Origin of the sequence: Variovorax sp. SPNA7 (assembly GCF_033807855.1) — a bacterium.
Classification (GTDB): domain Bacteria; phylum Pseudomonadota; class Gammaproteobacteria; order Burkholderiales; family Burkholderiaceae_C; genus Variovorax; species Variovorax beijingensis.
In genome coordinates, this window is sequence record NZ_CP138514.1 from 731,186 (window position 1) to 786,395 (window position 55,210).

Genomic DNA, 55,210 nt, shown 5'->3' on the forward strand with positions numbered 1-55,210 from the left:
TCGACCGCCACCTGCTGAGCCTGCTCCAGGCCAATGCCAGGGAGCCCGCCGCCAACCTGGCGCGAAAGCTCAAGATCGCGCGCACCACCGTGGTCGCGCGCATCGCGCGGCTCGAGCGCGAAGGCATCGTGGCGGGCTACGGCGTGCGCCTGGGCCACAAGCTCGAGCATGCGGCCGTTCGCGCGATCTGCGGGCTCAGCGTCAATGCGAAGAACGCTCCCGCGGTGATCCGGGCGCTCGAGCGTGTGCCCGAAGTCGAGGAGCTCTCGGCCGTGAGCGGCCAGTTCGACTACATGGTCTTCCTGCGCTGCGACACGCCCGAAAAGCTCGATGTCCTCCTGGACCAGCTCGGCCAGTTGGAGGGCATCAACCAGACACAGACCTCCATTGTCCTGAGCCGGAAGATCGACCGGCGCAGCGCCCTTCCCTCGGTCTCCTGAGTTCCTGTTTGACATGAATGCCGCTGCGACTGGATTTCTCGGTGTGTTGATGCTCGACACGCGCTTTCCGCGCCCGCCGGGCGATGTCGGCAACGCGCAGACCTATGCGCGGGCCGGCATCCCGGTGCGCTTTCTCACGGTGGAAGGTGCATCGCCCCGACGCATCGTCGAAGAGGCCGATCCGCGCCTGGTCCAGCCTTTCGTCGACGCCGCGGTGCGGCTTGTGGCCGAAGGTGCGTCGATGATCACCACCAGCTGCGGTTTCCTGGCCGCCTACCAGGACGTGCTCTCGCAAGCGGTGCCGGTGCCGGTGCTGACCTCGAGCCTGCTGCAGGTGCGGCACTGCGCCCGGCCGGGCATCGTTACCTTCGATGCGCAATCGCTGACGCCGCAGATCCTGCAGGCTGCCGGCGTGCCCGCGGGAACGCCCGTCATGGGCGTGCGCCCGGGCTGCGAATTCCATCGCCGCATCCTGGACAACGACACCGTGCTCGACCTTGCCGAGGCGCAGCGCAATGTCGTCGAGGCGGCCGTGCGCCTGGTGGAAGCTTCCCCTTCCATCGAGAGCATCGTGCTCGAATGCACGAACATGCCGCCGTACCGCGAGGCCGTGGCTGCGGCCGTCGGGCGCGAAGTGCATGACATCGAGACGATGATCCTCAAGGCCTGGCGAGCGCAGTCCCCGGCGTGATTCACGCCTGGCCCAGCGCAGCAACCGGCGCATGCCGCGCCATCAGCTCGTCGATCCAGTCGATGAACACCCGCAGCTTCGCGCCGACATGCCGGTTCGGCGGGAACACCACGTACATCGGCATCGCGCCGAAGTGCCAGCCGTCGAACAGCGGCACCAGCTCGCCCTGGGCCACGTGGGGCGCGGCCATGTAGTGCGGCAGCCAGAGAACGCCCATGCCCGCCACGCCGGCCGCGAGGTAGGCGTTGCCGTCGTCGACTGCGACCACGTGGCGGCCCTGCAGTTCGATGTGCTCGGCGCCGCGCTGCATGCGCAGTGCCGCGACCTTGCCGCTGCGCGCGCTCAGGTAGCCCACGATGCGGTGGTGAGTGCCCTCGAGCTCGCTCGGGTGCACGGGTGTGCCGGCGCGCTCCAGGTAGCACGGCGCCGCATAGACGCCGAGCCGCAGTTCGCCCACGCGGCGTGCCGTCAGCGACGAATCGGTGAGCTCACCGCCGCGCAGCACGCAATCGACGTTGTCGCCGATCAGGTCGACCATCCGGTCGCTCACGCCGAGTTCGAGCTGGATCTCCGGATGGCGCGCATGGAACGCCGGCAGCGCAGGCACCAGGATCATGCGGGCGAACGGGCTGGGCACGTCCACGCGCAGGCGCCCCCTCGGCGAGGCCGAGGCGCCCAGCAGGCTGGCGTCCGCATCCTCCAGGTCGGCGAGCAGCCGCACCACGCGGTCGTAGTAGGCGGCGCCATCGGCCGTGACCTTGACCTGGCGCGTCGTGCGGTTGAAGAGTCTCACGCGCAGCCGCGCCTCCAGTTGCTGGACCAGCTGGGTCACGGTGGTCTTGCTCATGTGGAGCGTCTGCGCCGCCTTGGTGAAGCTGCCCGCCTCCACCACGCGGGCGAAGGCCTGCAGCGCATCGAATCGGTCCATCTCTGTGCCTCGGGTCGATTGTTTGGGCTGAGCAAACAGTCATTGTGCGTCCTGCCTGTTTATCGATCGGCCGCGCGCTTCTAGAGTCCACCGATCGCAACCTCCCTTTCCAAGAAAGAAAGAAAGCCGATCCATGTCCGCACGCAACGTTGTCTTTCCCGCCGGTCGCCAGGCGCTCTATGAGCGCAACCGCTATTCGCCCGCCATCCGCTCCAATGGCTTTCTGTTCGTGTCGGGGCAGGTCGGCAGCCGGCCCGACGGCTCGCCGGAGCCCGACCTGGAGGCGCAGGTCCGGCTCGCGTTCGACAACCTCAACGCGATCCTCGCCGCGGCGGGCTGCAGCTTCGACGACGTGGTCGACGTGACGGTCTTCATCGTCGACCCCGAATCGAAGTTCGAAACCATCTGGAAGGTGGTCGGGGAGTACTGGGGCGAGGCGCCGCACCCGACGCTGACGGGCATCGGCGTGACCTGGCTCTACGGCTTCCAGTTCGAGATCAAGGTGATTGCGAAGCTTCCGGACGAGCGCGCGGGCGGCTGACGGACCGCCCGCCCAGCCCCGGCGTCTGGGTCCACACCTTGTCGAAGGCCTCGCAGAAGGCGCGCTGCACGACCGACATCGGGCGGTACCGGTTGCGGATGACGTGGATGTCGAGCCGCTCGCTGCTGCTGAAGGGCCGCACCGCGAGGCCATGGAAGGTCTGCCCCGCGATGGCGGTACGGTCCACCACCGCGATGCCGACACCGGCCTGCGCGAACCAGCAGGCGGTCGTCGACGAACGCACCTCGACGTCGAGGTGGAGTTCCTCGGCCTCCTTGCCGTAGGCCCGGTGCAGGCTGCGGCCATACGCGCTGCTTTCGGGCGACGTGATGATGCGGTGGCCTCGCAGGTCCACCGGACGGACGATCTTGCGCCCGGCGACGGGATGGTCGCTGCGCATGACGCAGGCGAGCGTGCACTGGTAGCGCTTGACGACGAGGAGGTTCGGATGGTCGTTGGGCAGCAGGCCGATCGCCAGGTCCATCGAGCGATCGAGCAGTGAATCGACCATGATCGGCGCGACGAGCACCTCGACCCGGCACTTGAGCCGCGGGTATTGCGCATGGAGAAGCGCCATGGCCTGCGGCACGAGGTAAGGCGCAAGACTCGCGGACACCGCGATGCGCAGCATGCCGGTGTCGGGTTGCGCGAGGCTGCGCGTGACGTCCCGCACCCGATCCACGCCGCGCCACAGGGTCTCGATCTCCTGGTGCAGCAGATGGGCCTCGGGGGTCGGGATCAGCCGGCCCTTGATTCTCTCGAACAGGGTCAGGCCGGTCTGGCGCGCGATCTGCCCGAGCAGCTTGCTCACGGCCGGCTGCGACACGTGCAGCAGCTCCGCGGCGCCGACGACACCGCCCGTGAGCATCACGGCACGAAAAACTTCCATGTGGCGCAGGTTCATGCCTTGAATTCTCCATCGCATGCGCCGGCCAGGAGTCGGCCAGCACATAACCAAAGGTTAATCCCTTGCCAATTCTTTTCATTTGCGGGGCCGGTCGAGCCTCACAACAATGAAGGCACTCCTACAAGACCAGAGACAAAGAAGATGAATGCACACGAGTACGGGCGACTGTCTCGCCGGCGCCTGCTGCAGGCCGCATCGCTGGGCGCACTGGCGGGAACACGGGCGGCGCATGCCCAGGAGTTTCCGACCCGGCCCGTCAAGCTGATCGTTCCGCAGCCACCGGGCGGTGCGGCCGACCGGCTGGCGCGGATCTTCGCGCAGGCACTGGAGGCCCGGTGGAAGCAGTCCGTAGTGGTGGAAAACAAGCCGGGCGGCGGCGTGGTGATCGGAACGCTCGCGACCGCGCGCGCCGCCCCCGATGGCCACACCTTCGCCCTGCTCGGAAGCTCCCTCAGCATCAATGCCGCCCAGCGCAAGGACCTGCCCTACGACACGGCCAAGGATCTGGCGCCGATCGCGCGCATCGGCTATTTCACCATCGTGCTCGTGGCGCCGGCCGACTTCGGCGCCAGCAACGTGCGCGAACTGATCGCCATGGCCAGGAAGAACCCGGGGACGCTTTCGTTCGCATCGAACGGCATCGGCACATCCGCGCAGCTGGCCGGCGAGATGCTCAACCACATGGCAGGCATCCAGCTCCAGCACGTGCCCTACAACGGCGCGGCCAAGATGTACACCGACATGATCGGCAAGCAGATCCCGCTCGGTTTTTCGGTGGCGTCTTCCGCGGAGAGCTTCATCCGGTCGGGACAGCTCAAGGTGCTGGGCGTGACCAGCAAGGAACGCAGCCCGCTCTATCCGCAGTGGCCCGCCATCTCCGAGACGCTGCCGGGCTTCGAAGCCGTGAACTGGGCAGGTTTTGCCGCGCCGGCGGGCGTGCCGCGCGCCGTGACGGCCAGGCTGGCCGACGACATCCTGGCCGTGCTGGCGGCAGCCGACGTGGCCAAGGCCATGGCCGAGATGGGCATCGAGGTCAGGCCGCAAGGGCCGGACGAGTTCCAGGCCTTCATCCAGTCCGAGATGCGGCGCTTTGCCGAGATCACCAAGCCGCTCAACAAGCCATCCACCTGAACCCGCAGAACCTCCAGCGATGACCCAGCCCATGACCTCTCCGTCCGAATATTCCTTCAGCCGCACCATCCCCGTGGACGACAGCTACGACCTGGTGGTGGCCGGCGGCGGCCCCGCCGGAACGGCCGCGGCCGTGTGCGCGGCCCGGCTCGGCCTGAAGACCCTGCTGGTCGAGGCCACCGGCTGCCTGGGCGGCATGGGCACCTCGGGCCTGGTCGCGTCCTTCGGCCCGGTATCCGATGGCGAGCGCATGCTGGTCGGCGGTTTCATGAAGGAGCTGCTGGAGACGATGTGGCGCCAGAAGGCTTTCGGCCCGCACGTGATTCGCGAATTCCTGGACGGCCAGCTCAACCGCTGGGTGCCCTTCAAGCCCGAGCATCTGAAGCGCATCCTCGACGATTTCGCCGTTGCGGCCGGTGTCGAGCTGCGCTTCTTCACGCGGCTGATCGAAGCGGACGTGCAGGACGAACGCGTGCGCGGCGTGGTACTCAGCAACGTCGAGGGCCTGCGCTACGTCAAGGCGCGGACCTTCGTGGACGCCACCGGCGACGCCGCGCTGGCCGCGCTCGCGGGCGCCGAATGCAAGGTCGTGCTGCGCGATACGGACACCGTCGCGCCGAGCACGCTGTGCTCGCTCTTCGGCGGCATGCGCTGGGACGATCCAGCCTACGGTGACGACTGGCGCGGCATCGACGCGGCCAAGGCCCGCACCAAGACCGAGCTGCTGGAACGGGCCATCGCGGACGGCCACTTCACGCAGGCCGACCTCTTCATGCCGGGCATGAACAAGATCGGCGAGCGCACGGCCAGCCTGAATGCGGGCCACGTGTTCAACCTGAATCCGCTGTCCAACCGCAGCCTGTCGGACGGCATGGTTTTCGGACGCAAGCTGGCGGTGGAATATCTGGAGTTCTTTCGCAAGTACGTGCCCGGCTGCGCCGATTTAGAGCTGCTGACCACCGCGCCGGTGATGGGCGTGCGCGATTCGCGGCGCATCGTCGGCGAGTTCGAGCTGGGCATCGAGGACTTTCGCAACCGGCGGCAGTTTCCAGACCAGATCGCGGTCTACAACCGGCCCACGGATGTCCACCCCACCGATACCTCCAAGGCCGAGTACGAACGCTTCCTGCGCGACTTCGACGGCAAGGACAACCTGGGCCGCGGCAACAGCGTGGGCATTCCGTACAGCATCCTGGTGCCGCGCGGCTCGCAGAACCTGTGGGTGGCGGGGCGCTGCCACTCGAGCGATACCAAGGTGCATGGGTCGATCCGCGCGCAATCGGCCGCCTACATGATGGGACAGGCCGTTGGGACTGCCGCCGCACAATCGGTCGCGAGCGGCGAGCCGGCCTGCGACCTCGACACGCAGGTGCTGGTCGAAAAGCTCCGGGAGCACGGCGCCTACCTGCCGCAGAAGACGCTGGCGAGAACGATGACGCGCTGAGCGGCTGCCCGGTCCGGTCCGGTGGCACCTTGGTCCTGGTGACGAACGACGGCAAGCTCAAGCACATCGGCCGCACCCGCGCCATCAACCGACGATCGCGCGCTTGACGTCCTCCTGAAGACTGCGCAAATGCGCGCACATGGCATTGCGTGCCATCACTGGATCACGGGCACGCAGCGCATGGATGATCTCTCCGTGCTCGTCGTGGTTTTCGCGCTGGCGATGCAGCGGGCTGTGCAGCCGGAACAAGCGCGCGTTCACGCGCAGTTCCTCGACCAGCCTCGGCAGCACGACGTTGCCGCTGGCCGCCGCAATGAGCAAGTGGAACCGGTCATCGAAATGCCAGTGCTCGGTCTCGTCGTGCTCACCGGCGTCCAGCGACTTCAGGTCGGCCTCGAGCGCATCGATCTGCGCGTCGCTGATCTTGTCGATGGCGAGCACGATGGCTTCGCCCTCGATGATCTCGCGCGCTCGCATGCAGTCGAAGTATTCCTTGGTGCCCAGCGCGCGCACCGCATAGGAACGCGCATCGCGGCGCACCAGCAGCCCTTCGCCGGCCAGCCGCACCAGCGCCTCGCGCATCGGCGTGCGCGAGATCCGGAGTTCTTCCGCGAGCCGGCCTTCCTGCAAGGGACTGCCGGCCGAGATCTGGCGATCCAGGATCAAGGTGCGCAGGCGCGCATAGGCCTGTTCGGCCAGGCTGGCGGAGCGCACCTCGAGCGGTGCGATGGTGATGGTGGCGGGTTGGGCGGGACTGGGAAGGCTGGGCATGCGACAAAAAAAGGTTTCCACAGACGGTGTCGAAAAAGCTTAGCAGGCTGACCGTCGTGGGCCGAATGGTCTCACAGCCATTTGTCCAGCGGACTTCCGGCGTTTGGCGTTCGCGGACGCAGGCAGGGCTGGAACTGCCCCGAGCCAGGTTCAGCCGAAAAGACGCCGTCCTGCCACACCACCCGTCCGCGCGACACCGTGACTGCGGGCCAGGCCCGCAACCGCATGCCTTCGTACGGCGTGTAGTCAGCCGCGTGATGGAGCATGTCGTTGGCGATGATCTTCTCGCACCCCGCCTCGAAGACATCCCAGACGACGAAGTCGGCATCGCCGCCCACGGCGATCGTTCCCTTCTTCGGATACAGGCCGTACATGCGCGCCGGGTTGGTGGCCGTGAGTTCGACGAAGCGGTGCACGTCGATGCGCCCGGCCAGCACGCCCTCGCTCATCAGCAGCGGCATGCGCGTCTCGACGCCCGGAATGCCGTTGGGAATGCGGTCGAAGGAAGCATCGTCGCCGGCCACGCGTTTGCCGTCGGGGCCGTCGATGTTGAACGGCGCATGGTCGGACGAGAACACTGTGAAGAGGCCGCTCGCCAGGCCGTTCCAGATGAACTGCTGGTTGGCCTTGTCGCGCGGCGGCGGGCTGCAGATGCAGCGCGCACCGTGCATGGGATCGTCGGGATCGATGCCCAGGTCTTCCGCGCTCAGGAACAGGTACTGCGGGCAGGTTTCGGCAAAGATCGGCAGTCCGCGCCCGCGCGCCCAATGGATCTGCTCGACGGCCTCCCGGCCCGAGACATGCACGATGAGGATCGGCGTGTCGATCAGTTCCGCCAGCGCGATCGCGCGGTGCGTGGCTTCGCGCTCCACCGCCATCGGCCGCGAACTCGCGTGATAGCGCGGAGCCATGAGCCCCGCGTCCAGCAACTGCTCGGTGAGCCAGGCGATGCAGTCGCTGTTCTCCGCGTGAATCATCGTCATCGCGCCCTGCCGGCGCGCCACCGCAAGCACCTCGATGATCTGGCGGTCGTCCAGCTTCAGGTCCTCGTAGGTCATGTAGATCTTGAACGAGGTGTAGCCCTTCTCGATCAGGGCGGGCAGTTCGCGCTGCGTCACGTCCCGGGTGGCGTCGGCGACGATCAGGTGAAAGGCGTAGTCGATCACCGCCTTGCCGTCGGCACGGCGGTGGTAGTCGTCGACCGCGTCCTGGATGCTGCCGCCCTTTTGCTGCGCGGCAAAAGGCAGCACGGTGGTCGTGCCGCCGCAGGCTGCCGAGCGCGTTCCGGTGAAGAAGTCGTCGGAGAAGCGCGAGCCGTCGCCGGTGGGCTGGTCGAAGTGGCAATGGCCGTCGACGCCGCCGGGCGTGACGAGCCGGCCGGCCGCATCGATCTCGCGTGCCGCACTGCCGTCGAGCTGCCGGGCGATGGCGCAGATGCGTCCGTCGCGAACGCCGATGTCGGCGCGGTAGCGGTCGCCCACGGTAGCGATGTCGGCGTTGCGAAGGATCAGGTCGTAGTGCTGCATGACGGACTCCCGGCTAGCGTTGCTCGAGCACGACGTCGGCCGTGGTCACCGCCACGGGCTCGCTCGCATTGCCGTAGGCGCGGCCATAGTGGCGCTCGATGCGGCGCTGGATGAAGTCCCACACCGTGGTCATGAGCAGGTAGTAGATCGCGGCCACGATGAACAGCTCCAGCACCATGAACTTCTCCTGAATCAGCACCTGGGTGCGGCGCAGCAGCTCTTCCATCGAGATCACCGAAGTGATGGACGTGGTCTTGAGCAGGCCGTTGATGCTGTTGCCCAGCGTCGGGATGATCAGCCGCATCGCCTGCGGCATCACGATGTAGCGCATGCTCTGTGCGCTGCTGAAGCCGACGGCACGCGCCGCATTCGTCTGGCCAGCCGGCACCGACTGGATGCCGCCGCGCACCACTTCGGCGAGGTAGGCCGCCTCGTTGAGGATCAGGCCGAGCAGCGCCGACTCGATCACCGACAGCTTGAGGCCCAGCTGCGGCAGCCCGGTGAAGATGATGATCAGCTGGACCAGCAGCGGCGTGCCGCGGAACACCCAGATGTAGAAGTGCGCCGGCGCGGCAAGCCAGGAATGGCGCGACAGCCTGGCCAGGGCCAGGGCACATCCCACGACCAATCCGCCTGCAATCGCCGCCAGCGTCAGCCACAAGGTGGTGAACGCACCGCTCAGGATGTATGGGTTGAACAGATAGCCGAAGAAGCCCGACCAGTTCCAGCCTTGTCCCATGGATGTTCCTTGGTTGACGAAGTCAATGGCGCACAGGGCGGGCGCTCAGCTCGCCGGTCCCTTGACGACCACGGCGCCGTCTGTCGCCTTGACGCCGTACTGGTCGAGCAGCTTGTTGAAGGAGCCGTCGGCCTTCATGTCGTTGAGCACCTTGGCCACCGCAGTCGAGAGTTCCTTGTTCTTGGCGGCCAGCGCGACCGGCGTCGGGAACAGGCCTTGCAGCACGCGGTCGAAGTCGCCGCGCTTCTGGTACTCGGCACCGGTGGAGTCGATCGACAGGGCCACCTCGACCTGGCCGGCGCGCAGCGCCTGGAACGCCATCGCGAAGTTCTCGAAGGTGCGGATGGTCATGCCCTTCAGCCCCTTGTCGGTCAGCTGCTTGTCGAGTTCGCGCGCCTTGCGCTCCTCGAAGCCGCCAATCTCGACGCCGATGCTCTTGCCGGTCAGATCCTCGGGCTTGCTGATCTTCAGCGGGTTGCCCTTGGCGGTGCTGATGCTGATGGCCTGGTCTTCGTAGGGCAGCATCTGCATGAGCTTGGCGCGCTCGTCGGTATAGAAGATGCCGGTGTTGATGACATCCCAGCGGCCCGCCTGCAGGCCCGGGATCATGGCCGAGAACTCGATGCGCACGTACTCGGGCGTGAGACACAGGCGTTTGGCAATGGCTTCGCCCAGCTCGACTCGCATGCCCTTGAGCGCGCCGGTCTGGTCGACGAACTGCATCGGCGGCAGGGTCGGGTTGACCGACATGATCAGCGTGCCCTTTTTCACCAATGCGGCGTCGGGCACCGGCGACTTGCAGGCCTGGGCGTTCGCAGCCCCCATTCCGAAAATGAAAAGCGCAGCGACCGAAGCGAAAGCGGGGAGCAGTTTCATGGTGATTTCCTGGTGGAGGTTGAACGAGGCAAGGAGTGCTGGAAAAGCGATGCTCAAGGCGCGATGGAGTCGAGCAGTCCGAGCTTGTCGAGGGCGCGCCGCAGATCGACGGCATCGGCTGCGGGCAGGGGCAGGCGCGGCGCGCGCGGCTTGCCCACAGGCAGGCCCATCATCGAGAGGCCGTCCTTCGAAGCCGCGACGTAGCGGTGGCCGCCGACCCAGCGCACGATCGGCAGCATCTCCTTGTAGAGCGCCAGCGCGGCGGGCATGTCCCGCTCGTCGGCTACCAGTTCGAACAGGCGGGCCGACATCTTCGGAATCAGGTTGGAGCAGACCGCCACCCAGCCCTGGGCGCCTAGCCAGAAGGACTCGTAGCCGAGGATGCCGGCGAACACCGTCATGCGGTCGCCGCACAGCTCGATGATGTCGCGCACCCGCGTGACCTCGAGCGTCGACTCCTTGATGTACCTGCAGTTGTCGATGCGCGAGAGGCGTGCCACCAGCTCGGGCTTGAGGTCCACATTGGCCGTGGCCGGGTTGTTGTAGACCATGATCGGCACGTTGATCGCCTCGCCCACCTTGCGGTAGTGCTCGAACAGCTCGTCGTCGGTGGGCGAACTGTAGAACGGCGGAATGATCATCACGCCGTCGGCGCCCATGCCCTCGGCCTCGCGGCTCAGCCGCACGCACTCGTCGGTCCACTCCGCGCCGGTGCCGATCAGAACAGGCACGCGTTTTGCGGTCGTCTGCACACAGGTCTCGATCACCAGTTGCCGCTCCTCGGGCGTCAACGAGAGGAACTCCCCGGTGCTGCCCAGTGGAATCAGCCCGTGGATGCCCTCCTCGATCTGCCAGTCGACCAGCTTCCTGAGCGCAGGCACGTCCACATGCTTTCCGTCGGCGGTCATCGGGGTGATCAGCACCGTATAGGTGCCTCGAAACGCTGTCATGGGTCGGTCCTCGGTGAAAAATCGGATGACGGAATGATCGTGTACGATTAGTATACGTATACATTCGGTATATCCAAGCGGTTTTTTTCATCGCACCTGCTCATGAGCGCCAGACTGACCCACAGCTCCATTGCCGCCAGTGGCCGGACGATCCGCTTCTGGTACGACGGCCAGGCCATCGACGGCCTTGAGGGCGAGACCGTGGCAGCTGCGCTGGCGGCCAGCCACATCCGCCAGATGCGGCACACGCGCGACGGCGAGCGCCGCGGCCTTTATTGCGGCATGGGGGCGTGCTTCGACTGCCTGGTGACGATCGACGGCGTGGCCAGCCAGCGCGCCTGCCTGGCCAAGGTGGCGGAGGGCCAGCAGATCCGCTCCGCCATGCCGGCGGGCACGCCGGCCGACCCCCTGCAGCCGCTCGCGCCACCCGCCGACGCGGAGCCGGCCGCGCAAGACGTCGACGTGCTGGTGGTGGGCGCCGGGCCGGCCGGCCTGTCGGCGGCACTGGCCGCGCGGCAAGCCGGCGCCAGCGTGCTGGTGCTCGACGAGCGGCTGCAGTCCGGCGGCCAGTTCTACAAGCCGCTGGCCCCCTCGCACCACGCGCCCCGCCCCGTCGATCGCCAGTTCGCAAAGGGCCTCGCGCTCGAGCGCGACGTGCGCGCGGCCGGCGTGGCCATCGCGCAGGGCGCGCAGGTCTGGGCTGCGTTCTCGGCGCATGAAGTCAGCGCGTTGATCGCCGGGCGCGCCACCCACATCCGATGCAGGCAACTGGTGATCGCACCAGGTGCCTACGAGCGGCCCGTTCCCATTCCCGGCTGGACGTTGCCCGGCGTGATGACCACCGGCGCCGCGCAAACGCTGGCGCGGGCTTACCGCGTGGCGCCGGGCCGGCGCGTGGTGGTCGCGGGCAACGGCCCGCTCAACCTGCAGCTCGCGGCGGAATTGCTGGCTGGCGGTGCGCACGTGGTCGCGGTGCTCGAATCGGCGGCGCGCCCCTCGGTGCGCGACTGGCGTCACCTGCTGACCACTGCCCGCACCGCGCCCGACCTGGTGGGCCAGGGCTGGGGTTACCTGCGGCAACTGCGCGCGCACAAGGTGCCTGTGCTGTGGCGCCACGCGGTGGCAGCGGCCGAAGGCGACGGCGAATTGCAGGCGGTGCAAGTGGTTGAACTGGACGCACAGGGCCAGCCCACGGGAGCGCCGATGCAGCGCTTCGAGGCAGACACCCTGTGCCTGGGCTACGGCTTCATCCCTTCGACCGAACTCGCACGCATGCTGGGCTGCGAGCATCGCGTGGTCGACCGGCACCTCGGCTATCTCGCGACCGTGACCGCCGGCGACGGCGCCACCAGCCTGGAAGACGTCTTCGTGGTCGGCGACGGCGCGGACCTCGGCGGTTCGCGCGTCGCGCTGGCACGCGGCACGCTGGCCGGGCGGTCCGCAGCGCGCAAGCTCGGACTGCCGGCAAAGCCAACGGCCGCTCCCGACCGGACAGCGGCCCAGCTCCAGCGGGCCGAGTGCTTCCAGCAGGCCCTCTGGTCGCTGTACGAGGCACCTCCCGTGGCACTGGCTGCCATCCGCGACGACACGCTGCTGTGCCGCTGCGAAGAAATCAGCTTCGGCTCCGTGCGCGAACAGATCCGCGCAGGCCGCGACACGCTGGCAGCGCTCAAGCGCAACACGCGGCTGGGCATGGGCCGCTGCCAAGGGCGCTACTGCGCGGTCACGGCCGCCAAGCTGGTGAGCGGGATGACGGGGCGAGCGCTGGAGGTCGAGCATTACTTCGCACCGCGTCCCCCGGCCAAGCCCGTGCCGGCCGGCGCCCTGGGATTCGAGAAGCCCGAATGGGGCGGCCACAAGCCGGCCATCACGCCGAACCTCGCGCGGCCGGTCGAACACGCGCCCTTCGGAACCCTGCGCACCGACGTGCTGGTCATCGGCGCCGGCGTGCTCGGCTCCTGCCTCGGCCACTATCTGTCGAAGGCCGGCCAGGACGTGACGGTGGTCGACCGCGACGACATCAACCTCCAGGCCTCGGGGGCCAATGCCGGCAGCCTGCACGTGCAGTTGCTGTCCTTCGATTTCGGCGCCAAGGCGCAGGAAGGCGGCGGTCCGGCCGCGGCCACGCTGCCGCTGGGCCCGATGTCGGTGCGGTTGTGGCAGGAGATCGAGGCCGCGTCCGGCGAAGACCTGGAGATCAAGATCACCGGCGGACTGATGGTGGCCGACACCGCGGCCGGCATGCGCTTCATCGAGGCCAAGGCCGCGCTGGAACGCAGCCATGGCATCGAGGCGCAGGTGATCGACGCGGCCACGCTGCGCCGCCTGTCGCCGGCGCTGTCGCCGCAGCTGCTGGGTGCCGAACTCTGTCCCATGGAGGGCAAGATCAACCCGCTGCGCGCGACCTATGCCGTGGCTTCTCTCGCGCAGCAGCAGGGCGCACGCTTCCTGCGAGGCTGCGATGTACGCCGGATCGAACGCCGTCCGGGCGACGGCGGCGGCTTCGTGGTCCATACCTCGCGCGGCATCATCCACGCGGGCCGCCTGGTGAACGCCAGCGGCGCATGGTCCAGCAAGGTGGGCGAGATGCTCGGCGTGCAGATTCCCGTCAAGGGCGCACCGCTGCAGATGATCGTGACCGAGCCCGCGCCGCCGCTGGTCAACCACCTGGTGGCGCATGCCGACCGGCACCTGAGCCTCAAGCAAGCGGCCACCGGCGGACTGATCATCGGCGGCGGCTGGACCGCGGCCTTCCATGAAGGCATGCGGCTGAACCGCGCCGAACGCGCCAGCATCGAGGGCGGGCTGTGGGTCGCGCGGCAGGTGCTGCCAGCTGTGTGCGGCCTGCACATGGTGCGCTGCTGGGCCGGCATGAACGTCAACATCGACGGCGCACCGATCCTGGGCGACGTGCCCGGCGTGCCTGGCTTCTACAACGCCGTCACCTCCAACGGCTACACCCTGGCGCCCATCGCCGCGCGCCTGGTCACCGACCTGATCGTGCACGGGCGCACGGACATCGACATCACGCCTTTCCGGATCGACCGGTTTCTTTGACAGAACTCCATGACTGACCACTCCCAAGCCCAAGCGCGCGACGTGCTGCGCCAATTCATTGACACCCACTTCCAGGAACAGGTCGAGACCCTGGCGCAACTGGTGCAATGCCCGTCCGACAACCCGCCCGGCGATTGCGCGCCGCATGCCGAAGTGACGGCCCGCCTGCTCGAGGGCATGGACCTGGTGGTCGAGCGCCATGCCGTGCCGCCCGCGTTCGCACAGCAGCACGGCATGCGCAGCGTGACCAACCTGATCGTGCGCGAACGTTTCGGCGAGGGGCCGGTGATTGCCCTGAACGCGCACGGCGACGTGGTGCCGCCGGGCTCGGGCTGGACCGGCTCGCCCTACAGCGGCGAGGTGCGCGACGGATGGCTGTACGGGCGCGGTGCGGCGGTTTCCAAGTCGGACTTCACCACCTACGCCTTCGCGCTGCGCGCGCTGAAGCAGCTGCGTGCCGGCGGCATGCCGCTGGCCGGCACGGTCGAGCTGCACCTGACCTACGACGAAGAGACCGGTGGCATGACCGGACCCGGCTGGATTCTCTCGCAGGGCCTGAGCAGGCCCGACTACGTGATCTCGGCGGCCTTCTCTCACCACGTTGTCGTGGCGCACAACGGGTGCCTGCACCTGGAAGTGATCCTGCGCGGCAAGTCCGCGCACGCCGCGCGGCCCGACACGGGCGCCGACGCCATCGAGGCTGCTGCGACATTGCTGCCCGCGCTGTACCGCTACCGCGACCAGCTGGCCGCACGGCCCTCGCAGACCCCCGGCATCACGCATCCGACGATGGTGGTCGGGCTGATCCAGGGCGGCATCAACACCAACGTGGTGGCCGACACGCTGAGCTTGCGCATCGACCGGCGCATCGTGCCGGAAGAGACGCCCGAAGCGGTCGAGGCCGAACTTCGGCAAGTCATCGAGGACGCCTGTGCGCTGCCGGGCATCTCGGTCGAGATCCGGCAGATCCTGCTGGCCCGTCCTTTCGCACCCGCGCCCGGTGCCGCGGAGTTCGCCGCGCTGATGTGCCGCGAGGCGAGCGCAGTCATGGGCAAGCCGGTGACGCCGATCGGCGTGCCGCTGTACACGGACGCGCGCCTCTACAGCGAAGCCGGCATCCCGACCGTGATGTATGGCGCGGGCCCCGAGTCGCTGCTCGAAGCCAACGGCCACCGCGCCGACGAACGGGTTCCCCTCGACGAGCTGCGCAAGGCGACCATCGTCGTTGCCAACACGCTCTTGCACCTCATGGCCCCTTCAAAGGAAACCCGATGATCGACATCAGCCAAGTGAGCAAGTGGTACGGCACGTTCCAGGTGCTGACCGATTGCACGACGCGCATCCGCAAAGGCGAGGTCGTCGTGGTCTGCGGGCCTTCGGGTTCGGGCAAGTCCACCTTGATCAAGTGCGTGAACGCGCTGGAGCCCTTCCAGCAGGGCAGCATCACGGTCGACGGGGCCTCGGTGGGCGACCCGAAGATCGACCTCAACCGGCTGCGCTCGCGCGTCGGCATGGTGTTCCAGCACTTCGAGCTGTTTCCTCATCTGTCGATCGAGCAGAACCTGTCGATCGCGCAGGTCAAGGTGCTCAAGCGCTCGTCGAGCGAGGCGCGCACCCGCTCCATGGCGCTGCTCGAACGCGTTGGCATGAAAGCCCATTCGCACAAGTTTCCGTCGCAGCTCTCGGGCGGCCAGCAACAGCGCGTGGCCATCGCACGCGCGCTGGCAATGGACCCGATCGCCATGCTGTTCGATGAGCCCACCTCCGCGCTCGACCCCGAGATGGTCAACGAGGTGCTCGACGTGATGGTTCAGCTGGCGTGCGAAGGCATGACCATGATGTGCGTGACCCACGAGATGGGCTTTGCGCGCAAGGTGGCCAGCCGGGTGATCTTCATGGACCGCGGCAGCATCGTCGAAGATTGCGCGAAGGAAGAGTTCTTTGGCAACCCGGCTGCGCGCTCCGACCGCGCGCAGCAGTTCCTCTCGAAAATCCTGCAGCACTGAGCACCATCCAGCACCTGGCTTCCGCCTCGCTCCGGCACGCGCAGCATCGCGGATGCAAGGCCCGCGCCAAAGAAGATGCCGTCTTCGGCAAGACTGCGACATCCTGTGCTGGATCGCACGCCGAGTTCGGTCTGCCCAGCCCCGCCGAAGCTCCTATGCTCGTGACGTACAGACGCCCGGCAGCCCCCTCGCCTGTTGCCGCTGCGGCGATTTCCTGCCCTCCCACTGGAGCTTCTTTCGAATGTCCCTGCAAGATTTCAAGGTCCTCACGTTCGACGTCGTCGGCACGCTGATCGATTTCGAACGCGGCATGCTCGCCTACCTGCGCTCGGCCCTGCCCGATGCGGCCGTGAGCGACGATGACTTTCTGGCCGCCTACCGGGTCGCCCGCGCCGACGGCAACGCGGGCTGGTATCCCGATGACCTGGAGCGCTGCTGGCACGCCATCGCCCCCGCGCTGGGCCTGCCCGACAGCGATGCGCTCGCGCAAGGACTGCGCGATTCGGTGGCGCAATGGCCGGCTTTCCCGGACTCGGTGGAGGCACTGAAGCGTCTGCGCAAGCGCTTCAAGCTGGTGACGATGACCAATGCGCAGCAATGGGCGCTGGCCCATTTCGACAAGACGCTGGGCTCGCCCTTCGACATGCTGCTGAGCAGCGACGATGCGCTGTGCGAGAAGCCCGACGCGCGCTACTTCGCCTACGCGCGCGGCCGCTTCGAGGGCGCCTGGGGCTTCAGGCAGGCCGACAACTTGCACGTGGCGCAAAGCCAGTACCACGACATCGGCATCTCCAAACAGTTGGGCATCACCACCTGCTGGATCGAGCGCCGCCATGCGCAAAAGGGGTCTGGAGGCACCATCGAGTCGAAACGCACCGAGCCCGACTACCACTTCCACACGCTGGCCGAACTCGCGGATGCCGTCGAGGCGGGCCGCTGATCATTGCGCCACAACGACCTCTGCGCGCGTCAGCGCTTCCCCAGAAGCGGTGAGCGGCCCATCTTTTCCCGCGGGGTCGTCACTACGGGCTTCACATCCGAGAAACGCGCCCGCTTGATCGCGACGTCCAGCGACGGCAGGCTCCAGGTCCTCTGCAGGCGCAGGCTGTTCATTCCGGCATTCCAGGCATGCAGCATCCGCTTGCCCGTCTCGTGGAATCCGGGGTAGCGGCCGGCCGCCTCGACCACCTGCGGGGTCACGCGGACAATGGACTCGCAGATGCGATCCACACGTTCTTTGGTCTGAGCGGGCATCACGCCGCAACGTGTCTGCAGAAACCTCTCCAATGCCTTGCCGGGCATCCAGGTACTGCGCCCTTCGACAGGCATGCCCGGGGGATTCTTCGCGTAGTCGTCGTAGACCGTCGTGGTCAACATGTCGTAGACGGGCGCCAAGGCGATGTTCTCGCGCGACGCGTAGAGCAGTGCGATGTTCTTGGTGTGGCAGTCCGCGTTGCGCAGCGCATAGGTCAGCAGCAGCAGATCTGCCAGCTGCGACAGCGCCGCATTCTGTTGCGCCGGCGAATCCACCACATCCTTGATGCGGCCGACCACGCGCTCCCAGGTCGACTGGTACTTTTCTTCAGGCCGCAGCGACAGCAAACTGCAAAGGTCTTCCATGCCTATGCGTGTGGCGCCGCCGTCCTCGAAGTCGAAGCGATGCACCACGAGCGCCTGGCCATCCTCGGAGACTTCGGTCATCGCAGCAGGAATGCCGGCCTGTCGCGACACTTCCATGCACAGGTGCTCATTGAGCGCGACGCCCGGGAGCCTGGCGGTGGCGCCCTTGATGATGTAGCGATCGGTAGCCAGCGTCCCTTTGCCGTATTCGGCCAGTGTGTTGGGCGACAGGAACTTGGGGACGACGCCAGACACTCCGGACACGGCGTACCGGCGCACCAGGTCGACAAAGGCCGCCTCGGAGTTGTCGCCACGCAGAATTCCAGCCAATTCGAACGGCACGGGCGGCTGCGTCGGGTCGGCGCCGGGCATGGCGACCTTGACGCGTCCGATGGCGTTGCGCCCCACCACCGACAGCAGGTTGAGCGGCGATGCACCGACCTGCGGCCCCAATTGCTCCTGCAGGATCGACAGCAGGAAGCCCTCCGGCAGGTTCATCCGAAAGATGGGATGAAGGTCGGGATAGGCATAGGACTCCGTGCGCACGGGCATCAGCAGCGAGACGAACTGCTCGGGTTCGGCGTCAGGGTGATAGGCCATGACGTGGCGAAACCCATCGGCAGACTCCAGAGTCGCCACCGGCTTGTCATGAACGAAGACGTGCAGCTTCATCCGTGCGCTTCACTGTCCTGCGCGAAGGCGCGTTGCCGCTCCGCCAGCGCGTCGTCGAGCGTGAAGCTGCGCTTCGTCGGCACGTAGCCCATCTCATGGCCGAGCACCTCCAGCAGGCGCAGCAGCTTGCGCGAGCCGAACTCGGCAACCCCGCCCGTCTCGAAGCGCGCAAGTGTGGACTGGCCCATGCCGCTCAATGCGGCGAGCTCCTTTTGGGTCATGCCGCGTTCCTTGCGCAAGCGCGCGAGCGAACGACCAAGATCAGGCAAGCTGTTCATAGGCTTTATTTGCTATAAAAATCTGCGCAGGAGATCAAAATTTCAGGGCAACATCGCCGCTGGCGGCGACATGGATTATATCAAATAAGGCATTAATCGGCGGATCCGAAAAATGCTTTATTTGCCATTCAGTAACAGCAAAGCTGGAAGAGATTCGTGAGAAACTCTTTTAGTTTATAGCAAATACGACATTATACTAGGCCGCTTGCCGCAGCGACGCCCGCGCGCACGCCAGGAAGGGCTCGATCAGGGGACTCTCCCAATCGCTGCGCCAGCACGCGGCTATGTCCATCCTTGCATCGGCGTTCCGCAGCGCCCTGAACACCACGCCCGGAGGCCGGCCGATCCGGGCGCAGGCGGGCAGGATGGCCACGCCCCTGCCTGCGAGGACGAGTGCCAACGCCGACACCATGGTCTCGACCCGCTGCGCAATCGGCATGCTGACATCGTGCCGCCGAAGCATCGAGGCAATGACGGATTTGTCGACGTCTCCATCGGGCACGGGCAGCCCGATGAGGGGCATGCCTGACAGCCGCTCCATCGGAATGCTGGACATGCGGGCCAGCGGCGAATCCGCGCGCACGGCCAGCATCAGCGGCTGGGTTCCGATGCGTTCGGCCGCAATGCCCGCGTGGACGATGGGCGGGATGCAGATCGCCACCGACACCTCCGAATCAGTGAGGGCCGAGACGTTGTTGGCGGCGTTCAGCTCCACGTACTGGATCTCCACGTCCGGCAGCTTCGCCCGAAGCGTGTTCTCCAGGCGAGGAAGCACCAGGTAGGACAGCACGACCATGGTTCCGACCGTGAGCCGGCCCCTGCTGCCTGAGCCGATCGCCCGCGCCGCGTCGAAGCCTTCGTTGGCAAGCAGCAGTGCCTCCTTGGCACGCTGGAAGAGCGCATTGCCGGCGTCGGTGATCTCCATGCCGCGCGCCGCCCTGCGGAACAGCGGCGTACCCACCGCGGCCTCCAGGTTCTTGATGTGGACCGACAGCGGCGGCTGGGCCATGTTGAGCCGGCGTGCCGCCTTGCCCACGCTGCGTTCCTCGGCCACGGCCACGAAGTAGCGAAGCGTTCTGAAGTCCGGTGCTGCCATATGCTGGTCGTATGCCTTTTCAAGAAAACAGTATTGGACTCGATGTTGCCGCGCATCAATCATTTGCGCATGAAAAAGTTTCCGCGTCTTCCGAAGTCTGAAATCTGCGAGATGCCCGCCACGGCGCTGCGCACGCTCGTCGCGCAGCGAGAGCTCTCCCCGGTGGAGATCACACTGGAAGTCCTGCGCCGCGCCGATGCCGTCCAGCCGCAGCTGAACTGCTTCATCACGCTGTGCCACGAGCGGGCGATGGCGCAGGCCCGCGAGGCGGAAAGCGCCGTGATGAAGGGCGAGCCGCTGGGCTTGCTGCACGGCCTGCCCTTCACGGTGAAGGACATCGTCGACACCGCCAACGTGAGAACGACCTACGGTTCGCTGCTGCATCGCGACCACGTCCCCACGCAGGACGCCGTGGCCGTGGCGCGCATGCGCCAGGCCGGCGCCATCCTCATCGGCAAGACGACCACCTCCGAGTTCGGCGCCAAGTGCCTGACCGACGCGCCCCTGTTCGGAAGCACCCGCAACGCATGGGATGCGACGCGCACGAGCGGCGGCTCGAGCGGCGGGGCGGCCGCATCGATTGCGGCGGGCATCGCGCCGCTGGCCATTGCCACCGACGGCGGCGGTTCGACGCGCATTCCCGCCGCCTGCAACGGCGTGGTCGGCCTGAAGCAGAGCCTGGGCGTGGTGCCCCACAGCCAGGTGCAGGACGCCTTCGGCAACTACACCTACGTGACGCCCACCACGCGCAACGTGGCCGACACCGCGCTCATGCTGCAGGCCATGACCGGCGCCCACGGATCCGATCCCTGGTCACTGGGCGTGCCGGCGCAGCCTTACTTCGACGCGCTGCAGCCCGGCGGCGATCTGCGCGGCAAGCGGATTCTTTATTGCGCAACACCCGCGGGGCGGCCGATCTCCGCCGACGTCGCCGCCGCCTTCGAAGCCGCGCTTGCCACCTTGCGTTCGATGGGCGCGCAACTCGAAGAGATGCCTGGCGACGGCTATGACGTCGAGCCGGTGTGGCGGGTGATCAACCACACCAGTTGGCGCGGCCGCTTCGCGCCGCTGGCCGCGGCGCATGCCGACCAGCTGAGCCCGTCCTTGCTGCAGCAGCTCGCGCTCGCAGAGCACGTCGACGGGGTCGCCTTCCAGCAGGCCATGTTTGCCAGGACCGCGCTCTTCCGCAAGGTCCAGGCCCAGCTGGAGACGCACGACTTCATCTTCACGCCGACGCTCTCGCGCACGGCGCTGCCGATCGACCAGGACCTGTTCGGCAGCATCGAGATCGATGGCGAGTCGTACGCCGAAGTGCGGGCGAACTGGTTTCCGTGGACGATGCCCTTCAACCTCACGGGCCACCCCGCCATCAGCCTGCCGTGCGGCGCGGGCCGCGACGGCCTGCCCATCGGCATGCAGCTTGTCGGCCGGTTCCGCGAGGACCTGCAGCTGCTGCAGGCCGCGTCGTTCTTCGAAGCCGCGCACCGGCCGGCGAACGCGCTGCCCACCCTCGCTTTCTGAGTCCGCCCCTCCGTTTCGTTCTCAACCCAGCAGGTACCCACCATGGCCTCTTTCCTCAGGACACTTCTTCTCGGTGCGTCGATCACCCTGGCCGGCGCCGCCGCGCATGCCGATGCGCCCATCCGGCTGGTCATCGGCTTTCCGCCCGGCGGCGCGCTCGACAGCCTGGCGCGTTCGCTGGCCGAGGACATGCGCACCACGCTCAAGGAGCCCGTGCTGGTGGAGAACCGGCCCGGCGCCTCGACGCGCATTTCCATCGAGGCCGTCAAGGCCGCACGGCCCGACGGCCGCACCATCCTGCTGGGCTCGACGCCGCCCTTCGTTCTCTTTCCGATGACCTATGCGCGGCTGAACTACGACGTCGACAAGGACTTCATCCCGGTCGCGCACCTGGCGATCGTGCCCAGCGTCCTTTCCGCCGGCGCAGGCCAGCCGTTCAAGACGGTTCCCGAATACGTCGCGTGGATCAAGAAGAACCCCGCCGGCGCCAGCGTGGGGCTGACCAACCTCGGCGGCGGACTGCACTTCAGCGTGCTGCAGCTGTCCAAGGCCATCGGCGTGCCGCTCGCGCCGGTCACCTACAAGGGCGGCGCGCCGCTCGCGACCGACCTCGTCGGAGGCCACGTACCGCTCAGCGCCGACGCACTCGCCAGCCAGCTCGAACTCCACCGCGCGGGCAAGCTGCGGGTGCTGGGCGTTGCGGGCACCCGGCGGCTGAGCTGGCTGCCCGACGTTCCGACGATCAAGGAGTCGGGCTACGACGCCTTCGACCGCGCCAACGCCGCCTATGCCGCCTTCGTGCCGGCAGGGACGCCAAAGGACATGGCCGCCAGGCTGGAGGCGGCCCTGCTCGCCGCCATGCGCAATCCGCAGGTGCGCGCGCAAGTCGATCGCATGGGCCTGGAACCGACAGGGCTCCCCGGCGCGGAAGTGACGCGGATCATGAACGAGGACCGCGCGTACTGGCGCCCGATCGTGAAGGCCTCGGGGTTCAGGAGCGAAGACTGAATCGACCGACGATGGCCGACGAGGACCACGACGCCGGCAGGGCCGACTGGGCGGTGCTCGTTGCCGCGAGTTCGGGCGCGCTGCTGTGCTTTCTCAATCTCAGCGCACTCAATGTCGCGCTGCCGGCCGTGGCGCGCAGCCTGCACGCTTCGCCGGCGCAGGCGAGCTGGATCCTGCTGTCCTACATGCTGGTCAGCACCGTCTGCATCCTGAGCTTCGGACGCCTGGCCGATCTCTGGGGACGACGCCGGCTCTTCCTCACGGGGCTGTGGCTCTTCGTGGCCGCCTGCGCGGCATGCGCCCTCGCACCCAGCGCCGAACTGATGCTCGCGAGCCGCATCGCCCAGGCCGTCGGCGCGGCCGGCGTCATGGCCAACGCGAGCGCCTTGGTGGGCGATGCCTTCGGCCGCCGCAGGATGGGCCTGGCACTCGGCGTGCTCGCGATGGTCGCGGCGCTGGCCCAGGTCGTGGGCCCGCTGGCGGGCGGCTTCGTCGTGTCGTGGTGGGGATGGCGCGTTCTCTTCATGCTCAACGTGCCGATCGGGCTGGGCGTGCTGGCGTGGTCCTGGAAGGTGCTGCCCCACAGTGCGGCCGCCGGGGCCGAACGCTTCGACCTCGCAGGCGCGGCGCTGTCCCTCGTCGGCATCGGATGCGTGACCTATGCGCTCTCGATGGCCGGCACCCGCGGATGGACCAGCACGCCGGTATGGGCCTTCATGCTCGCGGGGCTGTGCGCCATCGCCCTCTTCTCCGGCGTTCAGATGCGCGTGGCCAGCCCGCTGGTCGACCCCTCGCTTTTCAGCGACCCGGCACGCCGGACCGCGTACGCGTGCATCCTGCTGCTGTCGATGACGCAGGCGGCACCCCTGCTGCTGGTGGCCTTGTACCTGCAGGCCTGCGCGGGCCTGCAGCCGTCGCAGGCGGGCCTGCGCATCGCACCGGTGGCATTCGGCATGCTGATGGCTGCGCCGCTGGCAGGCGCCATGACGCGGCGCTTCAGGCCCGAGTCCATCTGCGTGGCCGGCATGCTGCTCGCAGGATGCGCATTGGCACTGCTGGCCGCGCTGCTGCAGCCGACGATCGGCGCCGTGCAGCTGTCGCTGTGCCTCTGGGTGCTCGGGTTGGGCATCGGGAGCTTCGTGACGCCGAACAACACATCGATCCTCCAGAGCGTGGCGCCCCGGCGCCGGGGCGTCGCCAACGGCGTCCGCTCGACGCTGCAGAACACCGGCATCATGATCGGCACCGCGCTGGCGCTGAGCGTGGCGATGGCGCGGCTTCCATCCGGCTCGCAGCGCATGATTCTGGGAGGCGGCGGCGCGGGGCTTTCGAATCAGGATGTGGCGGCCTTTACCCAGGGCGCCCGTCACGCGCTGGTTGTGCTGGCGGTCCTTTGCCTTGCCGGCGCGGCGCTGATCGCCGCGACCATCTACAGGAACGCCAGCGCAGGGCCGGCAGTCGGCGCGAGCGCCTAGCGCGAGTTGCCGCTCAGAACATTCCGGGCAGGCCGGCCGCGGCCCGCGCGTCGCCACGCCGTGCCACGAGATCGATCTCGATGCGGGCCCCTTTCGCCAGGCCGGTCACGCCGACACAGGTCCGCGCGGGCCGCCGACCGTTCGCGAAATGGCTGGCGTAGACCGCGTTCATCGCCGCGTAGTCTTCATCGAAGTGCGTGAGGTAGACGCGCACCGACAGCGCGTGCTCCAGGCCCAGTCCGCACCCGGCCAGCACCGTCTGGAGGTTCTTCAATACCTGGCGCGTCTGCGCCTCGATGCCTGGGGGATAGGGTGAGTCCAGCGAGGTGCCGGCGAACGGCATCTGCCCGGTGACGAACACCCAGCCGTCCGCTTCGACCGCGTGGCTGAACGGAGCGACCGGTTCTGGTGCACCGGTGATCATGTGAAAGATGGGGGACATGCCTCACGGCAAGCCAGTTGCATGCCAACTGCGGCGCCGTGGCGAGTGGCACGTGTCTTGCGCGCCCTGCGCAAGCAACCAGAAAGCGCCACCGTGCAGTTCGAACAGTTCTCGACCGACTCCTATCCGGTGCACCAGCGGCCCCACGCCTGGCGCGATGCCCTGCACCTGCACCGTCTCAGGCCCCAGATGGCGCCGGCGGCGGCGCCCCTTTATGGCACGCTGACCGCCGGGCGCAGCGCACGCGGCGTCGGGATGGCGCGCATCACCTCGTCGCCCCAGACCATCCAGCGGCTGGGCGATGCGGCCGATGCCGTCTGGCTCGCGCTGCACCTGAGCGGCGATGCGGCGCTGCACGATGGCCAACGGACCATCGAGTTGGCCCCCGGCGACATCGTCTTCGGACCGGCCCAGGCGCAGGCGGGGCTGGATTTCCGCTCCAACTTCCGGCAGTTCATGGTGTCCATGCCGCGTGCCAGCCTGAAGGCCCGCTTGCCCGGCGGTCCCGCATTCGCGCTCGGCCACCTGTCGGGCCGGGCGGGCCTGGGCCGCATGTTCGCGGGCACGCTCACGGCGCTGGCCGACGCCTTCGATACGCTGAGCGACGACGAGATCGCGCCGGTCGAGTCGGCCCTGTCGGAGTTCATTGCAACGAGCCTGGCCGCCCGCCAGGACCCGGCCTCGCCCGCCATCAGCAGCACGCGGGCCGCCACGGTGCACAGGCTTTGCCAGCACGTGGAGGCCAACCTGAGCGACGCATCGCTGTCCCTGGCCGCCGTGGCGGCTCACGAGCGCCTGTCGGAGCGGCTGGTGCAGAAGCTCTTCGAGAGCCTCGGCCAGACCTTCACGGCCTACGTGCGCCAGTGCCGCCTCGAACGCTGCCGCGCCGACCTCGCCAACCGCCAGTACGGACACCTGTCGATCTCGGACATCTGCTTTCGCTGGGGCTTCAACGACCCGGCGCATTTCAGCCATTGCTTCCGCGACCGCTACAGCATGTCGCCCCGGCAGTACCGCCAGCAGGCCACCGAGGCCAGCCAGCAGTCGCTGCGCAAGCGCATCCGCCGCGGCTGGCCGTCGGGCTACTTCGAGACGCCGGCCGAGGACCCGATGGCCTCGGCGGCCCGCATCGACGCACGGGCAATGGCCGATGACGGCGCCGCAACCGCCGCACAGGCGGCTTCGGCCGTGCAGCACGGCAGCAGCGTCATCGCCGGCCACCATCACCACCTGCCAGCCACCGCGCAAACCATCCACTGGGGCTACTTCGGCCGCTCGATCCCGCCCGTGCTGACCATTGCCTCCGGCGACATCGTGACGATCGAGACGCTGACGCAGCACGCCTATGACGACCACGAGCGCATGATCAAGGGCGACTCCGGGGCCGAAAGCGTCTTCCAGTGGACGCGCGAACACAAGGCCGTGGACCGCCGCGGCGCCGGCCCTACCGATGCGTCGATCTACGGCCGGGGCAGCGGCGAAGGCTTCGGGGTGCACATCTGTACCGGGCCCATCTACGTGAAGGACGCGCAGCCCGGCGACGTGCTGGAGGTGCGCATCCTGGATCTCGCGCCGCGCCTCGCGGCCGATGCCAAGTACGAGGGCCGGGCCTTCGGCAGCAATGCCGCCGCCTGGTGGGGCTTCCAGTACGACGACCTGATCGAGGAGCCCAGGCAGCGCGAGGTGATCACGATCTACGAGGTCGACTGCAGCAGCCAAGGCCATGCCTGCGCCCATGCCGTCTACAACTTCCGCTGGACGCCGCAGCTCGATCCGAGCGGCGTGCTGCACCCGACCATCGACTATCCCGGCATCCCGGTCGACCGCGCATCGATCGTCGAGAACCACGGCGTGCTCCAGGGCGTGAGCATTCCGGTGCGCCCGCACTTCGGCGTGATCGCGGTCGCGCCTGCCGAGACCGGCCTCGTCGATTCGGTGCCGCCCTCATGCTTCGGCGGCAACCTGGACAACTGGCGCATCGCCAAGGGCGCCACCCTCTACCTGCGGGTCGGTGTCGACGGCGGGCTGCTGTCGGTGGGCGATCCGCACGCCTCGCAGGGCGACAGCGAGCTGTGCGGCACGGCCATCGAATGCTCGCTGACGGGCGTGTTCCAGATCGTCCTGCACAAGGCCGACCGGCTGCAGGGCGAACCCTATGCCGACATCGACTATCCGCTGGTGGAGACCGCCGACGAATGGGTGATCCACGGCTTCAGCCATGCGGACTACCTGAAGGAATTCGGCGACAAGGCGCGCAGCGCGATCTACGAGAAGTCGTCGCTCGACCCGGCCATGCGCGACGCCTTCCGCAAGACCCGGCGCTTCCTGATGACCGCGATGGGGCTGACCGAGGACGAGGCGATTTCCCTGATGTCGGTTGCCGTCGACTTCGGCGTGACGCAAGTCGTCGACGGCAACTGGGGCGTGCACGCGGTCATCCGCAAGTCGCTGTTTGCCGGGCGGCAACGGCCGGCGGGTGATGACTATCAGAAGGAATGAGCCTTGCATCACTTTGGAGTCGACCACTTACGCGTCGCACAGGCCCGCTCCGCCAGTGAGTTGACGGTAGCCGAAGGCCGTACTCGGCCAAAACCAGACATTCGACCCAAGCCTCTGAATTCGATGAAACCTGCGCTTTCCGTCAACGCCGCACTTGATGAACTGGCGACCCTGGTAGGTCAGGACGTCGCCTTGGAGGGCATCCTGCGCTTCGAGTTCGAAGGAACGGCTTTGGACCACTTCCCCAAGGCAGAGCGTCGCAACGCGCAAGATGAAGGTCCGCCGGAGGCATCGAGCGTGTGGCTGAGCGTTGGCTCAGGTGCTTTGCAATTCAACGAGGAGCAGCTTCGCCGATGGCATGGCAAACGGGTCACGGTGCTCGGCACCTTGCTCGGTCCCGATGAAACGCTCGGAGGGTGCGGCCATTTTTCGGCGTTCCCTGCCGAAGTGCTGGCCCGCTCCATCGAGCGGCTCTAGTTGTGAAGCTCCAATAGGTTGTATCCGGTGTTCATCCGGATTGGGTTTGAGAGACTGGAAGTCGCCAAACACCCAATCCACTCAGGACGCCCAACCGGATGAACACCCATAAGCATGCCCGACTTACCTTTGCCCGCCGACTTGAGATGGTCAAACAGATGACTCGTGAAGGCTTGGATGCCGTGCGAGCCGCGGCTGCACACGGCGTCACTGCGCCAACGGCCAGGAAGTGGCTTGGCCGTTACCTTGCGGGCGGTGAGGCCGCCTTGGCCGATGCGTCCTCCAGGCCCATGCGCTCTCCCAGGGCCATCGATGCGGGCAAGGCCCTGCTGATCGTCGAACTGCGCAAACGTCGAATGCTGCAGGCTCGCATTGCGCGCAGCGTGGGCGTCTCGGAGTCCACGGTCAGCCGCGTCCTGGCACGCGCCGGCATGTCCAAGCTGAGCGACCTGCAGCCTGTGGAGCCCGTCGTGCGCTACGAGCACGAAGCACCCGGCGATCTGCTGCATATCGACACCAAGAAGCTCGGGCGCATCGAGCGGCCCAGCCACCGCGTCACCGGCAATCGGCGAGATTCGGTCGACGGCGCGGGCTGGGAGACGCTGTTCGTGGCCATCGATGACCACGCCAGGCTGGCGTTCACCGCCATGCACCCGGACGAGAAGCAAGCGCAGGCGGTCCTGTTCCTGCGCAATGCGGTGGCCTACTACGCCCGCCTGGGCATCATCGTAAAGCGGTTGCTGACGGACAACGGTTCAGCCTTCCGCTCGCGCGACTTCCGGGCAACCTGCATTGAACTGGGCATCAAGCACAGCTTCACGCGGCCCTACCGGCCGCAGACCAACGGCAAGGCAGAGAGGTTCATCCAGTCCGCGTTGCGAGAGTGGGCCTACGGCTGGACCTACCAGAACTCGGCCCATCGAACCGATGCCCTGGCAAGCTGGCAACACCACTACAACTGGCATCGCCCGCACAGCGGTATCGGCGGCATCGCGCCCATGTCCAGACTCAACTCGTCAAGAAACAACCTCTTGACGCTTCACATCTAGTCGGCCAAGACCGGACTTTCACTGAAGGGGCGCACTCGCTCGGGAGTTGAAACTTATGAGTACATCCATGAACCGTATTGGGCCGAAGCAAGACGAGAATGGCCTTCATGCGCGTCGTTCGGCCCGACGAAGGCTGGCGTTTGCCTACGTGCTTTTCATCGGGATTTCGATCTTTTCCCTTTTGGGCTACTACTTCATTGGCGCCGGCCTCGGTTGGATCGCATCTGCAATATGGCTAGTGATCGAGATGGGGCGGTCCGCCGCAGCTGCCAAAGCCAAGGTGTGGCTCTGGGTTGGACTGACCATCATCTTAGGACCGCTCGGCTTGCTGCTTGGACCGCCAACGGCGCTCCATGTACTTGGCTGGGCTCCGGAAGTCGATCCTGCAGCGCCAGCAACTTCCGCCTAGAGCACTTCTTGTAAGAAGCACGCGGCTGCGGTGGACCGCCCAATGTGCGGCACTGTCGCGGCCACACTGACAGCAAGCGGGCCAATACCGGTCGGTCGGCGCCACGGCACAACTAGCCACTAGCGGAAGTTCGGCTCAGCCTCGAGAATCAGTTTATGACCTTGCAATACGTCAAACTTTGGGGGCCGTTCGCCCGTGCTTCTTAGAGTGCGTTGAAGTATGTCCCCTGTCGCCCCGAGCTCGCCAGTCGCCTTCTGTCCAAATTGCAATGTGGAATGCTCGGCATTCGTCGATCACTGCTCGATCTGCGGTGCTCTTTTTGGACCAGACGCTGCATGGAAGCCAAGCTCTGCTCCCAGACCCGCGGCCTCAAGCGCGTCCTGCTTTCTCCTCCGCATTTGCTGCCGTCCTGCTTTTGGGCGTGTTCCTCCCACTGCTGACGATGGGAGCTCTGTTTCTCGCGGAGAAGGTCTTCGGTATCGGCCTTGGAGTACGAGAACTAATATTTTTTTCATCTGCTTGAAAGTCATTTTTCTGAGCTTAGGGGTCTGCTTTCTCGGCGTCATTCTCATGGCCCTAACACAGCTGTTCATCGACCGTAGGGCCTAGAAGAAATGCAGCTGGCTCGTATTCGGCCAAGAGCAGTCGGCGCGATGACCAATAGCATTCAACATGAGCTTCACTCTTGACTACACAAGCATCGAACCGGTGTCTGAGCGGGTGGCGGCGCAAGTCTCTGCCGACGCCCGCGACCTTCGGAAGTCGTTCGACTGGTGGGCGGAATCCCTGTCGATCGAGTTGGACAAAGACTCCAAGCACTTGAGTGGTGGAGCACGAGTGATGCTGGGCGGCTACGGTTCCGTCCGGATCACGGAACCAGAGGACAACTTGATGATGTGTCGAGACATGCGACAGATAGTCAAGACGCTGGTGCGATGGTCGCAGAGCTACAGCATCACTTGGAATCTCAGCGTGGCGGGTCACGACATTGGGCGGGTCACCGGAGACGCGAATGATGCCGTCGCCGCTCGGCTCCTAGGCCCATGCGATCAACCTGAATGGCCGGAGAGCAGGATTCAGGAGATTCTGAAGAAGCACAAGGCGCGGAAGAGCAGGTAGCTCCCTAGGAGGGGTGCTACGGGGGCGTGGGCAATTTCCGCGTTTGCGCGCCGGGAAAGATGGCTTCGCGACCGGCTACAGTCGGCCAGAAGCGGACCTCCGAAGATGACTATCGACATACCTGAATCTGTTGCTACAGTGCTCAATCGGGCCGACTGCTACGGCGCTGTCAACGAAGAATTCATCTCAGAGATTGAACGGCAAAGCGGACTGGTCTTCCCCGGCGAGTACCGCGCGTTCCTATCGAGGTACGGTGCAGCCCTCCTGCCCGGCTTCGAACTGCACGGCCTGGTGCCTTCCGTGATTGAAGGCGAGCCTCCCTACTGGACTGACATTCGAGCGCTGCTCGGAAAGCAGTCGCTCAACGGACTGCCGTCGCATTTGGTCCCCATCTCGGATGATGGAGGCGACTTCAATTTCTATCTTTCATGTGCTGCGGAGCCGAACCATGGAACCGTTCTCGTCTACGGACCTGGTGCTGACGGAAAGCTGGTATCGCATGGGTTCTTTGAATTCGTGGAGCGAGCCGCGCACGGTAGCATTGCTGAGCTAATACCGACGTTGTGAAGGTGTTGCGTCCAACGCGGTCCGACAGGCTACAGTCGGCCGATACCGGACTTTCGCGGCGCCCGCACAACGGGGTGCTGTGAACATCGCTGGAGCGCGTGCACGACAACCGCCGAGCATCAACAATCGGCAAACATTCAACGGCGAACCTACATGAGCAGCTTGCCAAGGCTTTATCAGTTGATCCTCAGCACAGCGGGGGCGATCTTCTTGTCGACCGCCGCAATATCAGCGACCACCGTAGAGCTTGTTGAAGATCCTTGTCCGCCTCCGCCGCTGGGATACCGGATTGGGATCTTCGATGACGGGCGAGTCGAAATGAATGGGTCTGCCATCTCGACTGCGGCGTTCAAGCGCATCGTCGAAAGTCTTCAGCCAGACACGCTGATCTGCTGGTATCGCGATCGCCCGGAGAGCGACGATCCGCCTCCCAACACTTGGACGTTGTCAAGGTACTTGCTTCAGATTCACCCGCGTCCGCGAGTTGAGTATTTTTGGGATCCCGCTTTCTTGCAACGAATCATCATCCCTTGACTAAACATTCGATAGCAGGAAACGGCCAAAACCGGATGTTCACCAGTAACCTAAATTTGACCAAATTGATCCCCAGTCCCCAATCTTTCTTTGCTGGTTGTGGCGGCCTGCATGACGCCCGAATCGATCTGTTGGGGCGCCGCAACGCCGGCAGTTTGGCCTGACGCACCGCGCATGCATCGTATTCCCGACATCGATCGCCAGATCACGCAGTTGCTCAAGCCCGTACCGGCGATCGCCGCCGCGATCCAGATGCCAGTGATCTGCGGACTGGAGGATGAGGCGGCCATCGAGCGCGACACCTCCTTTCCAGGGCTGTATCGCATCGATGTCAGCACCGCCGGTCACCACGGCGACCTGGTGCAGTGGTTCGCTAGCTTCAAGGCCGACTGGGAGTGCGATAGCGCCAAGGGCGGCAAAAGTTCGGCGCTGATCAAGAAGCGACTGCTGCAGCACAGGGCGCTTCAGGAGTGGATGCCGGTGTACGTTGGCAAGTCCAGAAACGTGGCCGGGCGTGTTGCGAGCCACATCCACCTTCCGTTCTCCTCGTCAACATACGGCTTGAAACTGAGGGCACGCCCAGGGCTGGCCTTGCGAGCGTTCCGCCTGCACGCGATCGAACTCAAGGCCGTCAACTATGACGTCTTGGCACCAGCACTGGAGAGCGCGCTGCGCGAGCGTTTCCATCCGCTCGTCGGTCGCCAGTAGAGAGGCGGCGCCGGTTGTCACTCCGGCCGCTGGCGTTTCGACGAAATTTACGAATCAGAGTGAGGCGCTTCGGCGTCTGGATCCGGCCAGGAGCGGCTGTTCGACAACGCGGCGCAAAGTAGTGCGTGCAAACTGACCTTCATTGGGGCAACAATCGGCCAACACCCCAACATTCACCTTCATGACCCGTCTGAGTCTCCAGCAGTGTGGAAAGGTTGCATTCGCAGCCGGCGCAATCTTGCTGCTCCCGGCGCTTTGGTCTTTCGGGAGTGCCGTCTGGTCAGCAGCGACTACCGGCGAGGTCATGGTCATCAGTGTCGGACGGTATGAGACCTCAAGGGACTTCGTGCCTTGGGTATATGGTTGGGCCCGTTTTGCCGGCCCAATCGCACTCCTCTCGGCAGTTGCACTGTGGGCATTGCGAGAGTCGCCATGGTGGCCTCCGACATTGCTATCGGCGACAGGCTTGGCGTTGCTACTGTTCTCAAGGTGGTTCACATCACCAATGGGCGCAGTCGTCTTCTGCACAATGATTGCGTACCTCGTGCTTGCGGCCTTCGTCGACAGATATATGGGCCGGCTTACGGCAGCGCTGATGCTGCTTTCCACGGTGGCATTGATGCTTTGGATGTATGCCCGCTCGTTGTGAATGTGAAGGCAGCACCCGCCTCATAGCCGACCTTCGCGGCGCGCACACAACGCTTCCTGTAGGTTTGGGAGTCGCTTGCCCTGAAGCGCGTGCACACCAATCGACTGGCCATCAACAATCAGCCACCAGCGGACGCTCAATACTGGCGCCGACTCCCAGCAGTGCAACATGTCCTTTGAAGAGAACTTTCGCACTTGGCTGGCCCGGGCTTTGTCCGAGCCGGTACCAGCGTCCGTTTCGGCATACGCCTTCAACCTTTTCGAGTATCCGGAGACCCCGGAGGTAAAGTTCGGCATCGAATTGATAGGCGCCGGCTCGTTTGACCCTGCACACGCCGAGTGGGCCTGCGACGAGGTGTGGGAACCAGCCGAAAGGAGATTGGAGATTCCGACCAGTTATTCGAGTCGAGAATGGGAGGAATGCCAACGCCGTCTCTACAGCCTTGTACTGAGCTGTCTCGACTTCCAACCTGGCGGAGCAATCCTCAAGCGGAAGCAGGCGATCGGACTTGGCTTCGTTGATGGAGAACTGCAACTGATCTGGCAGAAATAGCTAGTTCGCCAGACGGCCAAAACCGGACCTCCGAGACAACCTCTCACTCAACCTTCGACCTATGGGCGCTGACCAGGTTTCAGAAATTGCTCCAGGCGTCCGAGAGGCGCTCGAAGCGCCAGATTTTTGCGCGACCTTTGAGGTCGCCGGCCATGCGGATAAGTGGGTTCAGTTCCACGGTGTCACGCTCAACGCCGCGTACCCGCGCGCGGAACATCCGTCGGCAGTGCTGGCCGCGCTGGGCGGTAGGCTGAAAGAATGGGCGCCGGGCATCTCGCTGACGGTCGCCTTGCCGACCGACGAAGCGCGAACCATCGCCAAGTGGATTGACCGCTACTTTGAGACGGTGCTGGGAGCGTCGGACGACTACGGCGTTGATGTTCGGCTTGAACGGGTCAAGACGGTAGGTCGCGCGTCGAATGACTCGTCGGCGTCAGGCTACTGACGGCCAGAACCAGACCTTCCCGCGAACCTCCTGAGACCGTCGAAAACACCTCAATCGTTGACGCCGTCGGCACCGACAAGGATATCGGCGAGGTTCGTCTGAGCATCTTTGACCACCTGCCTTGGAACACAGACCACCTCCGTGTCCTGCAGGACAAAATCAACGTGTACCTTGGCTTCATCGAGTCTGGTGAAATCTATGTCTCTTACCCAAACGCCAAAGGCCGCCCGCTGGTCATCGATGTGTACACAAAGTTTCGGCCGACTGAGGATGCGACACGCTTCCTAAAGCAGGCTGAAGCCGTTACCGCAAACTACGGCGCGTCCTTGCGTCAAGCTCCGTCTACGGGCGGCTACGCCGATGATTCTGCGTAGCGGTTCGCAGGCTACAGTCGGCCAAGACCAGACGTTCACGACAGGGGCTAAAACCCGCCAGATCGAATGAAACCAGAGGTTCAGTTCAACAAATTGGTCGTCTTTTCCGGTTCGGGCGTCAGCGCCGAGAGTGGCCTGCCTACTTTTCGAGATTCAAACGGTCTTTGGAATTCTTACTCCTGGGAGGATGTGTCAAGCCCGCAAGGTTGGAAGCGCAATCCAGAAGCAGTGCTTGCGTTCTACAACGAGCGACGACTCAAGGCTTGGCACGCAGTTCCAAACTGCAGCCCATCAGGCAATCGCATCCCTGGAGACCTCTTACGATGTGGTCGTCATCACACAGAATGTTGATGAGCTTCACGAACGTGCTGGCTCAATCAACGTCATCCACGTTCACGGCCAGATCGCCTATGCACGGGGTACTTCCGAAGCACGCAAGCGCTATCGGATCGAGGGCTCGCCGATCTCTATGGGCCAGCTCTGCGATGACGGAACTCAACTCCGGCCCGATGTGGTTTGGTTTGGAGAAGACGTCCAGTTCCTTGAAGAAGCTCGGGCACATATAGCGAGTGCTGGAAAGGTTCTCGTAGTAGGCACGTCTCTTTCGGTTTTTCCGGTTGCTTCTTTGGTAAACGCAGCCAGGGGTAGAGCAGAAAAGGTGCTCGTCTCGTTGAATGTAGAAAAGCCGCCTTACGGATATAGGTGTCTGAGGGGAAAAGCCACTGAAGTGATTCCCGCATTGGCCGTCAAGTGGCTCGCTGAAGCTAACCGAAATTCAGGCTAAGAACTTATTTCAACAAAGGTGCTTCGACTACAGTCGACCAAAATCGGACATTCATAACCTCCGTCGGATGCCAATGCGAAACGACCTTGACAACATCGGGCACGACGGCAAGTACCAGCAAGCGGTTGCGGCGTTCAGGTCTTCAGTCTCGTCCGCGCGGTCGTGCCGGCTTGTGCACTATGTCGGCGTCGGCAAACCAAATGGCAAGGACGTTGAAGCAAGCGAGGTCGAAACCGAGATCGCCGGCTGTCTCGCCGAAGGGTTCTACGTCGACTGCTTCTATGAAAGCGGTCGGCTCTTCATCTTGGTTCAAGAACCAGGCTGCCCGATTCCGACCTGGGAACAAGTTATCGCGGAAGAAGCAATGGTGGACGTGGACGCTCTTTTGGAAGCGGCCCGCCTGCGAGGCGAACTTTGACTACAGTCGGCCAGAAGCAGTCACCCAGCCGCAAGGCAGAATTCGCCCAGAAGCAGCCATTGGCATCGCACGCTTAGAGAACATGAACCCAACCGCTCCTTTGGCGCTTTCGGCGCTCCCAGACCCGACGGACCGACAGGCGGTGTTCGCGTTCGCAATGACGTTCAACGGGTATGAGCACTTCGGGTCGAGCGAAGCGGCGTTCGCCGCGGCCCGTGAGCGCCGGCGGTCTTCGTTGGTTGATGTTCGCAATGAGCTCTTCCTCGCCGCCCGAGCCTCGCGACATGGAGACAACGACGACTACCTTGAGCGCTATCGGGAACTGCTGCCTGTCTTCCAGCGCCTACTCGCTGCGTAGCGGGTGAGGCCCGCACACAGTGGAAAGCTGAATACGGCCAAACCGGCCGTTCGCCGTGCCGGCACAATGCGGCTAGAAGCGGACATCCATGAACTACCCAAGACTACGCCCCAAATCGGAAAGAGAACTCAGGCAAGAAGGGTTGCTTACACGGCTTAAGCAGCGGGGAGGACCGTCACCAGGGGTCTGCCTTACGCAGGACGCTCCCCTTGACGAGCAGGTTGCCATTAGAGAACTGACGCTTGACGCCGAAGGCGGGGTCGTGAGCGTCTCAGAGTTCGCCCTCTCTCCAAAGACGGCACCGGGTAGAACAAGCACTTCAGACGCGCTCAAGCAAGAGCTTGAACGCCTGTTGGCGGCGGCGGGCGACGAAGGTATTGCGTGCGGCGAGAACGGTCGGCGAGCCAGCCGAGAGGAACTCGAAGAATGGCTGTTGCTCATTGGCCTGCCCGTGTTCAGCTACCGTCGGGGCTGACGTCTGCTTAGCCCTTCGCGCCGGCAGTGCGACTGGCTACAGTCGGCCAAGAGCAGCCATACGCATAGGATTCCCAGTGCCTCGGAAAATAGCGACCATAGCCCGCGACATCGCCAGGTTTGCCCCCGACGAGGATGGTGACTGGCGCCGTCTGGACGTGCTGCTTGATGAACTTTGGCAGGCGGGCGCTCCAGAACAGGCAATCCTCGAAATGCTGAGCGTCTTTGAGCGCTATCCCGAGGAAGACGGTCACGGAGTGATGTGGAGCCTCGTTCACGGGTTGGAAAAGCTTCCGAACTACGAGTCCGCGCTTCTTTCTTCCCTGGCACGCCAGCCAAGCGAACTCGGGATCGTCATGGTCGGTCGCATGTTGAACTCCGGCGTTACAGCGGTCGATGGCGTTTCTCTGCTACTCACACTGCAGGAAATCGCTGGCTCTGCGACCTCTGCGCATATCAAGAAAACAGCACGCAGCTTGTTGTCACGGCCACGTTGATATTCGCACTGCCTCATCCCCTTTCGCGACGTCGGCGCGACAGGCTACAGTCGGCCACAAGCCGACCTTCGCCGCAGCCCTCCAACTTCACAGCCTATGCCCATCGAAGCCAGACTTTCCGTTCCTGAAGGAGGCAAGGCTGCCGAGAACCTTCAGACATGCTTGGCGCTTCGCGCTGCCCTTCAAAATGCCAGGGCGGACGGTGGACTTCTCTTGATAGACGTGAAGAGCGTTCTGCTTCTCCAAGATGTGTATGGCCGTGTCCACGACCACGCTCCGTCCGACCTCCTACTTTGGCAGAGGGACGCGGCTCGTCCCGTGCTGTTCGAACCGGACCTCCGGGATTTCGAGAAGGTCGGGTACCTCGGCACATGGAATCTTGACTTCCTCCGGTGGCTTCGCGGCATTTCCATCGAAGCGTCCGAGGTGGTCGAGATTTACTATGAATACGAGCGCGGCGACACCCTCTACGAGTCGGCGTGGTGGGAGAGCGCCCCGTCGTCAGCAGAGGGAAGGGTAGAGGTTTTCGGCATTCAGAGCAACGACGGCATGGACGAGCCGCTGTGGCGAGCGGAGGTCATTCGATTGGCCGACGGCCGCATCGAGGTTCGCGAGGGTTAAGGCGACTGCCGGCCATAACGAGACGTTCCCGATGACCATTCCTCTGCCTTCCAGCTACCGAGACTTCATCGACACGAATGGATTGTTCGAGGGCTTCATTTCGCTGGCCGGCGAGGAGCAGTACGTCATCCTCTGGGACGAAGACGAGGTGGCTACCTCCAATACCGAGATGGAAGTCGGCGTGTACGCCCCAGGCTTCTTGGCCTTCGCCGGAAACGGCGGCGGCGAAATCTACGCCTTCGACGAAGCCGGCGCCGTTTTCATGTTGCCTATGATTGGAATGGAGCCAGGCGCTGCATTCAAAGTGGCGGACGACTTTCTCGAACTTGCGCAAGGCTTTCAGCGAACGGCTTCGCCTGACAGGTGACTGCTTTGGGGAAAACCGTACAGCCGGTTTGGGCCCTGAGCCGTCTTTCGGTCCTCCCCAAAGCAGCCCTTCCTTTCAATCGCTCGACGTCTTCATTCCCATGGTCGACATAGGTCCAGTGACTCCAAGGAGCCGGCTCGCCAAACTGCGTGACCCTTGGTCTTGGCGGTGAACACGCCGTGCAAAAGAACATAGCTCCGGTTCTTGCAGGCAGAAGAAATTGCCGTCCAATTCGACGGAAGCACCAGCGAAACAGAATTCAACGAGATACGTGCGGTCAGGTCTTCCTTGTGGAGGTACAGAGCATCGCCTTCGAACTCGGTGTTTAGAACGCCAATCACCGCGACCTTTTTGCCTTCGAAGGCCTCTGGATTGGCAATCAACTGAACCATCGACACCTCGTACATGCCGCACTCGCCATTCGCAGCGCGCGGGAGCCATAGCGAGCAATGCTGCTCAGCACTCACCGGATTGAATGCTAAGCCCACAACGAGTGCTGCCGCTGCACCTCGAAGGTATCCGCCGAGATTCATCCGCCTTTTCATAGCCTAATACTAGTTATGGATTGCTCGGTTCGGTGACGTCGGCGAAGGACTGGTTCTGGCCGCGCCCTGGCGTTCATAGTTGCGGCTCGGCGCTGCGGACCACGGTACGAACGCATTGGAACAGCGGGCTGCTCTTCTCTGGACCATGGACCTGCTGGCACTTCTCGACCTGTGGTAGCACCGTTGCGAGGCGCGGCATCCTCATCCCGCCCAACGTTTCGCGAAAACACACTTCGGAGCGGAAGGAGTACTGGGTATACGGCGAGAGGCCCGGAAAATCGAACGTGTCTTCGACGCTTTCTCGCATCGCGCTCACCACCCGCAGCGACAGGGCCTTGGGAGCCTCAGGTACAAGCGCGAGCACTTCCGCTTTGTTACGCCCTTGCGCACGCAGCGCGCCCGCAACCAAGGTCGACTTCGCCTGGTCGAGGCAAAGGACATTGGACGCTTTGACCATCTCATCTGGGTCGGGAAGCAGCCAGCGTTCGACCGGCTGCGCGTTCACGGCCGTCACGACCATGGCTCCGATGAGAAGAAGGGCTCGCTTCATAGGTTTCAAGTTGATGCCCCCCAACTGGAGGGTGAGGTGGAACGTCTGGTTCTGGCCGACTGAGCCGGAGCACGAGCGATCACGCCGCGGTATACAGCGGTCTTGATCGCCGTTGTGAAGCGGCTGGGCCCAGGCTAGGGTCGCTCAACAAGCCATCGCTCGATGAAGTTTGAAAATGTGACGTCGCCATCTGGCTCGAAGCGCCCGCTCAAGCTGTCGATGCTGCCGAAGATCGTACCCTCGCTCCGGAACTGAAAAGCCTCTTGTCCACCGGCAAAGTCATCGCCGATCAGAACCACATCCCGCAAACCATCCGCGGTAACTTGATCAAACACGAAAGAGGGCTCCGCTGGTCCTCCATAGACCGAGTATCGGCCGTATCCGATGGCACCGAAACCAACCTCGCAGAGAAACTGCACGTAGTCACTTGGCAGCTTCGGGTACTCCGCCAGGAGAGCCGCTTTTCGCTCGTCCGTCATCAACTGAAGCCTGGATTCAGGATAGTGATCTAAGAGGTACTTGCGCAATTCGTTGTGTGTCATGGACGCTCGATCGTGGCGAGAGGGCCGCTCCTTGCCGATTGTTGACCGCCCCATTGTCAGTGCGCACACGCTCCCGATGGCTTCCGTTGTGACGCAGCGACGAAAGTCCGCTAATGGCCGCTACCGGGTGCTTTACCCCATGCTGGACTTGGAGCCTCTGCGCGGCACGAGCGCGTACACGACCATCAGCACCCCTATCGCCGTGGCTGCCCACGCGCCATGACCGCGGTCATCTGTAAGCAACATCATTGCGCCGAGAAGCATGTTCGGGAGTGCGGACTTTGCACTGTTGGCGTTCGCGGCTGCGGCGTGCAAGCTGTGTTGCGCAACAGCAATCAGAGCCAAGCCTAGAAAAAAGAACACGGAGCGCATCGAGTTGAACCTGCATGGGAGATTGATTGCGTCAGATTGTGGCTCGGTTCCGAAGGCTTCTCTTGGCCGATTGTTCCCCGACGCTCGTTCAGTGCGCACACGCTCTTGAAGACCGCGATTGACCATGTGGGGCCGAGGTAGCTTATTGGAGTACGCCCCAGGCGAACCAGGCGAGGATTCCCGTTACGAGCACCCAGTTGCCCTTGCGGCAGATCTGCCTTCCTTCCTCCGAGTACTCGTCGCCCGAACCGACGGACCAGGCGACGCCTGTCAGAAGGATGCGCGCTGAAGGCGATTTTCGCTTCTCCGCATCCAAGACATGTCCGCCCACGACCACTCCGAGGTAGGTGTAGTAGATGCCGCAAGCCGTGCCAAAAAGGGCGAGGAGAGTGTGCAGAGTCATGTCTCATGCTGTCAAACGTCGTGCCGGCCAGGGCCAGGGGCCTTCAGTGCGCGGACCGTCCGGCCCGTCAGAAGCTCAGCCGTGAATACTAGTTGAGTGCTCGTCTTGAAAGATCACTCGGGGCCGCATCCTGCCGGCCGACGAGTCACCCCGGCTGTCACGAATTGGCCACCTTGACTCGCACCTTCACGTCAGGCGATCTACCTAGGACTGCTGCCAGTCGACTTTCCCCGTTCGCATCAGGACGAACGCGCCGACGATTGTTCCGATGGGTACTGCGAACAGCAACAAAACGCCAAGGACTCGGGAAAGGTTGCGACCCCAAGACTTTCCAGCTTCCACGCCACGCATTGCAAAAAAGTGAAGCAGAAACGGCAAGCCAAAAACTGCGAGCAAGATCGCCGCACCAGCGACGCTCGCCTTGTCACTATTCAGATTAACCATGCAGGCCAACGCCGCCAGCAAGCCGTAGAAGACGGCCATACCAAGGTGAATGCAGGAGAGAGACTTGTTCAAGTTTTTTCCGTCTGTAATTGTTGGGCGCAGCCTTCGAAATGTATCGAGGCCTCGATCAGCACCTTAGTCAGCACAATACAAAACGCAGACAGCGTGACGGAAGTCCGGTCCTGGCCGGGTGCAGCCATCGGTCGCATTCTGCCGTTTCTGCAGCCCGCGCCGGTGGCCAGCCCAGCGCGCACGCGCTGTGGCTAGCGCCGCGATGCGGCGAACAAGACACCCCAAGATCGTCCAGCGGTCGACCGAAGTGCAGCGCGCTCCCTGTCGAGGACCGTCTGGGTGACGGCAGCAGTTGCAGTTCCAAGCTCGGCGAAAAAATCCCATCCCCCAGCGAAACACGACACCGAGCCCCGCAGTCACCCGTTCGTGAAGACGCTCTTGCGAATCGAACCATGGATGCCCCAGTTGGCGTCCACCACCTGGGTCACGCCGAAGTCGGCCGCCACCGACAGCAGCGCGATGGCCTCGTCCTCGCTGAGGCGGTGCACCGTCATCAGGAAGCGGCGTAGCTTGCGGAAGGCGTCGCGCATGGCCGGGTCGAGCGACGACTTGCCGGCGATCGCCGTCTGCGCGTCGGGTCCGAGCGCGGCCAGGTAGTTGGGGTAGGTGAAGCCGTAGACCGACCACAGCTCTTCGGTCTCCAGCAGCGGATGGTCCAGGCCCTCGAGCAGGGTGCCGCCCAGTTCGGACTGCTTGTGCAGGATGAACTCGAAGTCACCCGTCAGCGAACATTCGATGGCCGTGCCGCCGAGCTCGCTGTCGCCCTGGGCGGCATGCGGGTCGCCCACCGAGAAGAAGGCGCCGGGCACGGCCACCGGGTAGTACATGCGAGCGCCCTTGCCGACGCGCCAGTCGTCGATGTTGCCGCCGGTGTAGCTCGGCGGAATGGAACTGACGAAGTCGGACTCCGACGGCGCAAGGCCCATGGTGCCGAAGTGCAGGCGGGCCGGCACCTTGACGTTGCGCAGGATGTCTTCGCGCTTGCGCACCAGCGTGTGGTCGACGCGTACGCCGGGGTAGTCGATCATGGTGTGCACCACGCCGTCGGGGTCGGTCTGGGGCGTCCACACATAGTTGTAGACGGCACGTGCAAAGGGCTCGCCCGAGGTGTCGAGTTCAAAGATCGTCACCACCTCGCGCGGCTTGGGCTCCTCGATCAGGTCGCGGAAATGGAGGCCCCAGGACGCGGCTGCGTTCGAGCCGAAGCAGCGGCCCGCATAGCAATGGTTGCAGCTGGGCCGCGGGCGCACGTCGAGGATGCGCACCTCCAGCACGTCGCCCGGCTCCGCGCCTTCGATGACGACCGGCCCGGTCAGCAGGTGCACGCCGACGCCCTCACCCTCGCCGAGCTTGAAAGGCCCCTCCACGGGACCCGCGCCGCGGCGCGGCACGGCCTTGTGCTCGCGCGTCCACGCGAACACCGACTCGGCGCCGGGATCGCCGGCGACCATGCGCTCATGGTCGTCGTTGGCATGGTGGGTCAGGGTCTCGATCGTCACCCGGTCGCCGGACTTCACGACGAGCGACGGCGCGACCGCCTTGCTGAAATAGCCCCAGTGGACGGTTTGGGGGGAGACTGGCAGGGTGTGATGTTTCATGGGGTCCTTCAGGGAGCGGGGCTCAGGCGGGCACGGGCGTCGATGCGGCCGGCAGCACGTCGGCCGACATCACGCGCAGGAAGCGGGCGGTCTCGCGGTGCCGGGGGTGCTGCAGCACCTCGAGCGCAGGCCCACTCTCGACGATGCGGCCGCCGGAAAGAAACACCACGCGGTCGGCCACCTCGGCGGCAAAGCGCAGTTGGTGGGTGGAGATGACCATCGTCAGTCCTTCCTCGACGGCAAGCCGGCGGATCACCTCCAGCACCTCGTTGACCAGTTCGGGATCGAGCGCCGACGTGGGCTCGTCCAGGAGCAGCACGCTGGGCCCCGGTGCCAGCGCGCGGGCGATGGCCACGCGCTGCTGCTGGCCGCCGGACAAGTGGCGCGGCAGCGCGTCGACGCGGTGCGCCAGGCCCACCCGCATCAGCAGGTCGCGTGCGCGGCGGTCGGCGTCCGCGGCCGACCAGCCGTGCACCCAGCGCAGCGGACCGGCCACGTTCTCGCGCGCCGTCAGGTGGGCGAACAGGTTGAACTGCTGGAACAGCATGCCCACGCCCAGGCGAGCGCGCTCGCGAGCCAGATCGCTCGGGGTCATGAGCTGGCCGTCGGGCCGGTAGCCCAGGCGCTGGCCGCCGACATGGACCTGCCCGGCGTCCCAGCTTTCGAGATGGTTGATGCAGCGCAGGAGCGTGCTCTTGCCCGAGCCGCTCGGGCCCAGCAGCGCGACCACTTCGCCGGCCTGCACCGTGAGGCTCAGATCCCTGAGCACGGCCTGCGGACCATAGGCCTTGGACACGCCGCTGATGCGCAAGGCCACCGGCGCATCGGCCAGCCGGGAAGCGCGGGCCGTGCGCTCGCAGGACGATGCGGCGGGAAGCGGCCGAACAACGGGGGCCGCGTCCTCGGGCTCGACCGCTGGAACTTCTGCGCCTGTTGCCTCTTCTTCCGAAGCCGAAGGGCTGGCGGACGGTGCCGCGGCACGGCGCCACGGCAACCACCGCGCCAATCCGCGCAACGCCTGCGGCCGGTCCAGGTCGAAGCGCGCTTCGAGCGCCAGTTGCACCAGGCTGATCGCGCCGGTCAGCACCAGGTAGATCAGGCCGGAGGCGAAGAAGACCGAGAAGAAATCGAAGGTTGACGAGGCCAGCTGCGAACTGCGCAACGTGAGTTCCTGCACTGCGATCACCGACGCGAGCGAGGAGTTCTTGAGCGTGCTCACCGCCTCGTTGCCCATCGCGGGGATCATCGATCGCAGGGCTTGCGGCGCGACGATGCGGCGCATCAGCACCCGCGGTGTCATGCCCAGGGCCTGGCCGGCCACCACCTGGCCGCGGTCGACACCGACCACGCCCGAGCGGAACATCTCGGCAATGAACGTGGCCTCGTTGAATGCCAGCGCCAGGCCGGCGGCCAGGAGCCCGGGCAGCACGATGCCGACATGCGGCAGCGCGTTGTAGAAGAAGATCATCTGCAGCGCCAGAGGCGTGCCGCGGAAGATCACCGCATAGCCGCGGGCGAATGCGGCCAGCGGCTTGAAGCGGCTGAGCTGCATGGCCGCAAGCACCAGCCCCACCACCACCCCGCCCGCCAACCCGATGCCGGTGGCTGCAAGCGTGAAGACGATGCCCTGGATCAGGTAGGGCATGGAGAGGTAATGGAGGAACAGATCCATCTCACTTCACCACGAGCAGGCGCGGCGCCTCGAGGTTCTCGACCGGCAGGCCGTTTTTCTTGAGCAGTTCGGTCTGGATGCCGGCCTTCTGGATCGCTACCAATGCGGCCATCACCGCGTCGCGGAAGTCCGCCTTGCCCTTGGGCACGGCGATGCCCACGGAGTACGGAAGCGTCACCGCGGCCGCTTTCTCCAGCTTGTCCGGATACGCCTTGACGGCGCTGTCGACGGTGTTGACGTCGTTGATGTAGGTGTCGGCGCGGCCGGCGAGGATGGCCTGGATGCAGTTCTGGTTGTTGTCGTAGAGCTGGATCTCGGGCTCGGGCTTGCCCATGGCCTTGCACTGCGGCGCGAGCGCCTGGATCAGCGGCACCTCGACATAGCCGGTGTTCTCGGCCGCGACCGTGCCGCACAGCGAGCTGTTGATGCCGGTGATCTTCTTCGGGTTGCCCTTGGCCACCAGGACGCCGTCGAACACCTTCGAGTAGGTGATGAAGTCGGCCGCCTTGGCACGCTCTTCGGTGGCGTAGATGTCGGAGATGACGATGTCGGCCTGGCCGGCCTGCAGCGTGGTCAGCAGCGCCGCGAAGGTCACGGGCTTGTAGGTGAGCTTGAAGCCCAGGCAGCCGCCGATCGTCTCGCCCAGGTCGATGTCGAAGCCGATGTATTTGCTCGGATCCTTGGGGTCGATGGTTTCGTAGCCCGGCGTGTGCGGGTTGATCGCGTTGACCAGGGTCTTGCCCTTGAATTGCGGGTATTTGGCCTGGAGTGCCGCGCACTCCGCCGGCGCCTTGGCCGCCTCGGCCTGTGCGGGCGCGGCGGTCAGCGCGAAGGCCGAGAGGCCGATCGCCGCGACGGCCGCGGCGCGCATGCCGGCCAGTGCGAAGGCGCGAAGCCGGACGCAGCGTCCGGCCGGGAGGGGAAGGTTTTGCATGGTCCGAGGCTCCTGTGGAGACGGCGCGAGCCGGCTGGCACCACGCCAGCCTGCTGCACCGCACCATGCGAGCGTAGGAGCCGGGACGCCGCCGCACTTGTCCGTGGGCGCACGACTGCTTGTGCGGCCCCCCTGCGGCTACCGGCGCATCACGCGAAGGGCAGCCGGGGCCTGTTGTTGACGCAGGTGCTCAGCGCGGATGAGGAAACAGCCGCTCGATCGGGCAATGCGTCTTGATGAACGGCGACTTGATGACGATGTAGCTGAAGTACTTGGAGATGCCGATGTTGCGTTCGAGCAGTTCCTCGATCACTTCCTGGTAGTGGTTGACGCCACGGGTCAGGAAGCGCAGCAGGTAGTCGTAGCCGCCGCTCACCAGGTGGCATTCGAGCACCTCGTCCACCTCGCGGATCGCGGCCTCGAAGCGCACGAAGTCCTCGCGGTGGTGGTCCTGCAGCGTGACCTCGGTGAACACGGTGAGCGTGTCGCCGAGCTTCTCGAGCCGCAGGTGCGCGCCGTAGCCGGCGATGTAGCCGGCCTGCTCCAGGCGCTTGACCCGGATCAGGCAGGGACTGGGCGACAGGCCGACCGCATCCGCGAGGTCGACGTTGGTCATGCGCCCGTTCTGCTGCAGCTGGGCCAGGATGCGCAGGTCGAGTCGGTCGATCTTGAAAGCTTCAGACATGGCCATCCTGAAAAAACGAAAGAGGATCCGATTCTGCTTTGCCGGCGCAGCCCTGGGGCAGTGCTTTCCCGCTCAGGCCGCCAGCGCAGCGCGCACGTCGGCGGCGTCCAGCACCTCGTCGAGCGTTTTCTTCAGGCGCGCGAACATCTGGGCGAACTCGTCCTCGGTGAAGGTGAGCGCCGGCGCAAAGCCCAGGATGTGGTCGCCGAAGGAGCGGAACACCAGGCCGTTGCGGTAGCCGGCGGCAAAGATGCGGTCCGCGAGGCCCAGCGCCGGATCGAAGCCGCGCTTGCCCTGCTTGTCGCTCACCAGCTCCAGCGCACCGAGCAGGCCGCGGTGGCGCGCATCGCCCACCAGCGGATGCGCGCGCAGCGCATCGAGGCCGGCCGCGAAATGCGCCGCACCGCGCTGGCCGTTGGCAAGCACCCCGCCCTCTTCGTACAGCCGCAGCACCTCGAGCGCGACCGCGGCGCTCACCGGGTGGGCCGAATAGGTGGCGCCATGGCCCACCGGCACGCCCGCCGGTGCGCCGTCGGCAATGCCGGCATAGACCTTCTCGGACATCATGGTCGCGCCCATCGGCACGTAGCCCGAGGTCAGGCCCTTGGCCATGGTCATCAGGTCGGGCTCCACGCCTTCGGCCTCGCAGGCGAACATGGGACCGGTGCGGCCGAAGCCGGTGATGACCTCGTCGACGACGAACAGGATGTCGAGCTCGCGCGCGGCATCGCGCATGGCCTTGAGCCAGCCCTTGGGCGGCACGATGACACCGCCCGAGCCCTGGATCGGCTCGCAGAAGAACGCGGCCACGTTGTCCGCGCCGAGCTCGGCCACCTTGGCGCGCAGCGAGGCCACCGACGCGGCGATCAGGGCCTGCGGATCGGCGCCGCTCGCGTGGCGGTACGGGTTGGGCGACGGGATGTAGTGCTGCGTGGGCAGCGGCAGGTCGAAGCCGCGATGGAAAACGGGCAAGGCCGTGAGGCCCGCGCCGGTCGACGAGGAGCCGTGGTAGCCGCGCTCCAGCGCGATGAACTGCTTCTTCGACGGCTTGCCGATCGCGTTGTAGTACTGCACGATGAAGCGCACGGCGGCATCGACCGCCTCCGAGCCGCCGAGCGTGAGGTACACGCGCGTCAGCGATGCGGGCGCGATCTGCACCAGCTTTTCCGCGAGGCGGATGGCCGGCTCGCTGCTGAAGTGGAAGTAGCCGGTGGCGTACGGCAGGCGCCGCATCTGCTCGGCCGCGGCCTGCACCACGCTCTCCTGGCCGTAGCCCACGTTCACGCACCACAGGCCCGCGAAGGCATCGAGCAGTTCATGCCCGTTGGCATCGGTCAGCCATGCGCCGCGGGCCGAGGCCAGCACGGTCGGGCCGCGCTGCTCGTGCGTGCGCCAGGGCGAGACGGGGTGGATGAGGTGGGCACGGTCGATGGCGTCGAGCGTGGCGTGGCGAGGCAATGCGGTGGGGTGTGTCATGGTGGGCGGAGGTCGGGCCTTTGGATGTCCAAAAGCTTAGGCCGCACGCCCCTTGCGCGGGTGCTGCATTGAGGGCCTTGCACAAAGCAGACTGCGGTTGTGCGGGTCGCTGCAGCAGATCCTGCCGTCGCGCAAGGGTCATCGTGAATTCACGCCGGCCGCACCCGGCCGGTGGCGGCCACACCCAGTGCCAGGGCAAAAATGGCGATCAGCCCGAGCCCCAGCAATTGGCCCGCAGGTGTTTCCGAGGACTCGGCCGACGGACTGAAGCGCGGCTGGGCAGCGAAGTCGCGGGAGCCGAAGCGCACTTCGTTGAACAGGTAGGGGTAGTAGTAGGCCCGCAGCCGCGCGTGGAAATCCGCGATGCGATCCTGATAGGCCAGCTGCGCCTGCAGGTCGGTATCGGCCTGGCGGTGCAGCGCGGCCTGCACGCCGACGCCCGGCAGCAGCCAGCCCAGGCGCGAGGTCCAGCGCTGGCGCGCGAGCAAGCCTTCGCGGTATGCCGCCACCTGCGGCGCCACGCTCTGGTCGCCGAGCTGCTGGAAAGCGTAGTACCACTTCCAGTGAAAGCCCGAGGGCAGCGGCGCCGTGTGCCGCCATTCGGGGTGCGTGCGGAAGAACTTCTCCATCGTGGCCTGCGGCGGCAGGTCCCAGGCGGCGTGCACGGCCTGGCGCTGCGCCAGCATCAGCTCCACGCCCTGGTGCACCGGCAGGGCGCGCGCAAGCGCCGCGTTGGCGATGGTGGGCAGGACGAGCGTCAGCACGGCCCAGCAGCCCATGAGGGCCGTGGCGTTGGCGGCGGAGCTTCCGCCTCGCGTCGCAACCAGCAGCGCCAGGCCGCTCCAGAACGCGAGGTAGGCAGCCGTGGCGCACAGGACGGTGGCCACGGTTGCCATCGCGCTGCCGCTGCCCAGCGCACCGGCGAGCACCGGCAGCACCAGGCAGCCGAAGACCAGCGCCGTGCGCAGGCCCGCGCGTCGCAGCCACAGGCGCCGGCCGGCGCCCGGCATGGCCAGCAGCGTGCCCAGCCGGCCCGAACGGCGCTCGTTCGAGACCAGGTCGTGCAGCAGCGCGATCAGGAACAGCGGCGCCAGGTACACCAGCACGAAGGCGAAGTCGAAGCGTCCGGCCAGCGCCAGCTCGGGATTGAAGCTCTCGCCTTCGTGCAGCTGGGCCTGCAACGCCAGTGCGCGCACGCGCAGCACGTAGGGCGCGGCATCGCGCAGGCCGAGCGCGAGGAACGCGGCCGGCGACGGCGCATCCCAGGTGCCGTGGAAGGTGTAGTACGCGGCGGAGCCGGCGTCGCCGTCCTGCGCGTACTTGCGCGCCTGCGCTGCCAGGTCCTGCTGCTGCAGCGCGGCCAGCCGCGCGATGGTCTGCTGCTGGCGGGCCACCTCGCGCATGCCCGAAAGCACGGCCAGGACCGACAGCGCCAGCAGCAGCACCAGCGCGGCGACCGCCAGCCTCGACCGCACCAGCAGGCGCCATTCGTGGGCGAGCCAACTCATCGTGTGATCCTCCCCAGGCGGCGCGTGGCCAGTGCCAGGAGGCCCGCAAGGGCCGCCAGCCAGAGCAGCAGCACACCTGCGGCAGGCGCCGCGCGGCGCAGTGCCTCGGCGGGCGCTGCGGCCTCGTAGCGGAAGTCGGCAACGCCGTGCCAGTGGTCATGGCCGATGCGGCTGTCGCGGCTGGAGCGGTCGCCGGCGAAGCTGAGCTTCTCGGCCTGCAGCCGGTTGAGCGCCTGCACCAGGCGGTAGCGGTGGCGTTCGGCCTGCTCGACGAAGCGGCGGTAGTTCTGCAGGTCGGTGCCCGCCGCGGCCATCGAGAGGCGGCGCAGCGCGATCACCGGGCTCAGCAGCGCGGCGCCGTCGACGAGGCGCAACTGCGCGGCCTGGCGCTCGAAGCCGGCGCCGGCGTAGCGCTCGAAGAGCGCGCTGGTGAGCCGCTCGCCTTCCATGCCCAGCAGCCCCTTGTAGTTGACGGGCAGGTCCTCCACGCGGGCGACGCCGTACTGCGCGAGCACCTTCTTCCTGAAGCCGGCGAAGTAGGGGTCGTCGGGGTCGTGGCTGTCACCCAGCGCGGCCAGGTCGTGCGCAACCGCGATGTCGGTTTCCAGGCGCGTGGGCAGCGCCAGCGCCGAGGCCGCGAGTTCGGGTGCCAGGCGCGGCACGAGCACGACGCCGATCGCCCAGATCGCGAGCAATGCGACGAGCGCGTCGCGCCCCCGCGCGAACCATGCCGACAGGCCGACGATGCCGACGGCCCAGATCAGCAGCCACAGGCCGTAGCCCGCCGCCAGCGCGGCGGCAAGGCTGGCAGGCACCGGTGTCGTGGCGCCGATCCACAAGAGCGCCAGCAGCGCCGGCAGCAAGGCCGCCGCGGCCACGCCGCCCAGGGCCAGCACCTTGCCCGCCACGATCTGCCACGGCCGGACGCCCTGGGCGAGCAGCACGCGCAAGGTGCCCGATTCGCGTTCCCGCGCCAGCGCCGCATGGCCGACGAAGACCAGCAGCAACGGCGCCAGCACCTGCAGCACGAAGGCCGGCGTGAGCTGGCCGAAACGCAGCAGCAGCGAAGACTGCCGCACGTCGCCGAAATTGGCGCTGTTCTGCCGATGCCCCTCGAGGAAGAGCGTGTGGCCCGTGTAGGCGTCCACGCCCGAATCGAAGGCCGCCAGCGGGTTCAGCGGCCGGAACACGAAATGCCCGTAGTGCACCATGCGGTGCGGGTGCCGGTCGGGCTGGGCCTCGAACTCGTGATCCACCTGCGCCTGGTGGCGCGAACGTTCGGCATCCGCCGTGCGGCGCTGCTCCCAGGCCGTGAAGGCAGCGACGGCCGTCAGCAGCAGCAGCAACGCCAGGCCCAGTACCGCGACGTGGTCGCGCCGCAGCAGACGCCATTCCTCGCGCGCGATGCGCAGTGCGGCGCTCATCGCTGCGCCTCCTGGCCCGCGTAGCGCCGGTGCAGTGCGCGCACGTCGAAGCGCTCCGCGCCCGCGGCAGCGACTTCCTCGATCAGCCGCCCGGCTTCGATGAAGCCGATGCGGTCGGCCACGTCGGCAGCGCCGAGCAGGTCGTGCGTCACCATGAGCACGGCCACGCCCTGCGCCCGCAGCAGTCCGAGGATGCGGCTGAACTCGGTGGTGGCCTGCGGGTCCAGGCCCGAGGTGGGTTCGTCGAGCAGCAGCGCCGGTACGCGGCGCGCCAGCGCCAGCGCGATCGACACCTTCTGGCGCATCCCCTTGGAAAACCCGGCGACGCGCCGCCCGTGCGCCGCGGCATCCAGGCCTGCGGCCGACAGGGCTTCGTCGATGGCCTGCGCACCGGCGGGCTGGCCCGCGAGGTGCAGCAGGTAGGCCACGTTCTCGCGTGCGCTCAGGTGCTCGTAGAGCGCCACGTTCTCCGGGATGTAGGCGAGCTGGCGCCGCGCGGTGGTCGGGTCGGCCACGGGATCGGCGCCGTTCACGCGCACGCGGCCGCTCGCGGGCTGCACGAAGCCCAGGAACAGGCTCAGCGTGGTGGTCTTGCCCGCGCCGTTGGCACCCAGCAGCGCGTAGATCTCGCCGGCGCGGACCGTGAGGTCCAGCCCGTGCAGGATGGTGCGCGCGCCGTAGCCGGCAACGACGCCGTGGGCTTCGAGGGCGGGGTGGGATGCGGCCGCGGCATGCGGCGGCAATGGCAGATCGGTGGGGGTCATGAGGTGCATCCGCTTGCGTTCAGAACCTGGCCTGCAGGCCGACGGTGACGCTGCGCCCGCTGCCCGGCGTCACCCACACGCGGCTGTAGGAGCTCGTGTAGTAGGTGGTGTCGAATAGGTTGTCGACGTCGAGCGTCAGGCGCAGCTTGGGATTGATGCGCCAGTACGCGACCAGCTTGGCGGTGGTGTAGGCCGGCAGGTCGAAGGCGGGCGTGCCGGCGGCGGCCTCGGCCTGCGTACGGGCCTGGCCCAGGCGCTTGCCCATGTGCGTGATGCCGCCGCCGATGCCGTAGCGCTGGCCGTTGGCAAAGGCATCCTCGTAGACCGCGAGCACGCTGCCGTTGACCCTGGGCACGTTGAGCAGCCGCCCGCCGACCTCCAGGCTGTTGTCCTTCGCGATCTCCACGTCGTTGAGCACCAGGCTCGCGTTGATGCGCCAGTTCCTCGTGACCTGGCCCGCAAAGTCGAGTTCGAGGCCGCGGCTGCGGATCTCGCCTGCGGAGACCGAGTAGCCGGTGTTCACCGGGTCGGCCGTCAGCACGTTGCGCTTGCGGATGTCGAACAGCGCGGCGGTGGCGCCGATGCGCTGGTCCGCGCTCTCCCACTTGGTGCCGAGCTCCAGCGCGCGGCCGGTCTCCGGTGCGAAGCTGGCCGCCGCGAAGTCGGAGCCGACGTTGGGGCGGAAGGAACGGCCCGCGTTCGCGTAGAAGGTCCACTGCGGCGTCGGCAGCCAGCTCAGGCCGATGCGCGGCGAGGTCGCCGACGGATCCTGGTCGGCCGTGATGCCCGTGCGGCGGTTCAGCAGCGACTGGCGGTAGGTGTCCACGCGCACACCGGCCACCAGCCGCCATTCGGGCGCGAGCCTGACGGCGTCCTGCACGTAGAACGCGGTGCCGCGCTGCCGCTCCAGCGTATCGATGTTCGCGAGCGGCGTGGGCTGGAGCTGGCCGTAGACCGGGTTGTAGATGTTGATGGCGTAGGGCCGCGCGGCGCTGGGGTTGGCCCGCAGCATCAGCGAATCCATCCTGAAGCGGAAGCTCTCCACGCCGAACAGCAGCTCGTGCTCGATGGCGCCCGTGCGGACCTTGCCCTGGAGCTCGGCCTGCACGGCGGTGTCGCTGGAGTCGAAGTCGCGGAAACGCCGCTGGCGCGTCAGGTTGCCGTTGGCCTGCAGCGCGGCCGCTTCGGTGGCAAAGCCGTTGATCGAGGTCTCGCGGTAGGACAGGCCCACGCGGCTGCGCCAGTCCGGGCTCCATTCGTGCGAGAGGACGAACTGGTGGGTCTGGTTGTCGACGGTGACGTCGCCATCGGCGGGCTCTCCGAAAAAGCGGCTGCGCGGGATCGCGCCCAGCCGGTTGTTCACCGCGACCACGCCGCGGTCCAGCGGCGTCCGGTGGCGCAGCACCTCGCCCGCGTACTCCAGCATCGTGTCGCGGCCCAGCTTCCAGGTGAAGGCCGGGGCGATCACCTCGCGCCTGGCGCCCACATGGTCGCGGAAGCTGTCGCGGTCTTCCACCGCGGCGTTGAGCCGGTAGGCGAGGTTCTCGCCGATGGGGCCGGTGCTGTCGAAGGCGCCGCGCTTCAGGCCGTGGCTGCCGGCGTACCCTTCGACCGAATGCGCGGCCTGCCAGAGCGGCCGCTTGGACACGATGTTGAGCGTGCCGCCGGGCTCGCTGCTGCCGTAGAGCGCGGCGGCCGTTCCCTTGAGGAATTCGATGCGCTCGACGCCCGCGAGATCGCGCGGCGCGTTGAAACCGCGGTTCGAGGAGAAGCCGTTCAGCAGCGTCGCCATGCCGGTGCTTTCGTTGCCCGGCAGGCCGCGGATCGCGATGTTGTCCCACAGGCCGCCGAAGTTGTTCTGGCGCGAGACGCCGCCGACGTAGTCGAGCACGTCGTCGAGCTTGGTCGCGCCCAGGTCGTCGATGGCCTGGCGCGTGACGATGCGAACCGACTGCGGCAGCTCGCGCAGCGGCAGTTCGGTCTTGGCGCCTGCGGCTTCTTCCGAGTGGTAGGCGCCCGACTCGGTGCGGCCGACCACTTCGACCGTGGACAGCTGGGCGGCCTCAGGGCCGGCCCCGGAAGACTGGGCGATTGCAGGGCCGGCGAACATCGCTGCGACCGCGAGCGCCAGAGGAAGACGAAGAGGAAGACGAAGAGGCGCGCTGGCCCCCGGGCATTGGATGGAAATCATGAGGAGACTCGGCAAGGCAAGAAGGGGCGCAGCGGCGAGCCCGGCAAGGGCCGCACCGCATGGCGCGTGACTTCACGCCGCAGAACGAGGCTGCGGCGCGAGCGAAGCTGCCGCCGCAAGGGCGGCCTTCAGGCCAGGAGTCGAGGTGGGTCGCGCGAGGCGAAGGGCCAGCGGCCGGGGCTGGGAACGAAGGGCGGCAGTGCTTGCGGCCCTGGAAGACTGGCGTGCACCGGCAGCGCATGCGCGGCTGGCGGCGAGCTCAGTGCCGTGCCCAGGTGCGCGTAGGCCAGGCACCAGGCGCACGCGCCATCCACTTCCTGGCCATGCTCCGCGGCATCGGCATCGCCGTTCGCTTGCGCGGCCGGCAATGCCGCCACCGCGGCGCCCGCTTCCTGCAGATGCACGGCCTCGTGCAAGGGCATGCCGATGACCGTGTTGAAGAACACGGCCAGCAGCAGGAGTCGGGTCAGTGCGCGGCGCAGGAACATGGCGGGAGTGGAGGGCCGGGATCATACCCTTGGGGACGCCCTTCCCCATGGCGGCCAGAGCAGTTCAATAACCTCGCGCGCGGTCCACGAGCCCGGCCATCGGCTGGCCGGCCTCGAAGCGGCGCAGGTTGTCGAGCACGGCTTCGGCGGCGCTCAGCGGCTGCGTCATGCTCGCGATGTGTGGCGTGAGCTGGATGCGCGGATGGCGCCAGAAGGCATGCGCGGGCGGCAGCGGTTCGGGGTCGGTCACGTCGAGCACCGCATCGCCGATGCGGCCGCTGGAAAGCGCTTCGAGGAAGTCATGTTCGACCAGGTGCGGCCCGCGGCCCACATGTACCAGCCCGGCGCCCATCGGCAGCATCGAGAACAGCTTCGCATCGAGAAAGCCGCGTGTCGAATCGGTGAGCGGCAGCAGGCATACGAGGATGTCGGTGCGCGCCAAAAACGCGGGAAGCTCGTCGCTGCCCGCGTGGCATTGCACGCCATCAACGGCATGCCGCGATCGGCTCCAGCCCGCGCAGTCGAAGCCCAATGAGACCAGCTGCGCCAGCACCGCCTGGCCGAGCGAGCCCAGCCCCAGAACACCCACGCGCCGCTCGCCTGCGGGCCGCACCGGCAGCGGCTGCCACCGGCCTTCCTGCTGCTGGCGGCGGTACTGCGGCATGTCGCGATGCAGGCCGAGCACGGCATGCGTCACATACTCGACCATGCCCTGCACGATGCCGGGCTCGACCATGCGCACCACGGGCAATGCAGACGGCAGCGCCGCGAAGTCGAACTGGTCGACACCTGCGCCCGACGAAAAAAGCACCTCGAGATTGGGAAAGCGCTCTGCGAGATTTTCTGGCGGCACCCAGGCTGCGAGAAAGCGCACCTGCGCCGGATCGCCGATGTCGGGCCAGATGCGGAAGTCGATATCGGGGCGGCGCTGCCCGAACACCTCGGCCCATTGGCGGCCGCGTACGGGGTCGGACTTGTAGAGGAAGGTGGTCTTCATGATGGGATGTATTTGGTGTGCTTGTGTTCTTTTTTTCGGGGCGGGTGCACAGGCCACCGGGTACTCCCCTCCGCGAATGTCCCCCGGGCTTCGCCCTCCTCCTTGATTTCGCTGCGGGGAGCACCCGATGCCCTGTGCACTGGGGCACGTTCGTGGTGTACCCGCTGATCAACCGGTGCTCCGAACACGCTCCCGCTGATGGGGTGCCTTGCGCAGCGAAATCAAGGAGGAGGCCGAAGGCCGGGGGACATTCGCGGAGCAAGGTACCCCGTCGGCGGGAGCGCGCCCTGAAAAAAACTATCCAACAGCCTGAGTAACGAGAGCAAACAGCGACGGCCCCTGCGACGCGACAGCAAGCGGCTCACCGCGCACCATCGTCGTCGGCGCATCCACGCGCAGCAGGCCGATGCTCTCGAGCCATTCGGCCAGGCCGCTGTCGAAGTCGATGTCGATGCGCGTGAAGTGGCCGGCGTTCAAACCTGCAAGGTGGGCAATCAGCGCCTTCGCACCCTCGGCATCGGGCGCAACCACCGGGCCGATCGAATGGCCACGGCCGAAGCGCCGCAGCATCGCAAAACCCTTCGGCTCGTTGTCGTGGTCGAGCACCACGCAGGCATCGGCACTTTGCAGCAGCTCGGCGATCAGCGCGTCGCGCCGCATGCCTCGCGCGGCCGCGTCGAGTGCCTGCAGCGCGGGCAGTTCGTTCAGGCCGGCCGGCCGCAGGCGCCAGCCGGGCTCCAGTGCAACCAGCGGCGCGGGCTGCGCAATGCCCTGGTGCTGCCGCACCTCGCCGGTCCGCACAAAACCGAGCCGCTCATAAAGCCCGCGCCCTTCCGCGGTGGCGTGCAGGAGCACCGTGCGGTCCTCGAGCCCATCGAGCAGCGCACTCATGAGGCGATGGCCGATGCGGCGGCCCTGGCAGGCGGGCGTGACGATCACCAGGCCGATGGTGGCGTGGCGCTGGCCCCAGCGCCAGCGCAGGCCGGTGGCGATGATCTCGCCGTCGCGCTCGACCGCAATGCCGTCGGCATGCGGGAACACCTGCTCCCAGTCTGCGGGACGGTGCGGCCAGCGCAGCTCGGCCGAGAGCGCATGCGCTTGTGGAAGATCGGCGGCCGTCATCGGCCTGAGCACCACGCCATCCATGGCGGGTGCGTTCGAAGTGGGTTCAGGCATAGGGAAAACTCTCTGTTGGGGCGGAATGGCGCATCCATCTTGGACGACATTGCAGCGCCGCACCAGAGCGAAACAGGCCTCTTTCGCAACTTGCAAGCTTCGGTTGCAGCACACCCCGGTTTCGCAATTCGCTGCGGCGGCGCGGCCGCATACGCACACAAATGCTGTGCCAACCTGCCTAGGATCGACCGCCACTTTCCACCACCCCCGCCATGCAAGCCTTCGATCCGCAAAACACCCAACGGCAAGGACCCGGAACGCCAGATGGCCGAAGCCAGGCTGCGCTTCAAAAGCGTGCCCGCGGGCTTCGCAACGGCGCACCAAGGTGCATGGCCGCACGCACGCAGGG

At 66.1% G+C, this 55,210-nt stretch carries 58 protein-coding genes (1 of these 58 only partly in view); 30 read left to right on the plus strand and 28 right to left on the minus strand.

The window, feature by feature from the left end; translation table 11 throughout:
* Both RZE77_RS31150 and RZE77_RS31155 read left to right on the plus strand, forming a co-directional pair.
* Positions 1-440 carry the 3' portion of an Lrp/AsnC family transcriptional regulator gene (locus RZE77_RS31150; protein WP_015865647.1) on the plus strand. It extends 22 nt beyond the left edge of the window, so the window shows 440 of its 462 coding nt (coding positions 23-462); the start codon falls outside the window, past its left edge; it ends in the stop codon at positions 438-440.
* A 13-nt stretch (positions 441-453) separates the two neighbouring features.
* Positions 454-1,131: an aspartate/glutamate racemase family protein gene (locus RZE77_RS31155; RefSeq protein ID WP_319442546.1), complete on the plus strand. Its 678-nt coding sequence runs from the start codon at positions 454-456 to the stop codon at positions 1,129-1,131.
* Between the two features lies 1 nt (position 1,132).
* Here RZE77_RS31155 and RZE77_RS31160 read toward each other — a convergent pair whose 3' ends face one another.
* Positions 1,133-2,059: a LysR family transcriptional regulator gene (locus RZE77_RS31160; protein ID WP_319442547.1), complete on the minus strand. Its 927-nt coding sequence runs from the start codon at positions 2,057-2,059 to the stop codon at positions 1,133-1,135.
* 133 nt (positions 2,060-2,192) lie between these two features.
* Between RZE77_RS31160 and RZE77_RS31165 the strand changes: the two genes are divergently transcribed.
* Positions 2,193-2,600, plus strand: coding sequence for a RidA family protein (locus RZE77_RS31165; protein WP_319433849.1), 408 nt, complete (start codon positions 2,193-2,195; stop codon positions 2,598-2,600).
* Here RZE77_RS31165 and RZE77_RS31170 read toward each other — a convergent pair.
* A complete protein-coding gene (locus RZE77_RS31170; protein ID WP_319442548.1) occupies positions 2,557-3,504 on the minus strand; it encodes a LysR family transcriptional regulator in 948 nt (315 codons plus the stop codon). The genes RZE77_RS31165 and RZE77_RS31170 overlap by 44 nt on opposite strands.
* A gap of 144 nt (positions 3,505-3,648) precedes the next feature.
* Here RZE77_RS31170 and RZE77_RS31175 point away from each other — a divergent pair, with 144 nt between their 5' ends.
* Both RZE77_RS31175 and RZE77_RS31180 read left to right on the plus strand, forming a co-directional pair.
* Positions 3,649-4,638: a Bug family tripartite tricarboxylate transporter substrate binding protein gene (locus tag RZE77_RS31175; RefSeq protein WP_319442549.1), complete on the plus strand. Its 990-nt coding sequence runs from the start codon at positions 3,649-3,651 to the stop codon at positions 4,636-4,638.
* Positions 4,639-4,669: 31 nt separating this feature from the next.
* Entirely contained in the window at positions 4,670-6,082 is a 1,413-nt protein-coding gene (locus tag RZE77_RS31180) for an FAD-dependent oxidoreductase (protein ID WP_319442550.1), read from the plus strand.
* 84 nt (positions 6,083-6,166) lie between these two features.
* On the opposite strand, the gene RZE77_RS31185 is transcribed toward RZE77_RS31180, so the two are convergent.
* The 5 genes from RZE77_RS31185 to RZE77_RS31205 form a co-directional block, all read right to left on the minus strand.
* Positions 6,167-6,853, minus strand: coding sequence for a GntR family transcriptional regulator (locus RZE77_RS31185; RefSeq protein ID WP_319433851.1), 687 nt, complete (start codon positions 6,851-6,853; stop codon positions 6,167-6,169).
* A 71-nt stretch (positions 6,854-6,924) separates the two neighbouring features.
* Positions 6,925-8,379, minus strand: a complete 1,455-nt coding sequence (hydA, locus tag RZE77_RS31190) for a dihydropyrimidinase (RefSeq protein WP_319442551.1) — start codon at positions 8,377-8,379, stop codon at positions 6,925-6,927.
* Positions 8,380-8,392: 13 nt separating this feature from the next.
* Positions 8,393-9,118 (minus strand): amino acid ABC transporter permease, encoded by a 726-nt coding sequence (locus tag RZE77_RS31195; RefSeq protein WP_319442552.1) that lies wholly within the window; start codon positions 9,116-9,118, stop codon positions 8,393-8,395.
* A gap of 45 nt (positions 9,119-9,163) precedes the next feature.
* Positions 9,164-9,994: an ABC transporter substrate-binding protein gene (locus tag RZE77_RS31200; protein WP_319442553.1), complete on the minus strand. Its 831-nt coding sequence runs from the start codon at positions 9,992-9,994 to the stop codon at positions 9,164-9,166.
* A gap of 53 nt (positions 9,995-10,047) precedes the next feature.
* Positions 10,048-10,944, minus strand: coding sequence for a dihydrodipicolinate synthase family protein (locus RZE77_RS31205; RefSeq protein WP_319442554.1), 897 nt, complete (start codon positions 10,942-10,944; stop codon positions 10,048-10,050).
* Positions 10,945-11,046: 102 nt separating this feature from the next.
* On the opposite strand from RZE77_RS31205, the gene RZE77_RS31210 reads away from it, so the two are divergent.
* The 4 genes from RZE77_RS31210 to RZE77_RS31225 all read left to right on the plus strand — a co-directional run bounded on the left by RZE77_RS31210 (position 11,047) and on the right by RZE77_RS31225 (position 16,947).
* On the plus strand, positions 11,047-14,001 hold the full coding sequence (locus tag RZE77_RS31210; RefSeq protein WP_319442555.1) for an FAD-dependent oxidoreductase: 2,955 nt from the start codon (positions 11,047-11,049) through the stop codon (positions 13,999-14,001).
* A gap of 9 nt (positions 14,002-14,010) precedes the next feature.
* Positions 14,011-15,276, plus strand: a complete 1,266-nt coding sequence (locus RZE77_RS31215; protein ID WP_319442556.1) for a M20/M25/M40 family metallo-hydrolase — start codon at positions 14,011-14,013, stop codon at positions 15,274-15,276.
* Positions 15,273-16,007: an amino acid ABC transporter ATP-binding protein gene (locus RZE77_RS31220; protein WP_319442557.1), complete on the plus strand. Its 735-nt coding sequence runs from the start codon at positions 15,273-15,275 to the stop codon at positions 16,005-16,007. The genes RZE77_RS31215 and RZE77_RS31220 overlap by 4 nt, the downstream gene beginning before the upstream one ends.
* Positions 16,008-16,248: 241 nt before the next feature.
* Entirely contained in the window at positions 16,249-16,947 is a 699-nt protein-coding gene (locus RZE77_RS31225) for an HAD-IA family hydrolase (RefSeq protein WP_319442558.1), read from the plus strand.
* Positions 16,948-16,976: 29 nt separating this feature from the next.
* On the opposite strand, the gene RZE77_RS31230 is transcribed toward RZE77_RS31225, so the two are convergent.
* From RZE77_RS31230 to RZE77_RS31240, 3 genes are all read right to left on the minus strand, one after another.
* The gene (locus RZE77_RS31230) at positions 16,977-18,299 is read right to left on the minus strand and encodes a type II toxin-antitoxin system HipA family toxin (protein ID WP_319442559.1); all 1,323 of its coding nucleotides are present in this window, start codon (positions 18,297-18,299) and stop codon (positions 16,977-16,979) included.
* Entirely contained in the window at positions 18,296-18,577 is a 282-nt protein-coding gene (locus tag RZE77_RS31235) for a helix-turn-helix domain-containing protein (RefSeq protein WP_319442560.1), read from the minus strand. Before RZE77_RS31235 ends, RZE77_RS31230 begins: the two co-directional genes overlap by 4 nt.
* Before the next feature lie 196 nt (positions 18,578-18,773).
* The gene (locus RZE77_RS31240) at positions 18,774-19,673 is read right to left on the minus strand and encodes a LysR family transcriptional regulator (protein ID WP_319442561.1); all 900 of its coding nucleotides are present in this window, start codon (positions 19,671-19,673) and stop codon (positions 18,774-18,776) included.
* Positions 19,674-19,742: 69 nt separating this feature from the next.
* Here RZE77_RS31240 and RZE77_RS31245 point away from each other — a divergent pair, with 69 nt between their 5' ends.
* The 3 genes from RZE77_RS31245 to RZE77_RS31255 are packed head-to-tail and all read left to right on the plus strand — an operon-like array spanning position 19,743 to position 23,677.
* Positions 19,743-21,194 carry an amidase gene (locus RZE77_RS31245; protein WP_319442562.1) on the plus strand — a complete coding sequence of 484 codons (1,452 nt, stop codon included), beginning with the start codon at positions 19,743-19,745 and terminating at the stop codon, positions 21,192-21,194.
* A 42-nt stretch (positions 21,195-21,236) separates the two neighbouring features.
* Positions 21,237-22,202 (plus strand): tripartite tricarboxylate transporter substrate-binding protein, encoded by a 966-nt coding sequence (locus RZE77_RS31250; protein WP_319442563.1) that lies wholly within the window; start codon positions 21,237-21,239, stop codon positions 22,200-22,202.
* A gap of 11 nt (positions 22,203-22,213) precedes the next feature.
* Positions 22,214-23,677 (plus strand): DHA2 family efflux MFS transporter permease subunit, encoded by a 1,464-nt coding sequence (locus RZE77_RS31255; RefSeq protein WP_319442564.1) that lies wholly within the window; start codon positions 22,214-22,216, stop codon positions 23,675-23,677.
* A 13-nt stretch (positions 23,678-23,690) separates the two neighbouring features.
* Here the strand turns inward: RZE77_RS31255 and RZE77_RS31260 are convergent, their stop codons facing one another.
* Positions 23,691-24,101, minus strand: coding sequence for a RidA family protein (locus tag RZE77_RS31260; RefSeq protein ID WP_319442565.1), 411 nt, complete (start codon positions 24,099-24,101; stop codon positions 23,691-23,693).
* 111 nt (positions 24,102-24,212) lie between these two features.
* Here RZE77_RS31260 and RZE77_RS31265 point away from each other — a divergent pair, with 111 nt between their 5' ends.
* The 18 genes from RZE77_RS31265 to RZE77_RS31345 all read left to right on the plus strand — a co-directional run bounded on the left by RZE77_RS31265 (position 24,213) and on the right by RZE77_RS31345 (position 37,020).
* On the plus strand, positions 24,213-26,618 hold the full coding sequence (locus RZE77_RS31265) for an acetamidase/formamidase family protein (RefSeq protein WP_319442566.1): 2,406 nt from the start codon (positions 24,213-24,215) through the stop codon (positions 26,616-26,618).
* A gap of 123 nt (positions 26,619-26,741) precedes the next feature.
* A complete protein-coding gene (locus RZE77_RS31270; protein ID WP_319442567.1) occupies positions 26,742-27,095 on the plus strand; it encodes a hypothetical protein in 354 nt (117 codons plus the stop codon).
* A gap of 98 nt (positions 27,096-27,193) precedes the next feature.
* Entirely contained in the window at positions 27,194-28,144 is a 951-nt protein-coding gene (locus tag RZE77_RS31275; protein ID WP_319442568.1) for an IS481 family transposase, read from the plus strand.
* Between the two features lie 67 nt (positions 28,145-28,211).
* Positions 28,212-28,553 carry a hypothetical protein gene (locus tag RZE77_RS31280; RefSeq protein ID WP_319442569.1) on the plus strand — a complete coding sequence of 114 codons (342 nt, stop codon included), beginning with the start codon at positions 28,212-28,214 and terminating at the stop codon, positions 28,551-28,553.
* A 672-nt stretch (positions 28,554-29,225) separates the two neighbouring features.
* Positions 29,226-29,672: a hypothetical protein gene (locus tag RZE77_RS31285; protein ID WP_319442570.1), complete on the plus strand. Its 447-nt coding sequence runs from the start codon at positions 29,226-29,228 to the stop codon at positions 29,670-29,672.
* Between the two features lie 105 nt (positions 29,673-29,777).
* Positions 29,778-30,239: an SMI1/KNR4 family protein gene (locus RZE77_RS31290; protein ID WP_319442571.1), complete on the plus strand. Its 462-nt coding sequence runs from the start codon at positions 29,778-29,780 to the stop codon at positions 30,237-30,239.
* Between the two features lie 153 nt (positions 30,240-30,392).
* A complete protein-coding gene (locus RZE77_RS31295) occupies positions 30,393-30,773 on the plus strand; it encodes a hypothetical protein (RefSeq protein ID WP_319442572.1) in 381 nt (126 codons plus the stop codon).
* A 174-nt stretch (positions 30,774-30,947) separates the two neighbouring features.
* A complete protein-coding gene (locus tag RZE77_RS31300; protein ID WP_319442573.1) occupies positions 30,948-31,481 on the plus strand; it encodes a GIY-YIG nuclease family protein in 534 nt (177 codons plus the stop codon).
* An 817-nt stretch (positions 31,482-32,298) separates the two neighbouring features.
* Positions 32,299-32,682, plus strand: a complete 384-nt coding sequence (locus RZE77_RS31305; RefSeq protein ID WP_319442574.1) for a hypothetical protein — start codon at positions 32,299-32,301, stop codon at positions 32,680-32,682.
* Between the two features lie 61 nt (positions 32,683-32,743).
* On the plus strand, positions 32,744-33,127 hold the full coding sequence (locus tag RZE77_RS31310) for a hypothetical protein (protein ID WP_319442575.1): 384 nt from the start codon (positions 32,744-32,746) through the stop codon (positions 33,125-33,127).
* Positions 33,124-33,501 (plus strand): DUF6572 domain-containing protein, encoded by a 378-nt coding sequence (locus RZE77_RS33365; protein WP_405547997.1) that lies wholly within the window; start codon positions 33,124-33,126, stop codon positions 33,499-33,501. Before RZE77_RS31310 ends, RZE77_RS33365 begins: the two co-directional genes overlap by 4 nt.
* Before the next feature lie 66 nt (positions 33,502-33,567).
* Positions 33,568-33,852, plus strand: coding sequence for an SIR2 family NAD-dependent protein deacylase (locus RZE77_RS31315; protein WP_319442576.1), 285 nt, complete (start codon positions 33,568-33,570; stop codon positions 33,850-33,852).
* Positions 33,734-34,285, plus strand: coding sequence for an SIR2 family NAD-dependent protein deacylase (locus tag RZE77_RS31320; protein ID WP_319442577.1), 552 nt, complete (start codon positions 33,734-33,736; stop codon positions 34,283-34,285). The genes RZE77_RS31315 and RZE77_RS31320 overlap by 119 nt, the downstream gene beginning before the upstream one ends.
* A 73-nt stretch (positions 34,286-34,358) precedes the next feature.
* A complete protein-coding gene (locus RZE77_RS31325) occupies positions 34,359-34,703 on the plus strand; it encodes a hypothetical protein (RefSeq protein WP_319442578.1) in 345 nt (114 codons plus the stop codon).
* Positions 34,704-34,785: 82 nt separating this feature from the next.
* Positions 34,786-35,061, plus strand: a complete 276-nt coding sequence (locus RZE77_RS31330) for a hypothetical protein (RefSeq protein ID WP_258505389.1) — start codon at positions 34,786-34,788, stop codon at positions 35,059-35,061.
* 551 nt (positions 35,062-35,612) lie between these two features.
* Entirely contained in the window at positions 35,613-36,032 is a 420-nt protein-coding gene (locus RZE77_RS31335) for a hypothetical protein (RefSeq protein WP_319442579.1), read from the plus strand.
* A 96-nt stretch (positions 36,033-36,128) separates the two neighbouring features.
* Entirely contained in the window at positions 36,129-36,653 is a 525-nt protein-coding gene (locus RZE77_RS31340; protein ID WP_319442580.1) for a hypothetical protein, read from the plus strand.
* 31 nt (positions 36,654-36,684) lie between these two features.
* Positions 36,685-37,020: an SMI1/KNR4 family protein gene (locus RZE77_RS31345; RefSeq protein ID WP_319442581.1), complete on the plus strand. Its 336-nt coding sequence runs from the start codon at positions 36,685-36,687 to the stop codon at positions 37,018-37,020.
* A gap of 92 nt (positions 37,021-37,112) precedes the next feature.
* Here RZE77_RS31345 and RZE77_RS31350 read toward each other — a convergent pair whose 3' ends face one another.
* From RZE77_RS31350 to RZE77_RS31430, 17 genes are all read right to left on the minus strand, one after another.
* Positions 37,113-37,553, minus strand: coding sequence for a hypothetical protein (locus RZE77_RS31350; protein ID WP_319442582.1), 441 nt, complete (start codon positions 37,551-37,553; stop codon positions 37,113-37,115).
* Positions 37,554-37,638: 85 nt separating this feature from the next.
* A complete protein-coding gene (locus RZE77_RS31355; RefSeq protein ID WP_319442583.1) occupies positions 37,639-38,085 on the minus strand; it encodes a hypothetical protein in 447 nt (148 codons plus the stop codon).
* 164 nt (positions 38,086-38,249) lie between these two features.
* Positions 38,250-38,657: a hypothetical protein gene (locus RZE77_RS31360; RefSeq protein ID WP_319442584.1), complete on the minus strand. Its 408-nt coding sequence runs from the start codon at positions 38,655-38,657 to the stop codon at positions 38,250-38,252.
* Positions 38,658-39,171: 514 nt separating this feature from the next.
* Positions 39,172-39,432, minus strand: coding sequence for a hypothetical protein (locus tag RZE77_RS31365; RefSeq protein ID WP_319442585.1), 261 nt, complete (start codon positions 39,430-39,432; stop codon positions 39,172-39,174).
* A gap of 204 nt (positions 39,433-39,636) precedes the next feature.
* Positions 39,637-39,948 carry a hypothetical protein gene (locus RZE77_RS31370; RefSeq protein ID WP_319442586.1) on the minus strand — a complete coding sequence of 104 codons (312 nt, stop codon included), beginning with the start codon at positions 39,946-39,948 and terminating at the stop codon, positions 39,637-39,639.
* Positions 39,949-40,304: 356 nt separating this feature from the next.
* On the minus strand, positions 40,305-41,546 hold the full coding sequence (locus RZE77_RS31375) for an acetamidase/formamidase family protein (RefSeq protein ID WP_319442587.1): 1,242 nt from the start codon (positions 41,544-41,546) through the stop codon (positions 40,305-40,307).
* Between the two features lie 22 nt (positions 41,547-41,568).
* Complete coding sequence (locus RZE77_RS31380) at positions 41,569-43,218, minus strand: amino acid ABC transporter permease/ATP-binding protein (protein WP_319442588.1); 1,650 nt, start codon at positions 43,216-43,218, stop codon at positions 41,569-41,571.
* A gap of 1 nt (position 43,219) precedes the next feature.
* Entirely contained in the window at positions 43,220-44,152 is a 933-nt protein-coding gene (locus RZE77_RS31385; RefSeq protein ID WP_405547735.1) for an ABC transporter substrate-binding protein, read from the minus strand.
* Between the two features lie 190 nt (positions 44,153-44,342).
* Positions 44,343-44,837: an Lrp/AsnC family transcriptional regulator gene (locus RZE77_RS31390; protein ID WP_015865681.1), complete on the minus strand. Its 495-nt coding sequence runs from the start codon at positions 44,835-44,837 to the stop codon at positions 44,343-44,345.
* A gap of 72 nt (positions 44,838-44,909) precedes the next feature.
* Positions 44,910-46,313, minus strand: a complete 1,404-nt coding sequence (locus tag RZE77_RS31395; protein WP_319442589.1) for an aspartate aminotransferase family protein — start codon at positions 46,311-46,313, stop codon at positions 44,910-44,912.
* A gap of 149 nt (positions 46,314-46,462) precedes the next feature.
* Entirely contained in the window at positions 46,463-47,821 is a 1,359-nt protein-coding gene (locus tag RZE77_RS31400) for an ABC transporter permease (RefSeq protein WP_319442590.1), read from the minus strand.
* Positions 47,818-49,245, minus strand: coding sequence for an ABC transporter permease (locus RZE77_RS31405; protein ID WP_319442591.1), 1,428 nt, complete (start codon positions 49,243-49,245; stop codon positions 47,818-47,820). Before RZE77_RS31405 ends, RZE77_RS31400 begins: the two co-directional genes overlap by 4 nt.
* On the minus strand, positions 49,242-50,009 hold the full coding sequence (locus RZE77_RS31410) for an ABC transporter ATP-binding protein (RefSeq protein WP_319442592.1): 768 nt from the start codon (positions 50,007-50,009) through the stop codon (positions 49,242-49,244). Before RZE77_RS31410 ends, RZE77_RS31405 begins: the two co-directional genes overlap by 4 nt.
* Before the next feature lie 19 nt (positions 50,010-50,028).
* Positions 50,029-52,200, minus strand: coding sequence for a TonB-dependent siderophore receptor (locus RZE77_RS31415; protein WP_319442593.1), 2,172 nt, complete (start codon positions 52,198-52,200; stop codon positions 50,029-50,031).
* 128 nt (positions 52,201-52,328) lie between these two features.
* Positions 52,329-52,688: a hypothetical protein gene (locus tag RZE77_RS31420; protein WP_319442594.1), complete on the minus strand. Its 360-nt coding sequence runs from the start codon at positions 52,686-52,688 to the stop codon at positions 52,329-52,331.
* A gap of 64 nt (positions 52,689-52,752) precedes the next feature.
* On the minus strand, positions 52,753-53,685 hold the full coding sequence (locus RZE77_RS31425; protein ID WP_319442595.1) for a 2-hydroxyacid dehydrogenase: 933 nt from the start codon (positions 53,683-53,685) through the stop codon (positions 52,753-52,755).
* Between the two features lie 297 nt (positions 53,686-53,982).
* Entirely contained in the window at positions 53,983-54,861 is an 879-nt protein-coding gene (locus tag RZE77_RS31430; protein ID WP_319442596.1) for a GNAT family N-acetyltransferase, read from the minus strand.
* Between the last annotated feature and the right edge of the window lie 349 nt (positions 54,862-55,210).

Bases quoted from the DNA above. Each gene is read 5' to 3' on its own strand.
- RZE77_RS31310 (WP_319442575.1), top strand. From the start codon at position 32,744: ATGGGCGCTGACCAGGTTTCAGAAATTGCTCCAGGCGTCCGAGAGGCG.
- RZE77_RS31400 (WP_319442590.1), bottom strand. From the start codon at position 47,821: ATGAGTTGGCTCGCCCACGAATGGCGCCTGCTGGTGCGGTCGAGGCTG.
- RZE77_RS31425 (WP_319442595.1), bottom strand. From the start codon at position 53,685: ATGAAGACCACCTTCCTCTACAAGTCCGACCCCGTACGCGGCCGCCAA.
- RZE77_RS31290 (WP_319442571.1), top strand. From the start codon at position 29,778: ATGACTATCGACATACCTGAATCTGTTGCTACAGTGCTCAATCGGGCC.
- RZE77_RS31205 (WP_319442554.1), bottom strand. From the start codon at position 10,944: ATGACAGCGTTTCGAGGCACCTATACGGTGCTGATCACCCCGATGACC.
- RZE77_RS31365 (WP_319442585.1), bottom strand. From the start codon at position 39,432: ATGACTCTGCACACTCTCCTCGCCCTTTTTGGCACGGCTTGCGGCATC.
- RZE77_RS31195 (WP_319442552.1), bottom strand. From the start codon at position 9,118: ATGGGACAAGGCTGGAACTGGTCGGGCTTCTTCGGCTATCTGTTCAAC.
- RZE77_RS31340 (WP_319442580.1), top strand. From the start codon at position 36,129: ATGCCCATCGAAGCCAGACTTTCCGTTCCTGAAGGAGGCAAGGCTGCC.
- RZE77_RS31240 (WP_319442561.1), bottom strand. From the start codon at position 19,673: ATGGCAGCACCGGACTTCAGAACGCTTCGCTACTTCGTGGCCGTGGCC.
- RZE77_RS31275 (WP_319442568.1), top strand. From the start codon at position 27,194: ATGAACACCCATAAGCATGCCCGACTTACCTTTGCCCGCCGACTTGAG.
- RZE77_RS31410 (WP_319442592.1), bottom strand. From the start codon at position 50,009: ATGACCCCCACCGATCTGCCATTGCCGCCGCATGCCGCGGCCGCATCC.
- RZE77_RS31390 (WP_015865681.1), bottom strand. From the start codon at position 44,837: ATGTCTGAAGCTTTCAAGATCGACCGACTCGACCTGCGCATCCTGGCC.
- RZE77_RS31380 (WP_319442588.1), bottom strand. From the start codon at position 43,218: ATGGATCTGTTCCTCCATTACCTCTCCATGCCCTACCTGATCCAGGGC.
- RZE77_RS31235 (WP_319442560.1), bottom strand. From the start codon at position 18,577: ATGAACAGCTTGCCTGATCTTGGTCGTTCGCTCGCGCGCTTGCGCAAG.
- RZE77_RS31245 (WP_319442562.1), top strand. From the start codon at position 19,743: ATGAAAAAGTTTCCGCGTCTTCCGAAGTCTGAAATCTGCGAGATGCCC.
- RZE77_RS31180 (WP_319442550.1), top strand. From the start codon at position 4,670: ATGACCTCTCCGTCCGAATATTCCTTCAGCCGCACCATCCCCGTGGAC.
- RZE77_RS31220 (WP_319442557.1), top strand. From the start codon at position 15,273: ATGATCGACATCAGCCAAGTGAGCAAGTGGTACGGCACGTTCCAGGTG.
- RZE77_RS31160 (WP_319442547.1), bottom strand. From the start codon at position 2,059: ATGGACCGATTCGATGCGCTGCAGGCCTTCGCCCGCGTGGTGGAGGCG.
- RZE77_RS31250 (WP_319442563.1), top strand. From the start codon at position 21,237: ATGGCCTCTTTCCTCAGGACACTTCTTCTCGGTGCGTCGATCACCCTG.
- RZE77_RS31215 (WP_319442556.1), top strand. From the start codon at position 14,011: ATGACTGACCACTCCCAAGCCCAAGCGCGCGACGTGCTGCGCCAATTC.
- RZE77_RS31270 (WP_319442567.1), top strand. From the start codon at position 26,742: ATGAAACCTGCGCTTTCCGTCAACGCCGCACTTGATGAACTGGCGACC.
- RZE77_RS31305 (WP_319442574.1), top strand. From the start codon at position 32,299: ATGTCCTTTGAAGAGAACTTTCGCACTTGGCTGGCCCGGGCTTTGTCC.
- RZE77_RS31260 (WP_319442565.1), bottom strand. From the start codon at position 24,101: ATGATCACCGGTGCACCAGAACCGGTCGCTCCGTTCAGCCACGCGGTC.
- RZE77_RS31355 (WP_319442583.1), bottom strand. From the start codon at position 38,085: ATGGTCGTGACGGCCGTGAACGCGCAGCCGGTCGAACGCTGGCTGCTT.
- RZE77_RS31415 (WP_319442593.1), bottom strand. From the start codon at position 52,200: ATGATTTCCATCCAATGCCCGGGGGCCAGCGCGCCTCTTCGTCTTCCT.
- RZE77_RS31300 (WP_319442573.1), top strand. From the start codon at position 30,948: ATGCATCGTATTCCCGACATCGATCGCCAGATCACGCAGTTGCTCAAG.
- RZE77_RS31360 (WP_319442584.1), bottom strand. From the start codon at position 38,657: ATGACACACAACGAATTGCGCAAGTACCTCTTAGATCACTATCCTGAA.
- hydA (WP_319442551.1), bottom strand. From the start codon at position 8,379: ATGCAGCACTACGACCTGATCCTTCGCAACGCCGACATCGCTACCGTG.
- RZE77_RS31225 (WP_319442558.1), top strand. From the start codon at position 16,249: ATGTCCCTGCAAGATTTCAAGGTCCTCACGTTCGACGTCGTCGGCACG.
- RZE77_RS31345 (WP_319442581.1), top strand. From the start codon at position 36,685: ATGACCATTCCTCTGCCTTCCAGCTACCGAGACTTCATCGACACGAAT.
- RZE77_RS31430 (WP_319442596.1), bottom strand. From the start codon at position 54,861: ATGCCTGAACCCACTTCGAACGCACCCGCCATGGATGGCGTGGTGCTC.
- RZE77_RS31420 (WP_319442594.1), bottom strand. From the start codon at position 52,688: ATGTTCCTGCGCCGCGCACTGACCCGACTCCTGCTGCTGGCCGTGTTC.
- RZE77_RS31285 (WP_319442570.1), top strand. From the start codon at position 29,226: ATGAGCTTCACTCTTGACTACACAAGCATCGAACCGGTGTCTGAGCGG.
- RZE77_RS31315 (WP_319442576.1), top strand. From the start codon at position 33,568: ATGAAACCAGAGGTTCAGTTCAACAAATTGGTCGTCTTTTCCGGTTCG.
- RZE77_RS31200 (WP_319442553.1), bottom strand. From the start codon at position 9,994: ATGAAACTGCTCCCCGCTTTCGCTTCGGTCGCTGCGCTTTTCATTTTC.
- RZE77_RS31210 (WP_319442555.1), top strand. From the start codon at position 11,047: ATGAGCGCCAGACTGACCCACAGCTCCATTGCCGCCAGTGGCCGGACG.
- RZE77_RS31170 (WP_319442548.1), bottom strand. From the start codon at position 3,504: ATGAACCTGCGCCACATGGAAGTTTTTCGTGCCGTGATGCTCACGGGC.
- RZE77_RS31325 (WP_319442578.1), top strand. From the start codon at position 34,359: ATGCGAAACGACCTTGACAACATCGGGCACGACGGCAAGTACCAGCAA.
- RZE77_RS31280 (WP_319442569.1), top strand. From the start codon at position 28,212: ATGAACCGTATTGGGCCGAAGCAAGACGAGAATGGCCTTCATGCGCGT.
- RZE77_RS31185 (WP_319433851.1), bottom strand. From the start codon at position 6,853: ATGCCCAGCCTTCCCAGTCCCGCCCAACCCGCCACCATCACCATCGCA.
- RZE77_RS31230 (WP_319442559.1), bottom strand. From the start codon at position 18,299: ATGAAGCTGCACGTCTTCGTTCATGACAAGCCGGTGGCGACTCTGGAG.
- RZE77_RS31330 (WP_258505389.1), top strand. From the start codon at position 34,786: ATGAACCCAACCGCTCCTTTGGCGCTTTCGGCGCTCCCAGACCCGACG.
- RZE77_RS31295 (WP_319442572.1), top strand. From the start codon at position 30,393: ATGAGCAGCTTGCCAAGGCTTTATCAGTTGATCCTCAGCACAGCGGGG.
- RZE77_RS31165 (WP_319433849.1), top strand. From the start codon at position 2,193: ATGTCCGCACGCAACGTTGTCTTTCCCGCCGGTCGCCAGGCGCTCTAT.
- RZE77_RS31405 (WP_319442591.1), bottom strand. From the start codon at position 49,245: ATGAGCGCCGCACTGCGCATCGCGCGCGAGGAATGGCGTCTGCTGCGG.
- RZE77_RS31375 (WP_319442587.1), bottom strand. From the start codon at position 41,546: ATGAAACATCACACCCTGCCAGTCTCCCCCCAAACCGTCCACTGGGGC.
- RZE77_RS31175 (WP_319442549.1), top strand. From the start codon at position 3,649: ATGAATGCACACGAGTACGGGCGACTGTCTCGCCGGCGCCTGCTGCAG.
- RZE77_RS31385 (WP_405547735.1), bottom strand. From the start codon at position 44,152: ATGCAAAACCTTCCCCTCCCGGCCGGACGCTGCGTCCGGCTTCGCGCC.
- RZE77_RS31255 (WP_319442564.1), top strand. From the start codon at position 22,214: ATGGCCGACGAGGACCACGACGCCGGCAGGGCCGACTGGGCGGTGCTC.
- RZE77_RS31155 (WP_319442546.1), top strand. From the start codon at position 454: ATGAATGCCGCTGCGACTGGATTTCTCGGTGTGTTGATGCTCGACACG.
- RZE77_RS31350 (WP_319442582.1), bottom strand. From the start codon at position 37,553: ATGAATCTCGGCGGATACCTTCGAGGTGCAGCGGCAGCACTCGTTGTG.
- RZE77_RS31395 (WP_319442589.1), bottom strand. From the start codon at position 46,313: ATGACACACCCCACCGCATTGCCTCGCCACGCCACGCTCGACGCCATC.